The 56,566-nt window shown below is 60.8% G+C and carries 53 protein-coding genes (2 of these 53 cut by a window edge); 34 read left to right on the forward strand and 19 right to left on the reverse strand.

Features of this window, described 5'->3' with window-relative positions:
* From CRO18_RS10825 to CRO18_RS10835, 3 genes are all read left to right on the forward strand, one after another.
* Positions 1–63 carry the final stretch of a hypothetical protein gene (locus tag CRO18_RS10825; RefSeq protein ID WP_139327853.1) on the forward strand. It extends 420 nt beyond the left edge of the window, so 63 of the gene's 483 nt are visible here — the last part of the coding sequence; its start codon lies off the left edge, out of view; it ends in the stop codon at positions 61–63.
* A 109-nt stretch (positions 64–172) separates the two neighbouring features.
* Positions 173–808, forward strand: coding sequence for a ribonuclease HII (locus CRO18_RS10830; protein ID WP_076486229.1), 636 nt, complete (start codon positions 173–175; stop codon positions 806–808).
* Between the two features lie 110 nt (positions 809–918).
* Positions 919–2,022: a site-specific DNA-methyltransferase gene (locus CRO18_RS10835; RefSeq protein WP_097082113.1), complete on the forward strand. Its 1,104-nt coding sequence runs from the start codon at positions 919–921 to the stop codon at positions 2,020–2,022.
* Between the two features lie 91 nt (positions 2,023–2,113).
* Here CRO18_RS10835 and CRO18_RS10840 read toward each other — a convergent pair whose 3' ends face one another.
* From CRO18_RS10840 to CRO18_RS10855, 4 genes are read right to left on the reverse strand one after another with little or no spacing between them, the layout of a single operon-like run.
* On the reverse strand, positions 2,114–2,545 hold the full coding sequence (locus tag CRO18_RS10840) for a MarR family winged helix-turn-helix transcriptional regulator (RefSeq protein WP_076486231.1): 432 nt from the start codon (positions 2,543–2,545) through the stop codon (positions 2,114–2,116).
* Positions 2,538–3,377, reverse strand: a complete 840-nt coding sequence (locus tag CRO18_RS10845; RefSeq protein WP_097082114.1) for a carbon-nitrogen hydrolase family protein — start codon at positions 3,375–3,377, stop codon at positions 2,538–2,540. The genes CRO18_RS10840 and CRO18_RS10845 overlap by 8 nt, the downstream gene beginning before the upstream one ends.
* Complete coding sequence (gene grxC / locus CRO18_RS10850; RefSeq protein WP_097082115.1) at positions 3,377–3,634, reverse strand: glutaredoxin 3; 258 nt, start codon at positions 3,632–3,634, stop codon at positions 3,377–3,379. The genes CRO18_RS10845 and grxC overlap by 1 nt, the downstream gene beginning before the upstream one ends.
* A gap of 32 nt (positions 3,635–3,666) precedes the next feature.
* Positions 3,667–4,440 carry a ComF family protein gene (locus CRO18_RS10855; protein WP_249276044.1) on the reverse strand — a complete coding sequence of 258 codons (774 nt, stop codon included), beginning with the start codon at positions 4,438–4,440 and terminating at the stop codon, positions 3,667–3,669.
* On the opposite strand from CRO18_RS10855, the gene CRO18_RS10860 reads away from it, so the two are divergent.
* Complete coding sequence (locus CRO18_RS10860) at positions 4,439–5,269, forward strand: methyltransferase domain-containing protein (protein ID WP_097082116.1); 831 nt, start codon at positions 4,439–4,441, stop codon at positions 5,267–5,269. The two genes, CRO18_RS10855 and CRO18_RS10860, sit on opposite strands and share 2 nt — an antisense overlap.
* Here the strand turns inward: CRO18_RS10860 and CRO18_RS10865 are convergent, their stop codons facing one another.
* Both CRO18_RS10865 and otsB read right to left on the reverse strand, forming a co-directional pair.
* Positions 5,270–6,616 carry a trehalose-6-phosphate synthase gene (locus tag CRO18_RS10865; RefSeq protein ID WP_097082117.1) on the reverse strand — a complete coding sequence of 449 codons (1,347 nt, stop codon included), beginning with the start codon at positions 6,614–6,616 and terminating at the stop codon, positions 5,270–5,272.
* The gene (gene otsB / locus CRO18_RS10870; RefSeq protein ID WP_170952637.1) at positions 6,616–7,356 is read right to left on the reverse strand and encodes a trehalose-phosphatase; all 741 of its coding nucleotides are present in this window, start codon (positions 7,354–7,356) and stop codon (positions 6,616–6,618) included. Before otsB ends, CRO18_RS10865 begins: the two co-directional genes overlap by 1 nt.
* A gap of 113 nt (positions 7,357–7,469) precedes the next feature.
* Here otsB and hemH point away from each other — a divergent pair, with 113 nt between their 5' ends.
* The 3 genes from hemH to CRO18_RS10885 all read left to right on the forward strand — a co-directional run bounded on the left by hemH (position 7,470) and on the right by CRO18_RS10885 (position 10,228).
* The gene (gene hemH / locus CRO18_RS10875) at positions 7,470–8,528 is read left to right on the forward strand and encodes a ferrochelatase (RefSeq protein WP_097082119.1); all 1,059 of its coding nucleotides are present in this window, start codon (positions 7,470–7,472) and stop codon (positions 8,526–8,528) included.
* Positions 8,529–8,597: 69 nt separating this feature from the next.
* Positions 8,598–9,278, forward strand: a complete 681-nt coding sequence (locus CRO18_RS10880) for a lysophospholipid acyltransferase family protein (RefSeq protein WP_249276045.1) — start codon at positions 8,598–8,600, stop codon at positions 9,276–9,278.
* Complete coding sequence (locus tag CRO18_RS10885; RefSeq protein ID WP_097082120.1) at positions 9,275–10,228, forward strand: phosphatidate cytidylyltransferase; 954 nt, start codon at positions 9,275–9,277, stop codon at positions 10,226–10,228. The genes CRO18_RS10880 and CRO18_RS10885 overlap by 4 nt, the downstream gene beginning before the upstream one ends.
* Positions 10,229–10,237: 9 nt before the next feature.
* On the opposite strand, the gene CRO18_RS10890 is transcribed toward CRO18_RS10885, so the two are convergent.
* The gene (locus CRO18_RS10890; RefSeq protein ID WP_076486239.1) at positions 10,238–10,846 is read right to left on the reverse strand and encodes a L,D-transpeptidase; all 609 of its coding nucleotides are present in this window, start codon (positions 10,844–10,846) and stop codon (positions 10,238–10,240) included.
* Positions 10,847–11,012: 166 nt separating this feature from the next.
* On the opposite strand from CRO18_RS10890, the gene CRO18_RS10895 reads away from it, so the two are divergent.
* Positions 11,013–11,522: a CAP domain-containing protein gene (locus CRO18_RS10895; RefSeq protein ID WP_076486240.1), complete on the forward strand. Its 510-nt coding sequence runs from the start codon at positions 11,013–11,015 to the stop codon at positions 11,520–11,522.
* 53 nt (positions 11,523–11,575) lie between these two features.
* Here CRO18_RS10895 and CRO18_RS10900 read toward each other — a convergent pair whose 3' ends face one another.
* The 6 genes from CRO18_RS10900 to CRO18_RS10925 are packed head-to-tail and all read right to left on the reverse strand — an operon-like array spanning position 11,576 to position 18,085.
* Entirely contained in the window at positions 11,576–12,091 is a 516-nt protein-coding gene (locus CRO18_RS10900; RefSeq protein WP_076486241.1) for a murein L,D-transpeptidase family protein, read from the reverse strand.
* Positions 12,092–12,151: 60 nt separating this feature from the next.
* Complete coding sequence (locus CRO18_RS10905) at positions 12,152–13,375, reverse strand: class I SAM-dependent RNA methyltransferase (protein ID WP_097082121.1); 1,224 nt, start codon at positions 13,373–13,375, stop codon at positions 12,152–12,154.
* 51 nt (positions 13,376–13,426) lie between these two features.
* The gene (locus CRO18_RS10910) at positions 13,427–15,280 is read right to left on the reverse strand and encodes an ABC transporter ATP-binding protein (protein WP_097082122.1); all 1,854 of its coding nucleotides are present in this window, start codon (positions 15,278–15,280) and stop codon (positions 13,427–13,429) included.
* A 51-nt stretch (positions 15,281–15,331) separates the two neighbouring features.
* Positions 15,332–16,486, reverse strand: a complete 1,155-nt coding sequence (locus CRO18_RS10915) for a CCA tRNA nucleotidyltransferase (RefSeq protein ID WP_097082123.1) — start codon at positions 16,484–16,486, stop codon at positions 15,332–15,334.
* Positions 16,483–17,076, reverse strand: coding sequence for a CoA pyrophosphatase (locus tag CRO18_RS10920; protein ID WP_097082173.1), 594 nt, complete (start codon positions 17,074–17,076; stop codon positions 16,483–16,485). The genes CRO18_RS10915 and CRO18_RS10920 overlap by 4 nt, the downstream gene beginning before the upstream one ends.
* Positions 17,069–18,085 (reverse strand): Hsp33 family molecular chaperone HslO, encoded by a 1,017-nt coding sequence (locus CRO18_RS10925; protein ID WP_097082124.1) that lies wholly within the window; start codon positions 18,083–18,085, stop codon positions 17,069–17,071. The genes CRO18_RS10920 and CRO18_RS10925 overlap by 8 nt, the downstream gene beginning before the upstream one ends.
* A gap of 93 nt (positions 18,086–18,178) precedes the next feature.
* On the opposite strand from CRO18_RS10925, the gene CRO18_RS10930 reads away from it, so the two are divergent.
* The 5 genes from CRO18_RS10930 (at position 18,179) to CRO18_RS10950 (ending at position 27,632) form a co-directional block, all read left to right on the forward strand.
* A complete protein-coding gene (locus tag CRO18_RS10930) occupies positions 18,179–18,616 on the forward strand; it encodes an NUDIX hydrolase (RefSeq protein WP_076486246.1) in 438 nt (145 codons plus the stop codon).
* A gap of 168 nt (positions 18,617–18,784) precedes the next feature.
* On the forward strand, positions 18,785–22,849 hold the full coding sequence (locus CRO18_RS10935; protein ID WP_097082125.1) for an Ig-like domain-containing protein: 4,065 nt from the start codon (positions 18,785–18,787) through the stop codon (positions 22,847–22,849).
* A gap of 10 nt (positions 22,850–22,859) precedes the next feature.
* Positions 22,860–24,197, forward strand: a complete 1,338-nt coding sequence (locus CRO18_RS10940; protein ID WP_097082126.1) for a TolC family protein — start codon at positions 22,860–22,862, stop codon at positions 24,195–24,197.
* A gap of 16 nt (positions 24,198–24,213) precedes the next feature.
* Positions 24,214–26,463, forward strand: a complete 2,250-nt coding sequence (locus tag CRO18_RS10945; RefSeq protein ID WP_097082127.1) for an ATP-binding cassette domain-containing protein — start codon at positions 24,214–24,216, stop codon at positions 26,461–26,463.
* A complete protein-coding gene (locus CRO18_RS10950) occupies positions 26,460–27,632 on the forward strand; it encodes an HlyD family type I secretion periplasmic adaptor subunit (protein WP_097082128.1) in 1,173 nt (390 codons plus the stop codon). The genes CRO18_RS10945 and CRO18_RS10950 overlap by 4 nt, the downstream gene beginning before the upstream one ends.
* Here CRO18_RS10950 and CRO18_RS10955 read toward each other — a convergent pair.
* Positions 27,629–28,921: a PP2C family protein-serine/threonine phosphatase gene (locus CRO18_RS10955; protein WP_373455195.1), complete on the reverse strand. Its 1,293-nt coding sequence runs from the start codon at positions 28,919–28,921 to the stop codon at positions 27,629–27,631. The two genes, CRO18_RS10950 and CRO18_RS10955, sit on opposite strands and share 4 nt — an antisense overlap.
* 350 nt (positions 28,922–29,271) lie before the next feature.
* Here CRO18_RS10955 and nhaD point away from each other — a divergent pair, with 350 nt between their 5' ends.
* Together nhaD and CRO18_RS10965 are read left to right on the forward strand one after the other, a co-directional pair.
* Positions 29,272–30,570 carry a sodium:proton antiporter NhaD gene (gene nhaD, locus CRO18_RS10960; RefSeq protein ID WP_249276047.1) on the forward strand — a complete coding sequence of 433 codons (1,299 nt, stop codon included), beginning with the start codon at positions 29,272–29,274 and terminating at the stop codon, positions 30,568–30,570.
* Between the two features lie 191 nt (positions 30,571–30,761).
* Positions 30,762–31,349, forward strand: a complete 588-nt coding sequence (locus CRO18_RS10965) for a CHAP domain-containing protein (RefSeq protein ID WP_249276048.1) — start codon at positions 30,762–30,764, stop codon at positions 31,347–31,349.
* A gap of 15 nt (positions 31,350–31,364) precedes the next feature.
* On the opposite strand, the gene CRO18_RS10970 is transcribed toward CRO18_RS10965, so the two are convergent.
* Positions 31,365–35,084: a PAS domain-containing protein gene (locus CRO18_RS10970; protein ID WP_097082130.1), complete on the reverse strand. Its 3,720-nt coding sequence runs from the start codon at positions 35,082–35,084 to the stop codon at positions 31,365–31,367.
* Between the two features lie 370 nt (positions 35,085–35,454).
* On the opposite strand from CRO18_RS10970, the gene CRO18_RS10975 reads away from it, so the two are divergent.
* Positions 35,455–36,264, forward strand: a complete 810-nt coding sequence (locus CRO18_RS10975; protein ID WP_076486254.1) for a division plane positioning ATPase MipZ — start codon at positions 35,455–35,457, stop codon at positions 36,262–36,264.
* Between the two features lie 3 nt (positions 36,265–36,267).
* Here CRO18_RS10975 and CRO18_RS18825 read toward each other — a convergent pair whose 3' ends face one another.
* Both CRO18_RS18825 and CRO18_RS10980 read right to left on the reverse strand, forming a co-directional pair.
* A complete protein-coding gene (locus CRO18_RS18825; RefSeq protein ID WP_170952638.1) occupies positions 36,268–36,420 on the reverse strand; it encodes a hypothetical protein in 153 nt (50 codons plus the stop codon).
* A 107-nt stretch (positions 36,421–36,527) separates the two neighbouring features.
* Positions 36,528–38,837, reverse strand: coding sequence for a Tex family protein (locus CRO18_RS10980; protein WP_097082131.1), 2,310 nt, complete (start codon positions 38,835–38,837; stop codon positions 36,528–36,530).
* A gap of 105 nt (positions 38,838–38,942) precedes the next feature.
* On the opposite strand from CRO18_RS10980, the gene pepT reads away from it, so the two are divergent.
* Both pepT and CRO18_RS10990 read left to right on the forward strand, forming a co-directional pair.
* The gene (pepT, locus tag CRO18_RS10985) at positions 38,943–40,178 is read left to right on the forward strand and encodes a peptidase T (protein WP_076486256.1); all 1,236 of its coding nucleotides are present in this window, start codon (positions 38,943–38,945) and stop codon (positions 40,176–40,178) included.
* Positions 40,179–40,333: 155 nt separating this feature from the next.
* The gene (locus CRO18_RS10990) at positions 40,334–40,831 is read left to right on the forward strand and encodes a DUF4405 domain-containing protein (RefSeq protein WP_097082132.1); all 498 of its coding nucleotides are present in this window, start codon (positions 40,334–40,336) and stop codon (positions 40,829–40,831) included.
* A gap of 10 nt (positions 40,832–40,841) precedes the next feature.
* Here CRO18_RS10990 and CRO18_RS10995 read toward each other — a convergent pair whose 3' ends face one another.
* Positions 40,842–41,690 carry an asparaginase domain-containing protein gene (locus CRO18_RS10995; protein WP_097082133.1) on the reverse strand — a complete coding sequence of 283 codons (849 nt, stop codon included), beginning with the start codon at positions 41,688–41,690 and terminating at the stop codon, positions 40,842–40,844.
* Between the two features lie 390 nt (positions 41,691–42,080).
* Here CRO18_RS10995 and CRO18_RS11000 point away from each other — a divergent pair, with 390 nt between their 5' ends.
* Genes CRO18_RS11000 through CRO18_RS11015 form a run of 4 tightly spaced genes read left to right on the forward strand, consistent with a single transcriptional unit; the run spans position 42,081 to position 46,935 of the window.
* Positions 42,081–43,724: a glucan biosynthesis protein gene (locus CRO18_RS11000; RefSeq protein ID WP_097082134.1), complete on the forward strand. Its 1,644-nt coding sequence runs from the start codon at positions 42,081–42,083 to the stop codon at positions 43,722–43,724.
* The gene (locus CRO18_RS11005) at positions 43,721–43,936 is read left to right on the forward strand and encodes a hypothetical protein (RefSeq protein WP_076486260.1); all 216 of its coding nucleotides are present in this window, start codon (positions 43,721–43,723) and stop codon (positions 43,934–43,936) included. Before CRO18_RS11000 ends, CRO18_RS11005 begins: the two co-directional genes overlap by 4 nt.
* A 4-nt stretch (positions 43,937–43,940) precedes the next feature.
* Positions 43,941–45,746, forward strand: a complete 1,806-nt coding sequence (mdoH, locus tag CRO18_RS11010; RefSeq protein WP_097082135.1) for a glucans biosynthesis glucosyltransferase MdoH — start codon at positions 43,941–43,943, stop codon at positions 45,744–45,746.
* Positions 45,739–46,935, forward strand: a complete 1,197-nt coding sequence (locus tag CRO18_RS11015; protein ID WP_170952639.1) for an OpgC family protein — start codon at positions 45,739–45,741, stop codon at positions 46,933–46,935. The genes mdoH and CRO18_RS11015 overlap by 8 nt, the downstream gene beginning before the upstream one ends.
* On the opposite strand, the gene CRO18_RS11020 is transcribed toward CRO18_RS11015, so the two are convergent.
* A complete protein-coding gene (locus CRO18_RS11020; RefSeq protein WP_097082136.1) occupies positions 46,932–47,816 on the reverse strand; it encodes a LysR family transcriptional regulator in 885 nt (294 codons plus the stop codon). The two genes, CRO18_RS11015 and CRO18_RS11020, sit on opposite strands and share 4 nt — an antisense overlap.
* 273 nt (positions 47,817–48,089) lie before the next feature.
* Here CRO18_RS11020 and ffh point away from each other — a divergent pair, with 273 nt between their 5' ends.
* The 12 genes from ffh to CRO18_RS11080 form a co-directional block, all read left to right on the forward strand.
* Positions 48,090–49,607, forward strand: coding sequence for a signal recognition particle protein (ffh, locus tag CRO18_RS11025; protein ID WP_097082137.1), 1,518 nt, complete (start codon positions 48,090–48,092; stop codon positions 49,605–49,607).
* Position 49,608: 1 nt separating this feature from the next.
* The gene (locus tag CRO18_RS11030; protein ID WP_076486265.1) at positions 49,609–50,148 is read left to right on the forward strand and encodes a GNAT family N-acetyltransferase; all 540 of its coding nucleotides are present in this window, start codon (positions 49,609–49,611) and stop codon (positions 50,146–50,148) included.
* Positions 50,145–50,441, forward strand: coding sequence for a chorismate mutase (locus tag CRO18_RS11035; protein WP_076486266.1), 297 nt, complete (start codon positions 50,145–50,147; stop codon positions 50,439–50,441). Before CRO18_RS11030 ends, CRO18_RS11035 begins: the two co-directional genes overlap by 4 nt.
* Positions 50,442–50,485: 44 nt before the next feature.
* Positions 50,486–50,839, forward strand: a complete 354-nt coding sequence (gene rpsP / locus CRO18_RS11040; protein WP_076486267.1) for a 30S ribosomal protein S16 — start codon at positions 50,486–50,488, stop codon at positions 50,837–50,839.
* A 75-nt stretch (positions 50,840–50,914) separates the two neighbouring features.
* Complete coding sequence (rimM, locus tag CRO18_RS11045; protein ID WP_076486268.1) at positions 50,915–51,424, forward strand: ribosome maturation factor RimM; 510 nt, start codon at positions 50,915–50,917, stop codon at positions 51,422–51,424.
* Entirely contained in the window at positions 51,424–52,242 is an 819-nt protein-coding gene (locus CRO18_RS11050) for a hypothetical protein (protein WP_097082138.1), read from the forward strand. The genes rimM and CRO18_RS11050 overlap by 1 nt, the downstream gene beginning before the upstream one ends.
* A gap of 188 nt (positions 52,243–52,430) precedes the next feature.
* The gene (trmD, locus tag CRO18_RS11055) at positions 52,431–53,171 is read left to right on the forward strand and encodes a tRNA (guanosine(37)-N1)-methyltransferase TrmD (RefSeq protein ID WP_097082175.1); all 741 of its coding nucleotides are present in this window, start codon (positions 52,431–52,433) and stop codon (positions 53,169–53,171) included.
* An 876-nt stretch (positions 53,172–54,047) separates the two neighbouring features.
* A complete protein-coding gene (gene rplS / locus CRO18_RS11060; protein ID WP_076486270.1) occupies positions 54,048–54,422 on the forward strand; it encodes a 50S ribosomal protein L19 in 375 nt (124 codons plus the stop codon).
* 11 nt (positions 54,423–54,433) lie between these two features.
* Positions 54,434–54,655, forward strand: a complete 222-nt coding sequence (gene rpmE / locus CRO18_RS11065) for a 50S ribosomal protein L31 (RefSeq protein WP_097082139.1) — start codon at positions 54,434–54,436, stop codon at positions 54,653–54,655.
* A 179-nt stretch (positions 54,656–54,834) separates the two neighbouring features.
* Complete coding sequence (locus CRO18_RS11070) at positions 54,835–55,545, forward strand: cytidylyltransferase domain-containing protein (protein ID WP_097082140.1); 711 nt, start codon at positions 54,835–54,837, stop codon at positions 55,543–55,545.
* Positions 55,542–56,327 (forward strand): SDR family NAD(P)-dependent oxidoreductase, encoded by a 786-nt coding sequence (locus tag CRO18_RS11075; protein WP_076486273.1) that lies wholly within the window; start codon positions 55,542–55,544, stop codon positions 56,325–56,327. The genes CRO18_RS11070 and CRO18_RS11075 overlap by 4 nt, the downstream gene beginning before the upstream one ends.
* A protein-coding gene (locus CRO18_RS11080; RefSeq protein WP_097082141.1) for a Gfo/Idh/MocA family oxidoreductase crosses the window boundary here: on the forward strand, positions 56,321–56,566 show its start. It continues 702 nt past the right edge of the window; only the first 246 of its 948 coding nucleotides appear in the window; its start codon is at positions 56,321–56,323; its stop codon lies off the right edge, out of view. Before CRO18_RS11075 ends, CRO18_RS11080 begins: the two co-directional genes overlap by 7 nt.

Raw genomic sequence — 56,566 nt, forward strand, 5'->3', positions numbered from 1 at the left:
GGCGCGACCTTCTATCAGCGTCGCTGCCTTGAGGATCACGGGTTCCGCATCGACCGCCGCTGAGCCAGTTGCCCGGGCACAATCAGAGCGACAGAATGCGTCGTAGAGAGCGAGGGGGTGACCCCTCGCTTTTCTATTGCGCCATCATTCGTGAGGCGGCACAGGGGGTCCTATGGCAAACCAACCCGATGACAGTTTTGAAATCGCCGCCCGCGCCCGCGGGCTTTTGCATGTGGCGGGCGTGGATGAGGTGGGGCGTGGCCCCCTGTGCGGTCCGGTCACCGCGGCAGCGGTGATTTTGGACCCTGCGCATATTCCGGCGGGGCTGAATGATTCGAAGAAGCTGTCCGCCAAGCGTCGTGCCGAATTGGTGGCGCAAATCACCGCGACCGCAGATTGGTGTGTGGCGCATGCGAGCGTGGAAGAGATTGATGCGCTCAATATTTTGCAAGCCAGCCACCTTGCGATGTGCCGCGCGATTGAGGGGCTGAAAACGACGCCCGATCATGTGTTGGTGGATGGCAACCGCTTGCCCAAGGCGCTGACGATCTCGGCCGAGACTTTGGTGAAGGGGGATGGCCGTTCGGTCTCTATCGCGGCGGCGTCGATTTTGGCGAAAGAAGCCCGCGATGCACTGATGGTGGATTTGGCGCAACAATACCCGGGTTATGGCTGGGAAAGAAACGCCGGTTACCCGACCAAAGATCACCTGCAAGCGCTCCTAGATTTGGGGGTTACGCCCGTTCATAGACGTTCGTTTAAGCCCGTCCACAATATCTTGTGCCAAGCGAAAACTGTAACCCCCTGATTCAAAAAAGAAATTGACGGCGATTCGGCTTTGACTCATCTTTAGGCCCATAGACCGGCACAAGCTGGCGACCCACCGGGCATGACCCAGACGGGCAGAATGAGGCAGAAATGACCAAATCCCAAACGCGGAAGCCGCAACCGGCTCTTCCGCTCAATCAGATCATTGCGGGTGACTGCATCGAAGAAATGAACCGCTTGCCCGAGGCAAGTGTCGATCTGATCTTCGCCGACCCGCCCTATAACCTGCAACTGCGTGGCGACCTGCATCGACCGGATAATTCCAAGGTTGATGCGGTGGATGATGCTTGGGACCAGTTTGGCTCCTTTGGCCATTACGACCATTTCACCCGCGACTGGCTGGCCGCCGCCAAGCGCATTTTGAAGCCCAATGGGGCGATCTGGGTGATTGGCTCTTACCACAATGTGTTCCGCCTAGGGGCGGAGCTGCAAAACCAGGGTTTCTGGATTTTGAATGACGTGGTTTGGCGCAAGTCGAACCCGATGCCGAACTTCCGTGGCAAACGTCTGACCAATGCGCATGAAACGCTGATCTGGGCGAGCAAGTCTGAAGGCGCAAAATACACCTTCAATTACGAGGCGCTCAAAGCGCTGAATGAAGGGATTCAGATGCGCTCGGATTGGGTGCTGCCGATCTGCACCGGCGGTGAGCGGCTCAAAGACGAGGCGGGCGACAAAGCGCACCCGACGCAAAAGCCCGAAGCGCTGCTGCACCGGATCATCTTGGGCACCACGAACCCCGGTGATGTGGTTCTCGACCCGTTCTTTGGCACCGGCACCACGGGCGCTGTGGCGAAGATGCTGGGGCGCGACTACATCGGCATCGAGCGCGAAGAAGCTTATCGCACGGCCGCCGAAAAGCGGCTGGCCAAAGTGCGCAAGTTTGACCGTGAGGCGCTGGAAACCACCACCTCGAAACGTGCCGAACCGCGCGTGCCCTTTGGCCAACTGGTCGAGCGTGGCATGCTGCGTCCGGGCGAAGAGCTTTACTCCATCGGCAATCGCTACAAAGCGAAGGTGCGCGCCGATGGCACGCTGATCGGCAATGATGTGAAGGGCTCGATCCACCAAGTTGGTGCGCATCTGGAAGGTGCGCCCAGCTGCAACGGTTGGACCTATTGGCACTTCAAGCGCGACGGCAAATTGGTGCCGATTGATCTGCTGCGTCAGCAGATCCGCGCCGAGATGAACTAAGAGATACGCGGTTACCGCCAGTGTCTTGGCATGACCCAAGGCACGACCTTGCCCCGCCGTTCACTCGGCGGGGTCTTTTTGCATCTGGGGGTTAGCTTTCTTCCAGCCGCGCGCGCAATTCGCGCAAGACGGGCAGCACCGCGCGGACCTTATCGGCCCCGATGTCGCGCACAATATCGCCCATCAGCGGCATCAAAGTGGCCAGCGCCGCATCGCGCGCCTGTCGCCCGGCGGGCGAGATCGCCACGAATTTGCGCCGCGCATCATCCCAATCGGGGCGAATATGCACATGCCCCGCCCAGACGAGCTTAGACAGCGTGTTGGTCATTGCCCCGCGCGTCACATGGAAAGTGGCGGCCAATTGCGCGGGGGTGCGTTCCTCGTTCAGATGCGCAAGGTGATTGAGCACCGAGAAGTGCGAGATTTCCATGCCCTTGGGCAAGGCGCGGCTGACAACGTTGCGCGCCAGCTGATCGGCCATGAAGACCTCAGAAAAGAGCGTTGCGGCCAGCGGGTCAGCCATCTTCGGGCCCCTCAAATACGCGGTCATGGGTGATCGAGGGTACGCGGGCGCGCGCCTCGGCCACAAGCGCGAGATCAAGGTCGACGAGCGTGACGCCCGGCTCTGTGCCGCCATCGGCCAGAACTTCGCCCCAAGGGGCCACAGCCAAACTATGGCCATGGGTGCGGCGCGGTTTGCCGCCATGCGCGGCATGGGTGCCGCATTGCGCAGGCGCGAGCACGAAACAGGTGTTCTCAATCGCGCGCGCGCGGATCAGGCTTTCCCAATGCGCGGCGCCTGTTGTGTCATTAAACGCGGCGGGCAGGGTCAGGATCTCTGCCCCCGCATGGGCCAAGCGGCGGAACAGATGCGGGAAGCGCAGATCATAGCAAATCGCCATGCCAATCTTGGCGAAATCTGCCAGTGCCAGCACCGCGCGCCCCCCGGGGCGATAGGCATCCGATTCGCGATAACGTTCCGTGGGCGAAACATCGACATCGAACATATGGATCTTGTCGTAGCGCGCCGCGATCTGCCCTTGCGGGCCGATCAGGAACGAGCGGTTGGCAAAGCGGCCATCACCCTCATGCGTTTTCAGCCCCAAAGAGCCGATCAGCAGCCAAATGCCCAAGCTCTCCGCCTCTGCCCGCAGTGCGGCAAGGGTCGGGTCATCTTCCTCATGGCAAAGAACGGCGTTTCGCAGCGCGCGGCCAGAAGACAAAAGATTGGTGCATTCGGGGGTGAGCACAAAGCCCGCCCCCTGCGATGCCGCTTGCCGGATAAACCCAACCGTCACCGGCAGGTTTTCTGCCGGATCATCGCTGACGGAAAGCTGAACCAGCCCGGTGCGCATCACTCGGCCAGCATCGGGTCAAGCTGCCCGCGTGCCTCCAGCGCATGCAGATCATCGCAACCGCCCACATGTGTGCCACCAATGAAAATTTGCGGCACGGTGTAGCCGCCATTGGCGCGCTGGGTCATTTTTTGCCGCGCCATCGGATCGGCGCTGACATCGGTTTCTTCAAAGGCAACGCCCTTTCGGGTCAACAGCTCTTTGGCGGCGATGCAATAGGGGCAGGTGGGGGTGGTGTAGATTTCGACGCGTTTCATGACGGCTCCTTGTTGCCCCCAACGTAAGGGCTTCAGGCGTCCTTCGCAACGCGGGCCAGCGCAGCCACCGAAACCTGTCGTGCACCCGCCGCCCGTGCCGCCTCTGCGCAAGCGGCCATGGTCGCGCCAGAGGTCAGCACGTCATCCACCACCAGCACATGCCGCCCCTTGATTTTGGCGGCGTATTTGGGCCGCAGCCGGATCGCATCTTGCACATTTTGGTGCCGTTCGGCGCGGCTCAACCCCTCTTGGCTGGGCGTTGCGCGGCGTCGGTCAAACAAATCCACCACGCAGGGCAGCCTTGTATGCTTGGACATGGTCTGTGCCAAAAGCGCCGATTGGTTGAACATGCGCCGCACCATGCGCATCCGATGCAGCGGCACCGGGGCGATCACCATGCCCGGTTCAATCAGTGGCCGCGCGGCGCGGGCGAGCATTTCGCCCAAAGGCGGCACAAGGTCGAGCCGGTCGGCGTGTTTGAAAGCCAAAACAAGTTTGCGCCCGGTGCCCGCATACAAAAATGCGGCCCGGCCTCGGTCCCATGGACGCGGCTCAGATAGGCATTCATCGCAAAGCTCGATCGTGGCGCTTTCGCCCGGCAGGGGCACGCCGCAGCAATCGCAGACCGTGCCGGTGATAAAGTTCGCCTCTTGCCAGCAGGGGCTACACATCCCGTGATCGGAGCCCACCGCATCGCCGCAACAGATGCAGCGCGGCGGAAACACCGTATGCAAAGCGGCGGCAAGGGCGCGGCGCATGCCATCTGGCATCCGCTTTCGATGCGCTTTATCTTCTATTTCCACCATGAGCACCTCTTACACACTAACAGACCGCCCCGCCTTGATCCGCAACCGGGCCCGCGCCGAACGGCAGGGACTTGCATTGTTCCTCCATGAGGACGCGGCGGAGGAACTCCATGAGAGGCTAAACGAGGTTAACAAAACGTTTACGAGGCCCGCTTTGATCACGCCTTTTGCCGGGCCGTGGCAGGCGGTTTTGCCCACGGCGAAGGTGGTGCAAGACAGCGAGGTCTTGGCGCTTGACGAAGGCGCGCATGATCTGGTGGTTCATGCGATGTGTTTGCATTGGGCGGAAGACCCGGTGGGCCAGATCGTGCAAGCCGCCCGCGCGCTGGAACCCGATGGGCTGTTCATAGCGGTGATGTTTGGTGGCCAGACCTTGGCCGAACTGCGTGCCGCGCTGGCCGAGGCCGAAGTGTCGGTGACGGGCGGTTTGTCGCCGCGGGTTTTGCCGATGGGTGAAATTCGCGATCTTGGCGGACTGTTGCAACGCGCGGGGTTGGCTTTGCCGGTGGCGGATTCGGTGCTGCGCAAAGTGACCTATGAAAACCCGCTACGGCTTTTGGCCGATCTACGCGCGATGGGGGAAGCCAATGCGCTCGCGGGCCGGGTGCGCCATTTCACCCGCCGTGCGGTGCTGGCGCAGGCGATGATGCATTACGCCGAGCATTTTGCCGAGGCCGATGGCCGGGTCCGCGCGAGCTTTGACATGGTTTGGCTCACCGGCTGGAAGCCGCATGAAAGCCAGCAAAAACCGCTGCGCCCCGGTGCTGCTTCTGCACGGCTGGCCGAGGCGCTGGGCACTTGTGAACTCCCAACCAGCGAAAAGCCCTAACTAGCCAAGGGCGTCGAGGAAGTTCTTCGACCACCAATGCACATCTTGGGTCAGCAACACCTCAAGCAGCGCCTCATAGCGTTCGCGCCGCTCTGAATGGGACATCGCCAGCGCGGTTAGGATCGTGCTGGCCATCTGTTCGGTGTCGTGTGGGTTCACAATCAGCGCGGCCGTCATCTGCTCCGCCGCGCCCGCAAATTGCGACAGGATCAAAACCCCCGGATCTTCTGGGTTTTGCGCGGCGATGAACTCTTTCGCGACAAGGTTCATCCCGTCCATCAACGGCGTCACCAGCCCCACATGCGCCGCGCGGTAAAGCCCGGCCAGCACCTCGCGCGGGACAGCGCGGTTGATGAAGCGGATCGGCGCCCATTGAATGTCGGCGAAAGTGCCGTTGATCCGGCCCGACAAATGCTCGGTCTCTTCGCGGATCGCGTCATAGGCCTGCACGCCCTCACGGGTCGGTGGCGAGATTTGCAAGAGCGACACATGCCGATGCCATTCCTCGTGCCGCGACAGAAACTCCCCAAAAGCGCGGAAGCGTTGCGGTACACCTTTGGAATAATCCAACCGGTCCACGCCGATCATCAACCGCCGTCGATCCTTCACGATCCCCGCGGGCAGCGCCTGAAACTGTTCTTCGGCCAAATCCATGAATTCGCGCGCATCAATCGCGATCGGGAAGGCGGCGACCCGGCATTGGCGTTGGCCCAAATGCAAATAGCCCGAGCCCAAATCAATCGCTTCGCCAATTTCGACCATCGAGGCGAGGCAGGCGCGCACGTCGCGTTCGGCTTGCAGCCCGATCAGGTCAAAGCCCGACAGCCATTGGCAGACCTCGCGCCCATTGGGCAGCACATGCATGGAGAGCGGCTCGGGGAAGGGGGTATGCAAAAAGAACCCGATCCGATTGCCCACGCCCAGCACACGCAACTCATGCGCCAGTGCCAGCAGGTGGAAATCATGCACCCAGATCCTGTCATCAGGCTCCAGATGGGGTGCCAGCATCCGCGCCAGCCGTCGGTTCACCTTTTTATAGGTCGCGAGATATTCCTGATGGATGTCCACCAGATCGGTGCGGCCATGCAACAGCGGCCAAAGCACCGAATTGGCATAGCCCGCGTAATAGTTTTGCTGCTCTTCCTCGGTCAGATCGAAGCACAGCCGCCGAAACGGCCCGCCCTCAATCTCGCGCAATTCATCCGACGGCGTGTCGCACACCTCGCCCGAGGTGCCGATCCAGATGCCACCCGCTTGCTCAAGCGCATCGCCCACGGCCACCACCAGCCCGCCCGAAGGGTTTGCCCCGGTGGGAATACGGTTTGAAAGACAGATCAAGCGTCCCATCAACAGTCCTCCAAAGCGGCGGCAAGCCAAGCGCGCACCTGCGCGGGCGCGGCAAGGCGGTGGCTCGCGGCCGTGGCACCATCGCCCACCTTCACGCCAAAACCGCCATGCGCCTCCGCCCAAGCCAGCGCAGGTTCATCGGTCACATCATCGCCCGCATAGACCGGGCGCCGCCCAGTAAAAGGGGCGATTTGCGACAGCATTTCAAGCGCGCGATCCTTGGACACACCACCGGGGCGCAGCTCGACCGCCATTTTCGCCAATTGCACTTCAAAGCCGGGGAAGCGCTCTGTGAGTTCAGCGGCGAAGCGCTCGGTCAAAAGCTGTAACTCGGGCTTGGCGCGGTAATGCAGCCCACCACCGAGCGACTTTGGCTCATAAAGAAGCCCGTTTTCGGCGCAAAAGTCTTCCATCGCCTGTTGCAAATCGGCCAGCCCTTCGGGGCGCACAGCCTCTTGGCCAAGACCACGGGATTCCGCGCCATGGCTGCCCACCATCGGGCCATCAAAGCCCGCAAGATAGGTTTCCAACTCTGGCAGGGAACGCCCAGAGACAATGGCCAGCGCGCCGCCGAGACATTCGGATAAGCGCGTTAGCGTTTTTCCAAGCTCTTTGGGGATAATAATCGCGTCAGGACGGGGTGCGATCTCGACAAGGCACCCGTCGAAATCTAGAAATAGCGCATCCTGCGCGGCGTTGAGGGCGGGCGGAGCATCTTCAGCTCCGGTTGGTTCACTCATCGGCATACTCCCAACTTAGGTGAGGCGCGGCACATTGCAAAGGCGGCATTGACCTGAGCCGTAAACCCATTAAGTCCGGGGCAGGTTTCATCGGAGTGACGACAGGAAAAGACATGACCGAAGAACGGCCAGCACGCCTTGCCCATGCCCCTGCCGACCATCCGATGGTTCCGCCGGCCAAAATTGGCGTGCTGTTTGCAAACCTCGGCACGCCCGATGCGACCGATTATTGGTCGATGCGGCGCTATTTGAACGAGTTCCTGTCGGATCAGCGGGTGATCGATATTCCGTCGTGGAAGTGGCAGCCGCTGCTGCAATTGATCATCTTGTCCAAGCGTCCCTTCACCTCAGGCGAGAACTATCGCTCGATCTGGAACGAAGAACTGGACGAAAGCCCACTGATGACGATCACCCGCCAGCAGGTGACGAAGCTGCGCAAGGCGGTGGATGCGCGCTACGGCAAAGACAATGTCGTGGTCGATTTCTGCATGCGTTATGGCAACCCTTCGACCCATGATGTGATCGAAGAAATGGTTGCCAAAGGCTGCGAGCGGATCTTGTTCTTCCCGCTTTATCCGCAATATGCGGGCGCCACCTCGGCCACGGCGAATGACCAATTCTTCCGCGCGCTGATGGCGCAAAAGCGCCAGCCCGCCGCGCGCACCGCGCCCGAATATTTCGCAAGGCCTTCATATATCGAGGCTTTGGCGCAATCTGTTGAACGCGCCTATGCGGATCTTGAACGCCGTCCCGATGTGTTGGTGGCCTCCTATCATGGGATGCCAAGCCGCTATCACCGCGAAGGTGACCCCTACCATTGCCAATGCCAAAAAACCTCGCGGCTTCTGCGCGAGCGGCTCGGTTGGGATAAAGATGGGATCGACACCACCTTCCAATCCGTCTTCGGGCGCGAGGAATGGTTGCGGCCTTACACGGTCGAGCATGTGGTGAAGCTGGCGCAGGCTGGCAAAAAGAACATCGCCGTTATTTCGCCCGCCTTCTCGGCCGATTGCATCGAGACTCTCGAAGAGATCAATGGCGAGATCCGTGAAGCCTTTGAGGAAGCGGGGGGCGAGTTCTTCACCTATGTGCCCTGCCTCAACGATGACGATGCCCATATCGCCGCGCTGATGGAAGTGGTCGAAGAAAACCTTTGCGGTTGGATCTGCTAAGCCGCGCGACCTCTTAGCCCTTGCTATGCCCGCCCCCGGCGTTAGGCTCACCCTACGTCATGCGGCTCTTTGGGCCGGGAGGGGGCGAAACTGCGTGAGGCACTCAAAACCGGGCTGCGGCACGTCGCCGCACGTATCACTGCTGGGGGGATATCGGTCCTGATCCGGTTCCTGACCGCGCCACAGGCGCTTTATGCGGTGGCGCTACCGCAAGGCGTGCAGCGGGTCTATTTCGCCAATCACTGCTCCAATGCCGATGCGGTGCTGATCTGGGCGGTTTTACCGCCCGAGGTCCGCACCCGCACCCGGCCCGTGGCGGCAGCGGATTATTGGCTGAAAAACCGCATTCGCGAATTTATGGGCCGCGATGTCTTTAAGGTGTTGCTGATCGAGCGGCTGCGCGAAAACCGGACCGAAAACCCGGTGGAGCGGATGATGGGCGCGGTAGACGAGGGGTCTTCGCTGATCATCTTCCCCGAAGGGCGGCGCAATGAAAGCGATGAACTGTTGCTCGAAATGCGCCCCGGTATTTATCACCTTGGCCAAGCGCGCCCGAAGGTGGAATTGGTTCCGGTCTGGATTCACAATCTCAATGCGGTGCTGCCGCGCGGATCGCTCATTCCGGTGCCGCTTTTGTGCACGGTCAGCTTTGGGGAGCCGATGCGCCCGGGTGCTGACGAGACGAAAGAAGACTTCATGGCCCGCGCCCGCGCCGCGCTTTTGGCGCTTGCACCGAAGGAGGCCGCATGACTGCCGAAACCTCGGTCAACCTGATTGCGATCTTTGCGGCGGTCTTTGCCGTGTTGGGCCTTGCCTCTGCCGTGGGGCAAGTGCTGCGCTGGCGCTTCGACCCCGAGGGGATCAGCCCGGTCATCGCCACGCTGAACGCCCGGATTGATGGCTGGTGGCTGATGATCATCGTGCTGTGCTTGGCCTTCTTGATGGGGCAAGGCGCGGTGCTGCTCCTTTTCGCCTTTGCCTCTTTCAGTGCTTTGCGCGAATTTCTCACGCTGACCCACCGCCAGCGGGCCGATCATGCGGCGCTGGTGGCCTCGTTCTTTTTTGTTTTGCCGGTGCAATATGTCTCTGTCTGGCAAGATTGGTATGGGTTCACCGCGATCTTCATTCCGGTCTATGCCTTCCTTGGCTTGCCGATTTTGACGGTGTTGCGCGCCGATACGGCCCAATTTCTCACCCGCGTGTCAGAGACCCAATGGGCGCTGATGATCGCGATTTATTGCGTCAGCCATGTGCCTGCCTTCCTCACCCTGAAAATTGAAGGCTTTGAAGGTGATAGCATCCTTCTGATCGTGTTTTTGCTGTTTGTGGTGCAATCGGGCGATGTGCTGCGCTACCTCGCCGATAAGGCGATCGGGCGGCATAAAATCGCGCCGCAAGTCTCGCAAACCAAAACATGGGAAGGGTTCGCCGTTGGGGTGCTGGCGGCTTCCGTCATTGGCGCGGCGCTGTGGTGGATTACGCCCTTCACGCCCCTTCAGGCCTTTGCCATGTCACTCGTCTTGGCGAGCCTTGGCTTTTTTGGTGGGCTGGTGATGGGGGCGATCAAGCGCGACCGCGGCGTGCGGGAATGGGGCCATATGATCGAGGGGCACGGCGGCTTCCTCGACCGGCTCGATTCCGTGGTGTTTGCCGCGCCGGTGTTTTTCCACCTGACGCGGTTTTTCTGGCAAGGCGCGTAGAAAGGCGGCTTAGATCAGCACAACCTGCGTGCCGACACGGGCCAGTTCAAACAGCTCTTCGATATGCTGGTTGAAAAGCCCAATGCAGCCGTTCGACGATTTCCGCCCGATCTTGCGTGTGTCATGGGTGCCGTGGATGCGGTAATATTTCCAACCCAAGTAAAGCGCGCGGGTGCCGAGCGGGTTATCCGGTCCGGCGGGCACGAAATCGGGCCAATCGGGGTTGCGCTGTTTCATCGACGGCGTGGGCGACCAAGTCGGGTTTTTCACCTTGCGGATCACCTCGGTGCGGCCGCGCCGGGTGAGTTCTTCCGACACCGGGACCGAGGTCGGGAACAGCCGATAGATCGATTGATCCTCTGACCAGTAGTGCAGCGCGCGGGAGATCGTATCGACCAAGATCGCGCCGTTCTTCGTGTTCGAGAAATAGGGCTGCCAATCCAATTCGCGGAAGCTGGAGATGTTGCGCCGCATATTGGTGTTGGCGCTTTCTTCATGGGCTTCGAGCCCTGCATCCGGGGTCTGCGCAAAGACGGCCGGTGCAGCGAGCGACATACCGGCAAAAGCGGCAGAGCCGAGGAAAGAGCGGCGGTCGAGCATCTTGCGCGCATCCGTCATGGAAAGTCTCCGTTCGGGCCGGGTTTTAGGTCAATCAAGCTGTCTCCTTATTGCGCCTTGGCCTCAGGTGCAAATCAAACCAACGTCAAGAAGCGGTTTCACGCAACTGTGGGTTTGCGTGGCTTCACGCGGCGGTGTAAGGGTCCGCGAACTTCGGGGGAATGATATGATCCGTGCAACCGCCCTTTTGATGGCCGCCAGCCTCGCCTTGACCGCCTGCACTGGCACCGGTGAACAGCTTGGCCCCGACGGCAAACCGCTGCCGAAACTCTACCGTATTTCGGCAAGCGACAGCGGCAAGATCGAGCAGCGCGTGGTTGAGGCGGTGAACAGCCTGCGCGCGGTGCGGGGCACGGCGCCGGTGGTGCTGAGCCCGGAACTGAACCAAGCGGCACTGATCCATTCGCGCGATATGGCGTTGCAAAACCGCCCGTGGCACTGGGGCTCGGATGGGTCATCGCCGCTTGATCGCGCGAAACGTGCGGGCTTTGCGGGCGCGTTCTTGGGTGAGAATATCTCGGAAACCTATGAAACCGAGACCGAGACGCTTTCCGCTTGGATGAACCTTGCCGATACCCGCGACGTGATCTTGAACCCCGAGGCCCGCTACATGGGCTTTGCGTGGTTCCAAGAATCCTCGGGCAAGATTTGGTGGACGATGGTCACCGGCAAATAAGTCCGGTTTCCCGATACCCAAACTAAAGGCCCCTTGCGGGGCCTTTTTCGTTCTTAGGGGAAGATGAAGATTGGCGTGCCGAGCCGGATCATCGAATAGATCTCTTCGATCTCGTCATCCTTCACCGCGATGCAGCCTGCGGTCCAATCACGCCCGCGGCCTTTGTTTTTGCCCGCGCGCCCGTGGATCATAATATCGCCGCCGGGTTTGCGGCCCTGCGCCTCGGCAAAGGCGCGGTCTTCGGCATTCGGGTAAGACACCTCAAGCGACAGGTGATAGGCCGAATTCGGGTTTTGACGGCTGATGTAGTAAAGCCCCTCGGGCGTTTTGCCATCGCCCTCGAATTGCTTTTTGCCCACCGGGTTGCCTCCAAGACCGATCTTGTAGGTCTTCAGCACCTTGTCGCCGGAAAACAGCATCATCCGCCGCTTGCCTTTGAAGACCTGAATTTGCGTGACCGGCGGCCCGCTATAACGCCGGAATTTGGATGAGAATTTGGCGGAATCGCCGCCACAGGCGGCCAAAAGGGTGAGGCTCGAAAGCCCCAAAAAGACTGCGCGACGCTGCATGATCTGCCTGTAGTTTATGTTTTGCCCAAGCCTATCAGATTTGGCCCGGGCCGCGAAGCCTTATGCGCGGGTAAACCGTGCCGCAAGCTCGATATGTGCCGACCAGCGGAACTGATCGACCACGATCACGTCATCCAGCGCAAAGCCCACCTGCAAAAGCCGCTCGGCATCGCGCGCAAAGGTTACGGGGTTGCACGAGACATAAACCAGATTGGCTAGGTTTGAGGTGGCAATCTCGCCCACCTGCGCCTCGGCCCCCGCGCGGGGCGGGTCCAGCACAACGGCGTCATAGCGGTTGATCTCATCGGGCAGGAGCGGGCGGCGGAACAGATCGCGGGCCTCGTGGCTGACCTTTTTCAGCCCTTGGGCGACGCGCCAACCCTTATCCATCGCGGCGAGCATATCGGCCTCGCCCTCCACCGCATGCACCTCTGCCCCTAGCGCCAAAGGCAAGGTGAAGGTCCCACAGCCCGCGAACAGATCGGCGATCTTATTCGCGCCAGCAGTCGCCTTACGGACAAAAGCCACTAAGGCGGCTTCACCCTCTGCCGTGGCTTGCAAAAATGCGCCGGGCGGCGGCGTGATGCGGGCGGGGCCAAAGCTTTGCAGCGCGGGGCGGCGCGCGGCGATGGTTTCCCCATTCCAGCTCAGCCGCGCCAAATCGTGTTCCTCAGCCAGCCGGGCAAGGTCTTGGAAAAGCGCTGGCTCCATGTCTTTGCCGCCCGTGGCAGCGACCTCAACGCCTGCTTCCGACAGCGTCAGCGCAAAAGACACCTCCCCCTTGCGGGAGGCCCCCAGCACCGTCGCGGCATTCAGCGCAGGCAGGGTAGCAAGCAGTTCGGGTCGCAAAATCTGGCAGTTCGGGACCTCCACCACCGTGTCAGAGGCGCGGGCATGAAAGCCGACTAGGCTGCCCTTCTTCGTGCGCCTTCCTGAAAAGCTGGCACGGCGGCGCGAAAGGGGGGGAGAGGTTTCGATCGCGCGCACCTGCGCCGCGATCCCACGGGCGGCGAGTGCGTTTTCCACCACCTCTGCCTTCCAGCGTTCGACAAAGCTGTTTGAGGCATGTTGCAACACGCAGCCGCCGCAGGCGCGGTAATGCGGGCAGGGGGCTTTTACCCGCTCTGGCGAGGCGGTGACAATGCTCGGGGCCGCGATCCGGCCCGCCTCGACGGTGCCGTCCACCACTTCACCAGGCAGGGCCATCGCCACATACACGCGCCCTTCGGCACCTTGCGCGATACCATCGGCATGCACGGACAAACGCTCGATCTCATAGGGCATGGGCGGGCCTCCTTGCGGGGCAGATAGCGCAAGCCCCGCCGCAGGCCAAGCCTATTGCGCGGCCTCGATGCTTTCCACCTCTTCGCCGCCGCCTTCATCTTCGTCGGTGCCAATGAAGCCGCCCGATTGGCGGTTCCAGTAGCGCGCATAAAGACCCTGTTCCGCCAGAAGTTCGCTATGCGAGCCCTGTTCGACGATCTGCCCAGCATCAAGCACCACGATCCGGTCCATTTCCGCAATGGTCGAAAGCCGGTGTGCGATGGCCAGCACCGTTTTGCCCTCCATCACCCGATGCAGCGCTTGCTGGATTTGCGCCTCCACCTCGCTATCAAGGGCCGAGGTCGCCTCATCCAGCACCAAGATCGGCGCGTTTTTCAAAAACGCCCGGGCAAGCGCAATCCGCTGCCGCTGCCCGCCCGAGAGCTTCACGCCGCGCTCGCCGAGCGCCGCATCATAGCCTTTCTTGCCGGTGTGATCGACCAGCCCCAGAATGAACTCATGCGCCTCGGCGGCTTTAGCGGCGGCAATCATTTCCTCTTCCGTCGCATCGGGGCGGCCATAAAGGATGTTCTCGCGCGCGGAGCGGTTAAACATAGCGGTTTCTTGCGTGACCATGCCAATCTGGCGGCGCAGGCTTTCTTGTGTGACGCTGCGCAGGTCATGGCCATCAATCAAAACAGCGCCTTTTTCAGTGTCATAGAGCCTTAAAAGCAGCGACACGAGGGTCGATTTCCCGGCACCAGAGGCCCCCACAATACCGATCCGCTCGCCCGGCGTAATGGTGAGGTGCAGGTCTTCCACCCCACCCGTTTTGCGCCCATAAGCAAAGCTCACATGATCAAAGCGGATCTCGCCCTTGACCCGTTCAAGGCTCTGCGCGCCCGGCGCATCGGTGATGTCATGCGCGGGGGTAAGGGTGCGCATCCCGTCTTCGACCTCGCCCACATTGGACCAAAGCGACATCAAAGATTGCGAGACCCAGCCCGACATTTGCGTGATCCGCATCGCGACCGCGCCCGCGGCGGCAATATCGCCCGCCGTGGCCTCGCCGCGCCGCCACATCAAAAGCGCGCCGCCCACCAGCAAAATCGGCAACAGGCCCGAGAAGGTGATCTGGCTTAGCCGATACCAGGTTGAGGTGATGCCAAACCGTTCTGCCGCCGCGCGAAAGCCCTGCATCGCGCCCAAGGCGGCTTGGTCTTCATGGCTGGCATGGGCAAAAAGCTTCACCGTTTTGATATTGGTGATCGTGTCAACAACTTGGCCCGTGACCATCGCGCGGGCCGAGGCGCGGGCTTTCGATCGCCCCCGCACATGCGGCAGGAAAGCCCGGATCAAGAGCAAGTAAAACACCAGCCAAACGCCCAGTGCGAGCGCGCCAATCGTGTCTATTCCAGCCAAAAGGAAGACCGAGCCGATGATGGAGGCGAGCGCAAAGAACACCGTTCCGATGATTTCGGTCACCACATCGGTGACGGCGCGGGCGGTCTGCATTTGCTTTTGCGCGATGCGGCCCGCGAAGTCGTTGTCAAAGAAAGTGACGGCATGGCCCATCGTCCAGCGGTGCAGGCGCGAAAGCACCTGCGGCATCAGATTGGGCGCGACCAGCATGTTTGACGACCACGTGGAAAAGCCAAAGGAGGCCGGGCGGATCACGAGGTAAAACACCACGAAGGCCACCAGAAGCCACAGATGTTGGCTGCCATATGTGGCCGGGTCTGCCTCCACGATGGAATCGATCACCAACCCCAAAAGCCAAGCCGCGCCCACCTCCATCGTGCCCGCAAGGGCCGAGGCGACGGCGGCCACCGCCACCACGGGCCAAGCACCGCGCAGGCACCAACGCAGGAAAGACAGCAGGCGCTGCGGGGGAGGCCCCTCGGCGGGGGTGAAGGCGTTGATCATGGGAATTCCTTTCGGCGTCACCATATAGCGGGCGGTGCCGGAAGGGAAAGGTCAGCCAAGGTCGCGCAAAAGCGCTTCGCGCGTTAGCGTAAAGCCCGAGGCAATCCAGCGGGTTTCAAGGTCGCGCAGCTGCGCCCCCAAGGCGGGGCCGGTGAACGCGGGCATCAGGTCTTTGGCGGTGATGGGGAAGCGCTGGGCGGCTCCAAATTCGACCCTATTCCAGCTGGATTCGGCTATTTCTTGTCCCATCAGCGCGGCGCGAATGAGGAGCGCATCGCGAGCATCTGCCTGCCCATAGCGGTAGCCAAGCGCCGCGTCTGAGCCGAGATCCCCCAGCGCCGCACGCAGTTTCTCAAGCCGCTTGGCCTCCGCTTTGGAAAGCCGCAAGCGTTCGGCCGCGTCCGTTCCGCCCAAACAGGCCAGTCGGCGCAGTGGGTCGGGCGCAAGGCCCGCCTCCAGATGCACCAAGGGGGCAAGGGTTTTGGCATCCGCACCCGGCAGAACCTGCGCCAAAACCCCGCAAGCGGCCATCGCCGCTACGGCGGGAGCCGGGTCTGGCGCGGCCAGCAATTTGCGCATTTCATGGCCGATACGTTCGCGCGAAAGCGTCTCTATTCCAGCGGAATGTTGCGCACAGGCGGCCAAACCTTCGGCATCCATGCCAAGCGCGGGGTCGCCATACCAAGCGGTGAAACGGAAGAAGCGCAGGATGCGCAGGTAGTCTTCTTCGATCCGTGCGGCGGGGTCGCCCACAAAACGCAGGTGGCGGGCTTGCAGATCGGCCAAACCCTCGCCCAACGGGTCGAGCACGGTGCCATCGGCGCGGGCGTACAGCGCGTTCATGGTGAAATCGCGCCGCGCGGCATCTTCGGCCACATCGGTGGAAAAGGCCACCGTCGCATGGCGGCCAAAAGTCTCTATATCACGGCGAAAGGTGGTGACCTCGTGCGGCTGGTGATCGACCACCAAGGTCACGGTGCCATGCTCGATGCCGGTGGGCACGGCTTTGATGCCGGCACCTTTGGCCAGTTCCAAAACCCGGTCCGGTGTCGCATCGGTGGCAATGTCGATATCGGAAACAGGCTCGAATAGAGCCGCATCGCGCACACAGCCGCCCACCAAGAGTGCCTGATGCCCACCCGCCTCAAGCACGCCCAGCACACGCTGGACATGAGGTTGAAACAGCCAGTCTGCTTGCAGTTTCATGGGGTGAGCCGCTCGGTCAGCCCGCGCAAGATCCGCGCAGTTGCGCCCCAGATGTAATAAGGGCCAAGCGGGGCGACGTAATAGGCGCGCATTTTCCCGCGCCAGCGGCGTTGTTCGACGCGGAAGCTTTGCCGCGTCAGATGCGCAAACGGCACGGTGAAAATCTCGTCCACTTCACCGGCCTCTGGGCGCGGGGTGAAGGGGGCGGTGATGCGCGCAATCACCGGAGTGACAAGGAAGCCCGTCACCGTCTCATGCGGCTCTAATGTGCCCAAAACCTGCACATGGCCGCGCGGCAGGGCGATCTCTTCCTCGGCCTCGCGTAGGGCTGCGGCCAGGGGGCCGCTGTCGTCTGGATCGACCTTGCCACCCGGAAAAGCGATCTGCCCCGGATGGTGGCGCAGATGCGAAGCGCGTTTGGTGAGGTAAAACCTTAGCCCTTGGGGCGTTTCCGCAAACGCCACCAAAACCCCCGCAGGTCGCAGCACCCGATTTTCGGGCAAGACCATCTCGGGGTTCAGGTCATGATCTGACGAGGCCCGCCCCGGCCTTGCCAAGGCGGCAAGGAGCGGGGCGAACGGATCAGGCATCATCTGCCTCTTTCGGCGAGCCATCGGGGTTTTTCACCGCTTCAAAGCCAAGCGAGAGCGGATCAAACACGTAATGCGCGCCGCAGAACTGGCAATCGGCGGTCACTGTGCCCTCTGCCGTGGTCATGTGGCGGATGTCTTTAGCCGAATAGATCGACAAGCTTGTGCGCACGCGATCCTCAGAACAGGTGCAGCCAAACTCGACCTTTTGCGCATCAAAGATGCGGGGCTCTTCTTCATTGAAGAGCCGCACCAAAAGATTGGTCAGCCCGACCGAGGGGCCGGTGAGTTCCATTTCCTCGACCGTATCAAGCAGCACATTCGCCCGCGTCCAATCTTCATCGGCCGCGCCCGACAAAATATCGGAGTGGCGCAGCAGGCCGCCCTCGCCCGAGCCTTCTCGCGCGGCAACGGGACTTGCGGGCATCATTTGCAGCATCACGCCACCGGCACGCCAATGCTCGCCCTGCCCCGGCTCGGTCGAACGGCCAAAGGCCAATTGGAACCGGGTCGGCAGTTGCTCGGATTGCGCAAAATAGGTTTCGGCGCAGTGGGCAAGCGAACCGCCATCAAGCGGCGTCATGCCTTGATAGGGAAGGGTGCCCTCGCCTTGGTCGATCAGCACGGCCAGATACCCTTCACCAATTTCGGCAAAGGGATCGGCGGCGTTTTCATTGAGCCGCTCGGCATCATAGCTCGCCCAAGCCCGCATGCGGGCGGGCGCGCCTTCTTCGGCGGGGGCATAGTAATCGGTGGCCAAAATCCGCACCGGGCCTTTGCCGCGCACTTGAAGCGACAGCTTCCAGCGCAGTTTCATCGTTTGCCCGATGAGCGCGGTCAAAAGCGCCACCTCGGCCACCAGCCCTTCGACAAGGGCGGGGTAGTCGTGCTGGCGCAGCACGTCTTCCAGCACGCCATCAAGTCGCGCGATACGGCCACGCACATCGGCGCGGTCAAGCTGGAACGGCAGGACGGTGTCGTCCCAAACGATATCAGTAAACGAGGTCATAACATTCCCGGGGGTTTTCGTTCAGCCCTTGGGCTGGCATATCGTGCCTATATGGTGGGGGCAACCGCTCGGCCAAGGGGTGAGGGGGCGAAAATGCGTCGTTTCGGAGAAAGTCTGGTCCGCGGGCAGCACTACAAGGCGCGTCCGGGGGCCTATGCGGTGCTGATGCGGGGGGATCGGTTCTTGGTTACGCATCAAGAAGAGCCTGTACCGGAGTATCAATTGCCGGGCGGTGGCATTGATCCGGGCGAGGGGCCGCTCGCCGCGCTGACCCGCGAAGTTTACGAGGAAACCGGATGGGGCATCACCGGCGCGCGGCGTTTGGGGGCCTATCGGCGCTTCACCTACATGCCTGAATACAATCTATGGGCGGAAAAAATCTGCCACATCTATCTTGCGCGGCCCACACTTCAGCGCAGCGCCCCTACCGAAAAGGGTCATACAGCCGTTTGGTTGGATGGAGAAACCGCGCTCCAATGTCTCGCAAATGAAGGCGATCGGTACTTTATGGCCCAAATCTGGCGAAAATAGGGCCAAAATGCGGTGCAAATAGTCCACACTTGTGCCGACATGGGTCTGAATTACGACATATGGGCAAGTTCACGCTAGCCTTAAGAGCCAATTTCAGCTAATGGTTTAAAAGAGCAGCAGCAGAATATCCGGCCAAAAGAGCCGGAACTATCGAGGCGGAGCAGTACAATGGTAAAGTCGGTGAACTTTGCCGTCCGTAATTCTATGGGCGGTGTAACGCGTGGTGTCGTGGCGGGCGACGGCGCAAGCGACTTCATTCAGGTTGGCAGCGGCGATGAAATCTCGCTCAACCTGCGCAAAACCAACATTCTTAAATACACGCGCGACGGCGATGATTTGCAAATCACGCTTGTTGATGGGCGCACCATTACGCTGTCGGGCTTCTTTGATGCCAATGCACAGCTTTATGTCTCTGCCGATGGTGAATTGACCGCTGTGACGCTCGATGATGGCGGCGATGGCGTGATTTACGCGGGCTATGGCCGGGTCGAAGTGATCGGCAAATGGAGCCCGAACGACCAATTGGCCTTCCTTGATGGTGATGACATCATCGGTCCGGCCGTTGACGACGATACCACCGGCATGGCGATGTTTGCGCCTTTGGCGGGTCTTGGCGCTGCGGGCGCTGCTGGGGCGGGCCTTCTTGGTCTTGGCCTTATTAATGGCGGTGGCGGCGGTGGCGGCGGTGGCAGCCAAACGATCATTCCAACCGTGGATGACCCCGATGCGGAAACCACGCTGACCACGAATACTGTTGACCCCTCGGCCACTGTGTCGGGCACGGGGGAAGAAGGGTCCACGGTTGAGGTGGTTTTGGGCGACCAAACGCAGACCACGACGATTGGCCCTGACGGGACTTGGTCGGTGACCTTTGAAGACACCACCTTCCCCTCGGATGGTGATCTTGAGGCGGTGGTCTATGTGACCGCGCCGGATGGCACCCCCTATGAGCTGGATGGTCCGGGCTTCCTGATCGATATGACGCCGCCTGATGTGGCGATCACCGAAGGGGCGGTTTCCACGGGCGATGTGGAAAACTTTGCCGAATACCAAGACGGGGTCACTATTCGCGGCACCGGCGAGATTGGTGCGACGATCTCTGTCACGATTGACAGCTACGAACACACCACGACGGTCGATGGAAATGGCGAATGGGAAGTTACTTTCCTGACCTCGGAATTGCCGGATGGGGAATATACCAAGAATATGGTCGTCACGGCGACCGATCCGCTTGGTAACGTCACCACGCTCAATGACGCGGTGCAAGTGGACACCGAGGCCTCTGTTGCCTTCTCCGGCGCATCTGTCACTGCCGATGATGTGGTGAACGCGGCCGAAGCAACGAATGGTTTCACGCTTACGGGTACGTCTGAGGCCGGGACCAAATCGGTGACGGTGACGCTTGATGGCAATAGCTATGCTGCGACCGTCGATGCAAATGGTGACTGGACGGTGACGCTGAGCAATGTCGCGCTCGGCACGGGGGACCGGACTGCGACTGTCACCGCAGTTGACGCTTATGACAACGTCAGCACGACGGTGTCGAAAGTGATCACCTTCGACACCGAGGCCTCTGTTGCCTTCTCCAGCGCGTCTGTCACCGCCGATGATGTGGTGAATGCGAGCGAGGCGACGAATGGTTTCACGCTTACGGGCACGTCTGACGCCGGAACCAAATCGGTGACGGTGACGCTTGATGGCAATAGCTATGCCGCGACCGTCGATGCGAATGGGGACTGGACGATCACGCTGAGCAATGTCGCGCTCGGCACGGGTGATCGGACTGTGACCGTGAGCGCGATTGACGCTTATGACAACGTCAGCGCGACTGTCTCGAAGGTGATCAGCTTCGATACCGAGGCATCCGTGGCTTTCTCCAGCGACTTGGTCACTGCCGATGATGTGGTGAACGCAACCGAAGCCGCGAATGGCTTTTTGCTTTCGGGCACCGCAGAGGCTGGTTCAACCTCGGTCGTCGTGACGTTGAATGGGGTCGACTATCCGGCGACTGTCAATAGCGCCACCGGCGATTGGACTGTCACGGTCTCTGGCGCGGGGCTTGGCACCGGCACGCATACGGCCACCGTTGTAGCAACCGATGCTTATGGCAACACCAGCCCGATCGCGTCGAAAGATATCGAATTCGACGTCGAAGCCTCTTTGGCTTTTGATGCCACGCAATCGGGTAGCGATAACCTGATCAGCGGGGCAGAGCGGACTGCCTCGGGTGGCGTGCAGTTGACCGGTACCGCCGATAAAGGTGCAACCGTCACGGTGTCTTTTGCCAATGGCACGCATACGGTCACCGCTGATGCCCAAACAGGGGCATGGGTGGCAACCTTCTCTTCGACCGAGATCCCGGCGGGCACCTACACGGCGACCGCGACAGCGACCACGAATGACGGGGCGGGCAATACCGCGACCGCGAGCCATGCGATTTCGGTCGATACCGAGGCTTCGGTGGCGTTTTCGGGCTTGCCTGTCGCCATTGATGACATTGTCAACGGGGCGGAAGCCGCCGCGGGCTTTACGCTTTCCGGCACGGCCGATCCGGGCTCGACCTCTGTGGTGGTGACGCTGAACGGGCAGACTTACAATGCGGTGGTGCAGCCCAATGGGAGCTGGACAGCGACGCTGAACGGTGTTGCCCTTTCGAAAGGCACCTATACCGCAACGGCGGTGGCAACCGATGAATATGGCAACGTTAGCCAGCCCGCGTCGCGCAGTGTCGAATTTGACCCGTCGACTTGGGCGCGTATCGACGCGAGCCAGTCGGGCAGCGATAACCTGATCAGCGGTGCCGAGCGGCTTTCGGGGGGTGGCGTCCAACTCACGGGGACCGCAGAGGCGGGCGACAGTGTCGAGGTCAGCTTTGGCACTGGTAAGCATGTGGTGACGGCTGGGGCAAACGGGGTTTGGGTTGCCTTCTTCAGCACGAGCGAAATTCCCACTGGCACCGGCACCTACATGGCAACGGCTGTTGCGACCGATGCGGCGGGTAATACCGCGACCGCGAGCCATTCGATCAGCGTGGATACGGAAGTCGTTAATCTGACCCACACCACGACGACAGCGGGTGTTGATGGCGTCGTAAACTATGTCGAAGGGCTGAATGGTCTTGCTGTCAGCGGCACGGTTGAGGCCGGGTCGCAGGTTTGGGTGCGGTTGGGATCGGGTGCAGAATATCAGGCCACGGTGACCGGCACGACCTGGACGGCAAATATTCCCTTCAGCGAATTGCCCACGGTTGAAACCTCTGGGACGCTGAGCGTGCGGGCCGTTGATTACTATGGCAACACCGCCTCGCAATCGAGCACGGTCGACTTTGACCCGCTGGTACGCAACTTTACGGTGTCGCCCTTGGTGACGAGCGACAATATCGTCAACGCGCAAGAAGCCGAAGACGGGTTCCAGATCACGGGTACCGTTGAGGCGGGCTCGAGAGTGATTGTTTCGCTGATCGACCCCGTTACGAAAGGGGTGATCGCAACGGAGGAAGCCACGTTTAGCAGCAGCGAAAACTGGGCTGCCACTTTTGATACCGCCGCTCTGACTGGCACCAGCGGCACGGTCAATTACTCCGTGACGGCCTATGACGCGGCGGGCAACATGACGCAAACGTCGGGGACGGATAGCTTCAGCTATGACCTGACCCCGCCGGACAGCCCGAATGTGGAAGCCGTCACCTACCGAACCTCGGATAACGCGGTGGTCGGAATTGGGCTCGATGACACGGCCGAAACCACTTACCAGCTTTCGGCGGTGGCCGAAGATGGAACGGTGAGTGCGCTTGCCGCGAGCTCAAGCGATGGCTACGCCTATGCGTTCCGCTCGACACCTGTGCCGGATGGGTCCTACCTTGTGGTGACCGATCACGACACGGCGGGCAACACCACCTCAACCCTGCTGTTGGCCACCAACGATGCGAGCAACACGACCACGGTCACCTTGGATCTGAGCCGCGATGGCTTGAGTGATTTTGACTTCGGCACAATTGACCTGACCGCGGCCAAAACCGACCTCACCATCACCGATACCCAGATCGAGGCGATCACCGGGGCGGGCAATGATCTCTATGTCAAAGGCGACAGCGGGGATCATGTCACGCTCCAAGACGCCACGGATACGCATCAAAACACCGTGGTCGATGGGCATACCTACAGCCTCTACACGCTTGGCGCAGATGGCGAGCGCCTTTGGGTCGATGACGCGATCACCAATTTGACGATTTAAGGGGATCGTGATGACCCGGACAGGCGCAGCGCCGCGGCTCCGGGCTAGGACACTGGCCCGGATCACTGTGGCAACACTGGTTGCAGCGGGTTTGAGCGGCTGCATGGAGGGAACGCCGTTTCCCACCGGTCGCTCGGCCTTCAGCCCCTCCAGCATGGGGCTGATGCCGGGCCAACCCGGCACGACCAAACAAACCTCGGCGATTATTGCCGATCTGGCGGGGCGCGACTCTGCCTTGGCGAGCGCTGGGCCTTATGCGCAAATCTCGCAAGCGGTGCTGACCGATGCCAAAGGCACGGCCAAAGCCGAATTGCGGGTGGCACGGCTGACGGCGCAGGCGAAATCGAGGAACTGGCTGCCGCAGGTGGGGCCGAGCCTGAGCCTCAACTCGCTGGGCGATCTTGCCGCGCGGATTTTGGTGGAGCAGGTGCTGTGGGATAATGGCGCCAAGCGGGCCGAGCGCGACTATGCCGCCGCCGATGTGGAGGTGGCCGCAGTCAGCCTGTCGACGGAAATGAACGACACCGTCGCGACCGGGTTGAAAGCCTATATCACCGCTTTGAAGGCGCGCGAACAAGCGGCGGTCGCGGAACGCTCTGCGGCCAAGCTTGGCGATTACAACCACATCATGCGTCAGCGTGTTGAAGGTGGCTTGTCAGACGGTTCGCAAGCGCGGGTGTTGCGTCAAAAGCTGATCGAAATGCAGGCCACGGCGCAGGCGGATCGGGACAGCGCGCAGGCGGCAATGGCGCAGTTGCAATCCATGACGGGGCAACCGCTTGAGGGGCTCACCGGGCTGAGCGATATTGATCTGCCCGAAATCCTTCCTGATGCGCTCGCCGTCACTAAGGCGCAGGCCGAGGCCGGGCGCACCGAGGCGGAAGCGAAAATGGCCCGCGCTGGGCATCTGCCGGATGTCTCCGCGCAGGCTTCGGTTGGGCAAGGAAAGCCTTCGGTTGGCTTGGCGGTTGGGGTCGAGCAGATGCTGGGCTTTGGAACGCTTGATACGCTGGCCGCCGTCGATGCCTCGAAAGAGGCGGCTTTCGCCCGCATCGCTAAGGCGAAACAGGATGATGTGCAGCAGGTGGCCACGTTACGCGCACGAATGAACGCCCTTCAGGCCAAGGCGGCACGCGACGCGCAAGTGGTTGAACAAACCGAGGCTGGTCTCGAAATGTTCACCGAGCAATATCGCATGGGGCGCAGAACATTAATGGAACTTGTGTCCATGTATGAGACCTATGCGCAAATGGCGCATGCCCAAGCCGGACTAAAATACGACATAGCGTTAATAAAGCTGGAAATCGCTCGCCAACACGGGATATTGATAGACGGGAGTAGTATCTGACAAGGTGTAGGGGTTATTGGCTGATCGCGTTATAGCGTTTGACATTAACGCGGCTCGCGTCAGCGGGGCCGCTGAAGGGGTGCGCCCAAAGCCTGCCCTCGCCCCCACGGCAGAGTCAAAAACACCTCGGCGCGCGAAGGCACGGTCTGAACTGGCGGCAGCCTATGCCGGGCTTTTGGGCGCGCAAGTGCCCGCGGCAGATATCCTTGAACAGATGCTTTTGGCGGTGGGAGAAGCCAGCGCCGCTGTGACTGGGGCCTCGAATGACGAGGTGCAGCCCGAACATATTGCCGCTGTGCTCCGCGTTGCGGGGATGACTGCGGCGGTCGAGCAGATCGACCGGCTTTCGCCCGGGCAATGGCCAGCGCTTGCGCAGATGACCTCGGGCCAATTGGTCTTGGTGATCGGGCAAGAGCACGACACGCTTTTTGTCTATGACAAGACCTGCCCCGATCAGCGCGCAGAAGTGCCGCTTGAGGATTTCGCCCCCTTCTTCTCGGGCAAGATCATCCGTGCGCGGACCTCGCTCAAGCAGCTTGAACAGCGCCACGCGCCTGCGACCAGCACAGAGCATTGGTTTTGGGGCGCGTTCAAGGCGCAGCGCCGCGCCTTTGCGGAGGTGGCGGTTGGCTCGTTCTTTGCCAATATCTTGGCCGTCTCCGTCGCGATGTTCTCGATGCAGGTTTACGACCGCGTCATCCCGCATAAATCGGAATCCACGCTTTGGGTGTTAGCGCTCGGTGCCATGCTGGCGCTGGTGCTGGAAATGGCGCTGAAATTGGCGCGGTCTGGGTTGATGGATCTGTCTGGCCGTAAGATTGAGCTCACCGTGCAAAGCCTGCTGATGGATCGTCTTTTGGGGATGAAGGCGGCTCCGGGGCGGCGCTCGCCCAGCCAGCTGTTTTCAGCGATGCGCGAATTTTCTTCGGTGCGGGAGTTCTTTACCGCCTCCACGATCGGCACCTTGGCCGATATTCCCTTCATTTTCATCTTCTTGCTTTTGGTGGCCAGCATCGGTGGCAACCTTGTTTGGGTGCTGGCCTTGGGTGCGGTGCTGATGGTGTTGCCCGGCTTCTTCATGCAAAAGAAGATGATCGAGATCACCAAATCCACCCAAGGGGCCTCTATGCGGGCGGCCAAGCTGCTGCACGAGGCGATTTATGAGCATGAAACGGTTTCGACCCAGCGCGGCAATGATCGGTTCAAGCGGATCTGGGAAGAGCTTTCCACCCTTTCGGCGGTAAAATCCTCTGAAAGCCGCAAGCTCGCCTCGGCGCTCACCTATTGGGCGCAGATGGTGCAACAGGGCACCTATTTGGCCGCCGTGGTCTTTGGCACTTATATGGTCTTCGCGGGTGAGTTCACCGTGGGGGCGATCATCGCCATCGGGATTTTGACCTCGCGCACGCTGGCGCCGCTTACGCAATTGGCGGGCACTTTGGCGCGTTGGGCCAATGTGAAAGCCGCGCTTGATGGGCTGGATGCCATTGTCTGTGCCGATCAGGTGCAGGCCGAAAGCCGCAGCTATTTGCGGGCCGAGGCGATTGAGGGCGAGTTTGAACTGCGCGGGCTTGAGTTCAAATATGATGCCGACGGCGCAACCAATATCGACATTGCCAGCCTGCGCGTTCCCGCCGGGCAGCGTGTGGCGATTTTGGGCGCGAATGGTTCGGGTAAATCGACCCTATTGCGGCTTTTGGCCGGGGTTTACGAACCCAGTTCCGGGCGGATTTTGCTTGATGGGGTGGATCTGGGGCAATTGCACCCGCGCGATCTGCGCCGCTCGGTGGGCTATTTGAGCCAAGATGTGCGGCTGTTTTCCGGCACGTTGCGCGACAACCTGAACCTGACGCAGCTCGAACGCGATGAAGAGCGGCTTTATCAGGCGCTCGACTTTGCGGGTCTTGGCCCGTTCCTGCGCGCCCATCCGCGTGGGCTCGACCTTGAAATCCGCGATGGCGGCGAGGGGCTTTCGGTTGGGCAGCGTCAGTCGATTGGTTGGGCGCGGTTGTGGTTGCAAGACCCCTCTGTCGTTTTGCTCGATGAACCGACGGCCTCGTTGGATACCACGCTGGAAACCACGCTTGTGAGCCGCCTTGATACTTGGCTCACAGGGCGCACGGCGATTATTGCCACGCATCGGGTGCCGATCTTGTCGCTGACCACGCGCACGCTGATCTTGCAAAATGGCCGGATGGCCGTGGATGGCCCGCGTGATGCGGTGCTCGCGCATCTGACCAAGGCGAAGGCCGGGGCAGGGCAATGACCACGGTGGACCCCAGCGCGGTTTTGACCGCCGCGCGGAAGATGAGCCTGACAATCTGGATTGTGGTGGCGACGGTGGTTTTGTTCCTCGGCTGGTCGGCGATTGCCTCGGTCGATCAGATCGTGCGCGGCCCGGGCGAGATTGTCTCTTCATCGAAGCCGCAGATCATCCAAAACCTTGAAGGCGGCATTTTGGCGGAGCTCAACGTCTCGGAAGGCGAAGAGGTGGAGCCGGGGCAACTGCTTGGGCGGTTGCACGACACGTCTTACAAGGCGCAGGTGGATGATTTGCGCGCGCAGATCGCGGCGCTCGAAATCCGCCAGTTGCGCCTTGAGGCGGAGATGAATGGCTTTGATGCTTTTGAAGCCAGCATCGAACAAGAAGAGCTTGTGCCCGAGATCGTGAAATCGGAAAGCGCGCTTTTGACGGCGCGGTTGAGCGATTTCCAATCCCGCAAAGCGGGGGCTGCGGCGGTGCTGGAACAAGCCCGCGCCGAGCGGGATCTTATGGAGCGGATGTATGAAAAGGACATTGCCCCGCTGATTGATGTGACGAAGGCGCGCAAAGGCTTTTCGGATGCCGAGGCGCAACTCAATGACATCATCACCAAGGTGGAGTTGGAGCGCGCGGCGGAATATTCCGATACGCTCGACAAGCTTGGCACGTTGCGCCAACAGCTGAAACTCTCGCAAGATCAGTTGGAACGCACCCTTCTGACCTCGCCGATGCGGGGCGTGGTCAACAAGCTTTCGGTCACCACCATCGGTGGCGTTGTGCGCCCGGGCGAAGAGATCATGCAGATCATCCCGCTCGATGAAGAACTGTTCATTGATGCGCAAATCGCGCCCAAGGACATCGCCTTTGTGAAGGTTGGCCAAGACGCGACGATCAAGCTTTCCGCCTATGATTACACGATCTATGGCAGCCTTGAGGGAAAGGTGCATTTCGTTTCGGCGGACACGTTCAAAGACGAACGCAAGCCCGATGCGCAGCCCTATTACAAGGTCACTTTGCGGGTGGATTTGGGGCATCTAACGGATCGCCAGCGCAGCTTTGACGTGCGCCCCGGCATGCAGGCCTCGGTCGAGTTGCACACGGGCGAGAAGACGATTTTGAATTACCTGCTCAAGCCGCTTTACAAATCGCGCGAGGCGCTGCGGGAGCCTTAATCAAGGTTTTCTTTGGCACCGTCGAATTCAAAGAGCACGGCCGAGACATCATCGCTAAGCGCGTCGGACGAAAGCCGCTGCAATTCCCAATACATCGCATCCAGCAGGGCCTGTCCCCGCATGTCGCGGAAGTCATGCAGCAATTGCGAAAGCCCCTCTTCGGCGAGTTGTTCGCCGTTCGAAAGCTGGATTTCGGTGATCCCGTCAGAGCCGAGAAACAGCCGATCTCCCGGGTTCAGTTGCGTAGTGATGGTTTCGTAACTCGCCCCATCAATCAGGCCGACGGGCATGCCGCCATTGCCCAAGAACTCGACCGTGCCATTGGCGCGGAGCACCGCCGGGTGCGGATGGCCCGCCTGCACCAGCGAGGCTTGGCCGGAGATAAGGTCCACATCGGCATAGATCAGCGTGAAGTAGCTATCGGTCTGCATTTCCTCAAGCACCAGCGCATTGAGGTAGCCCGCCAATTCCGCAGGATCACGCGCATCGTAGATGCCGTATTCCGTTTGAATAAGCGCGATGTTTTGTTCCGGCGAGGAGCCAGACAGATAGCCCGCAAGCCGCGCCGTCATCATGGCGGAGGTGATGCCGTGGCCCGACACGTCGATCCCGTAAAGCGCGACGCGCCGCGCATTGATCGGGAAAAATCCAACAAGATCACCGCCGACATGGCCCGAGGGGCGCAGCGTCAGCGATACCTGTGCATTGCCGAAGCAGCGGAATCGTTCCTGCACAAGGCTTTGCTGTAGTTTGCGCGCCTCGACCAGATCACGGTCGATTGAGTCGTAAACTGTGCGCAACTCTTCCAGTGCGGATGACAGGAGCCGGTTCTTCTCCTTCATCTCTTGTTCCATGGTCAGGATGCGCTCGCCCGCAGTGAGTCTGGCCCGCAACTCGTCGCCATTGACCGGCTTGGCCAGAAAATCATCGGCCCCGCTTTGCAGCCCTTCTGCGACGTCATTTTTGTCTGATTTGGAGGTCAGCAAGATGAAATAGCCGTAGCCTTTACGGTCCATCTCACGGAATTTCTTGCAAAATTCGATCCCGGTCATGCCATCCATGACCCAGTCCGACAATACGAAATCCGGCTCTGTTTCTGCGCAGATCTCAAGCGCCTCTTCGCCGCTTTCGGCCTCAAGCACCGTGTAGCCCGCGCGGGTTAGTTGGGCGGAAAGAATGCGTCGACTCATCCGACTGTCGTCCACCACAAGCACACAGCGCGGGCGCCCAAGATCGGCGCCGCGGGAAGCAGGCTGGAGATGGTGCAGGCGTTCAGACACGAAATTCACCAATAGCAAAGTGACTGGAGAGTGGGGGAAGGAGTTTAAGAAGCGGTAAACGCCGTTTGTCTTGTTTTGCGTAACTTGCGGTGCGCACAACCTATCGGGGTACGGTCAATCCTCTGCAGAATCTCGGCACGCTGTTTGGCCCTAATTGCGGGCAAACATTGGATATGGGGCGCAGATTCCGGGCCAAAAAGCCGATTCCTGTTGCCCGACGCGGGCCCAGTCCTTTAAAGGTTCGGCGTTCGGTCGGACACGTTTTCGGCCAAAACGCATGCGCCGCGGGTGTCGGAACCCGGCTAAGGCAGAGCAGCTGGGAGAGCGAACCTATGCATGAACTCAATCTGACAGGAAGTATGTTCGGGCTCCTGTCGGTCGTCATCTTTATAGGCGCCTATGTGCTTGTGGTGTTTGAAGAAGCCACGCATATGCGCAAATCGAAACCGGTGATGCTGGCCGCTGGCTTGATCTGGACTTTGATCGGGATCGCCTATGCGATGCACGGCATGTCGGATGAGGCGCATGAACATGCCACCCATATCGTTGAGGAATATGGCGAACTGTTCTTGTTCCTGCTGGTGGCGATTACCTATGTGAACACAATGGAAGAGCGCCGCGTTTTTGATGCGTTGCGCGCCAAGCTGATTGGCATGGGGCTGAGCTATCGCAAGCTGTTTTGGCTCACGGGCGTGCTCGCCTTCTTCCTTTCGGGCATCTTCGACAACCTGACCACCGCATTGGTGATGGGCGCTGTTGTGGTGGCCGTGGGCCGCTCCTCGGCGAAATTTGTCACGGTCGGCTGCGTGAACATCGTCGTGGCCGCCAATGCTGGCGGCGCTTTCACCCCGTTTGGTGACATCACCACGCTGATGGTTTGGCAAAAGGGCGTGATCGATTTCTTTGAGTTCTTCGTGATCTTCATCCCGTCGATGGTGAACTGGTTCGTGCCGGCTTTGATCATGTCGTTTGCGGTGCCTGCCGAATTGCCGCCGCCCGCGACCGATAACGCGCGCATGAAACCGGGTGGGCGCGTCGTGCTGATCTTGTTCTTGCTCACCATCGTTACGGCGATCAGCTTCAAGAACTTCCTGCATCTGCCGCCTGCGATGGGGATGATGATGGGTCTGGGCTATATGCAGATCTATTCCTACTTCCTCACCCGCAAGGGCAAGCGTTTGAAAGATTCGGAGCTGGTTCTGGATGCGTTCAAACTGTTTGAACGGGTCGAATGGGATACGTTGCTGTTTTTCTTCGGCATCATCTTTGCCGTGGGCGGGCTTGGCGTGTTGGGCTACCTCGACCTGCTCTCGACCGCGCTTTACGATGGTCTTGGGGCCACGGCTGCCAACATGATCCTTGGCGCGATGTCTGCCGTGGTCGACAACATCCCGCTGATGTTTGCCGTGCTGACCATGGAGCCTGAAATGAGCCATGGCCAATGGCTGCTGATCACGCTGACTTGCGGTGTGGGCGGTTCGCTTTTGTCGATTGGTTCGGCGGCGGGCGTGGCGCTGATGGGGCAGGCACGGGGCCATTACACGTTCTCGGGGCACCTGAAATGGAGTTGGGCGATTGCGCTTGGCTATTTCGCCTCGATCGGGGTGCACCTTGTGCTGAACGCGCATCACTTTGAGGTTGCTGCGAACGCGTTCTAAACGGCTCCGCAAGCGGATCATTTGGCCCGGGCTGACATGTGTTCAGCCCGGGCTTTTCTTTGTGCTGCGGTTTGGGCAGGAATCCGCGCAGTGGCCGGAGGCCGCGCCTTTGGGGGCTTTTCGAGCGGTGGGGCCTGCCTGTATGTCTTTGCCCGACAAGAAATCGGTAACCAAAACGCGATCAGGACATGATGACCAAAAGCCTTCTTTCCATGAACTGGGCGTTGAAACTTCCTCTGGTTCTTGGACTTGCGCTTGGCCTTTCGGCTTGTGGTGAAGCACCGACCCAATCGAGCAAATCCTTCTTGAACTTCGCTTCGGCCCGGCCTGAACCGGAAGGGATCGACCCGGAGCGGAAGGCTTTCGCTATTGCCATGGCGAAAGAGTTGCGCGCGCGCGGTCAGCGCGTTTGGTGCGTGCCCTTTGCCCGCAATGCCTCCGGGATCGAGATTCGTGGCAATGCCCGGACCTGGTGGTCGCAGGCGGAGGGCGTTTATGGCCGTGGCCATACCCCCAAACCCGGTGCGGTGATGGCGTTCACCGGCACGCGGAAACTGCCCTTGGGCCATGTTGCCGTGGTGTCCGAGGTCGTGTCGGAGCGCGAGATTCGCATCGACCACGCGAACTGGAAGCGCAATCAGCTTTCCTTCGGGATGACCGTGGTGGATGTGTCGCCGAAAAACGACTGGAGCGCAGTGCGTGTGATGAGCACGCCGGGCCAGTTGGGCCGCGTTTATCCGGTTTCTGGTTTTATCTACGAGCCCGAAACGCGCAGCTAACGTGGCTGCCCGCGCCTAGACCGGGAGCGGAACCTCGCTGTTGCGCTTCATGAAGCGTGCCATCTCTTCCGCTTCAAGTGGCGCAGACAGCAGATAGCCTTGCAAAACATCGCAACCCATGGCGCGCAGGTGGTTCGCTTGTTTTTGGGTCTCCACCCCTTCGGCGATTGTGTCGATCCCGAGCGCGCCTGCCATTTTGACGATGCCCCGCACCAGTTCCACCGCACGTTCGCTGTCCCGCATTGGGCCGATGATCCGCCGGTCCAGTTTAAGCGCGCCGGGGCGCAGCGCCATCAGGCACAAAAGCGAGGCGCGACCGGAGCCGAAGTCGTCAATCTCGAGCGAGACGCCCGCCGTCTGCAGCGCGGCCAGATTATCCCGCAAAGACTCGGAATCGGCATCAATGCAGAGCGATTCTCGCAATTCCAGCGCAACCTTTGTCGGGCCAAAATCCAACCCGGCCAGTTGCGCAGCAAACTCGGGTTCTTGCAGATCATCGGCCCCGATGTTGAAGGCGATCTTCGGCACGATCACCCCATCGGCGTGCCATTTCGCCAATATTGCATGGCTTTTGGCCATCATCATCGCATCAATGTCCGGCACGATTTGCATGTGTTCTGCAAGCGGCATGAAGGCCTCGGCACTGAGCAATCCGCGATGCGGATGCCGCCAGCGCACCAGCACCTCAACCCCCGTCAAGCGACCGGAGCGGGCGCAAAGCTGCGGTTGGAACCAAGGCTCCAATTCGCGGCGTTCCAAGGCGCGGTGCAGGTCCATGACCATTGTGCGATTGTCGTGGATACGCTTGGTCAGATTGCCTGAGAACACCTCCACCCGGTCCCGCCCAGCGGCCTTGGCGCGGTAAAGCGCAGCATCGGCGTAAAGCTGAAGCTCCTCGGTCAGGCCGGTGACATCGGGGGTGCGGACAATCCCGAAAGACGCAGTAATCCGGATCATCGTACCGCGATATTGGAAGGGCTCGCGCAGCGCACCGCGCAATTGCGCCACCACAGCCTCAGACCGCGCCACCGTGCTGCCCGGCGCCAGCAGCACCGAGAATTCATCGCCCCCCAAGCGCGCGGCGAAATCGCCGGTTTGCAAGGTGGCGCGCAGCACATCGGCCAAGCGGCGCAGTGCTTGGTCGCCCGCTTCATGGCCCAGCGTGTCATTGACATATTTGAAGTGATCCACGTCGATTTGGATCAGGGTGCAATCGCTCGGACCGTCTTCGCTGCGCGCGGCTTGCAGCCGTTCTTCCAGATGGCGGTCGAAATAGCGCCGGTTGGCAAGCCCCGTCAGCCCGTCATGCAGTGCCAGATGTTCGTTGCTTGCCCGCATCCGCTCGGCCAGCGCATAGGCTTTTTCCAGTTCGGTTTCCCGAGCGACGTCGCTTGTCACATCGTAAAGCCCGCCCGTCCAGATGGTTGAGCCATCGGCGCAGCGTTGCGGTGTGGAGGAGGCATTGAGCCAGATCAGTCCGCGTTTGGGGTGCAGATAGCGGAACCGCATCCGCCAAGGGGTCAGCGCAGAGGCGCTTTGCGCCGTGAGCTCATTCATCTTGGCGCGGTCTTCGGGCACGACGCGATCCAAAAGCGCGCCGCCAAGCGCCTCGATCTCAGGGCGTTCAAACCCGACTAAGTCGCTGAAACGCGCGCTGGAATAGGAAAACTCGGTCTCGCCATCCAACAAGAGGTGGTATTCAAACAATCCCACCGGCGCGATTTCGGTGATCGCATTCAACCTTGCGTGGGCTTGTTTGACCTCGGCTGCCGCGGCGATGGCCTGTGCTTCGACTTCAAGCCGGTCGGTGATGTCAACGGCCTTGCCAAACCATGTCATCGTTCCGTCAGGATGCGCGAAGGGGGACGCCCAAAGATGCACCCAGCGCACCGGCTGATCCTCGCGCACGACCCGAAACCGCAATTCCACGAGCGACAGCGTTTCGTGTGAAGCGGAGAAGCGCTCAACAAGTTTGGCGCAATCTTCCGGCGGCAGGAACATCCGGGCCGATTTGCCATCGGCCTTGAGTTGCTCTGCCGAGACCCCCAAAAGCTCCGGCAGCTTTTGCGTGAAGTAAGGAAACCACTGCCGATTGTTGGGTTCGCGGCGGTATTCAAACAGCGCGCCGGGCACGTTTTCGGCAATGGTATTGAGCCGTTCATGCGCCAATTGCAGCGCCGCGACCATTTCGCCTTTCTCGGTCACATCCGACACGATCCCATGCCAGACCACCGCGCCATCGGGTTGTGCATAAGGGATAGAAGACAGCTGCATCCAGCGCAGCCCGCGTTCGGGATGGTTGAGCCGATAACGCACGTCGAGCGGTGAAAGCTTTTCGCGCGATTGGGCGATTTCTGCGCCCAACATCTCGATATCGTCGGGGTGCACATTCCGCGCGGCAGCGCCGCCATCGGCTTCAATCTCCTCGCGCGAAACCCCCAATAGGTCAGGTAGACGGGCACTGAAATAGGGCAGATCCACCGTGCCAGACGGGTCTGCACGGTGCTCAAACAAGGCGCCGGGGGCATTGTCGGCAAGCGTGTTAAGCCGGTCGCGCGCGCGCCGCGCCGAGGCCGCGGTTTCGGCCAGTTGCGCCTCAATCTCTTTGCGCCGGGTGATGTCTTGGATCGCGCCGCTAAGCCGAATGGGCGCACCGTCTTCAAACGCGACCTCGCCCACGGAACGCACCCAAATCCTTTGGCCATCGGCACGGTTGAGCGGCAGTTCCAGATCCCAAGGCGTGCCGTCCTTTATGCCGGCCTCCACGGCGGCACGGATCGCCGGTTGCGCCTCGGGGGCGTAATAGGTGATGGCTTCTTCCAACCCGGGCGCATGGCCGAGGGGCACGCCATGAAGACGACAGGTTTCATCGGACCAAGAAACCTCGTTCGTCCGCAGATCAAGTTCCCAACTGCCCAGGCCTGCCAACATACCCGCGCGTTCCAGCAGGTCTTGCGCGCGACGCAGGCGAGACTCGCGCCGTTTCCATGCGTCAATCTCGCGATGCACGCCGCTCATCCATTCGGGCTTCCCATCCGGGGTCCAGCTGCGGACCCGGCCCAGATCGCGGATCCAGACCCACCGGCCCGATTTATGGCGAATGCGCGCCTCGATTTCATACCAACTGGTTTCGCCATCAAAATGGCGTTTCAACTCGGCTTCCGAGCGCGCCAAATCCTCAGGGTGGCACAGTTGCGCCCATGTCTTGATGCTGATCGGGTACAGTTCATGGAGCGTATAGCCCGCGATTTCGGCCCAGCGTTCGTCAAAGATCGTCTCGCCGGTTTGCACGTTCCAATGCCATTGCCCCAAATTGGCTGCGCTGACGATGGCGGCAAGTTGCGCTTTTTCGGCCCGCAAACGGGTGACTTCTTCAAGGGGCAGGGCTTGCTCGGTGAGCGTGGCGCGCCCCGGCAGGCCAGGGCCGAGGCGGATCAGTGTCACCAAAAAATAGCTCGGGCTGTCTTCGGGGCCTTCAAGCGTCAAGGTCGCATCGGTGGCGGTTGAGGCGAACCATTCCAAGACCTGCGCGCGTTCCGAGGGGGCAAACAGATCGGCAAGGGGGCGAAGCAAAAGCTCTGCCTGATCGTGGCCAAGCCGCGCACAAAGCATTTCATTCACCTCGGTCAGGCGGCCTTCACCGTCAAACGCCAATGCGATTGCAGGGCGTGGCGCGGCCAAAGCGGCCAGCGGGGCCGCAAGGGGGGGGGGCACAGGAACCAGTTCAATTGTCATTCACACCTCCGAAGCCGTCGGCGTTTGTGAGGCCGAGGGCGTTCAGTTCACGAGGTAAAGAAACCATTTCAGGGTTAATGGGTGCTTAAGACTTGGCGAGAAATTCAACAAAACAAGGGTTTTGCGCTGACCTGACAAAAGCAGTGCGCTTAATTTCGGGCAATTTCAGCAGCTTCGCTGACCTGACGTAAATTTAGGCGCAGATAAGAATTTTTGCCGCCTCATTTGCACAAAGGTTCGTGCGCTGAGTCGCTTTTGTGCGAGGCAAGATCGCGCACCATCCCCCTTGCGCCAGAGCACTTCCTTCGGTAGCCGGGGCGTCCTATAAACGAGCAGGCTCCGCAGAGGGCCGGAAAATGGGGTTGAACACGTGGCGCATATCATCGTTGTCGGCAATGAGAAGGGCGGTTCGGGAAAATCGACCACCAGTATGCATGTGGCCACCGCATTGGCGCGGATGGGCCATAAGGTCGGCGGGCTGGACCTTGACCTTCGGCAGCGCAGCTTTGGCCGTTATGTGGAAAACCGGCTGGCCTATATGGCGCGCGAAGGGCTGGACCTGCCGACGCCCGATTACCGCACCTTGCCCGAGGTGGATGCGGCAAGCCTTGCGCCGGGGGAAAACCCTTACGACCATCGGCTGTCGACCGCTGTGGCAGAGCTCGACCCGATTTGTGATTTCGTGATCATCGATTGCCCCGGCTCGCATACGCGGCTGAGCCAAGTGGCGCATTCGCTGGCCGATACGCTGATCACCCCGCTCAATGACAGTTTCATCGACTTTGACCTGCTGGCCCGGATCGACCCGGAAACATCGAAGGTCACGGGCCCCTCGATTTACTCGGAAATGGTCTGGTCGGCGCGGCAGTTGCGCGCGCGGGCCGGGCTGAAGCCGATTGACTGGATCGTGCTGCGCAACCGGATGGGCGCGCAACAGGCCCATAACAAGCGCAAGGTGGGCGAGGCGCTGGATCAGCTTTCCAAGCGGATCGGTTTCCGGGTGGCGCCGGGCTTCTCGGAACGGGTGATTTTCCGCGAACTGTTCCCGCGCGGCATGACGCTTTTGGATCTCCGCGATCTTGGGGTGGAAAACCTCAATATCTCCAACGTCGCCGCGCGGCAGGAATTGCGTGATCTGGTGAAAACGCTCGATCTGCCGGGCGTGACGGTAGATTTCTAAGGCTTAAAGGCTGCGCGCAGCCGCCCGAAACGGGGAGATTGGCGCGTGCAGGCAGCGGGCCTGTTTCGCATCGCCAAGCGCAGTCAGCCTTGCGGCGAAAACATCGTTTTCGGTGTGACGCAACCGCGCCCAAAGGGTGATCAGTCTCTGCGCCATCTTATCCTCCGTTCGTGGCCGCAAACCGTCTTGAGATCATCTTCCAAGGGATTTGCGGCCAAAACGGGGCCCTGTCAGGGTAAACGCGGGGCGTCTGTGTCGCTGGATTAGCGCTTCTTCATTGCATCGAGCAGCGCGGCGCCAAAAGCGCCGGTGCTATTGCCCCCTTTGGGTCCGGCCTGCATCGGGCCCTTGCCTTTGGGGCCTTTGGGCTTGTCCGGCCCGCGCGCGGCACGCTCTTCACGCGCAGAAGTGCCACCGTCTTTGCGCATCGTCAGCCCAATGCGTTTGCGCGGCACATCCACTTCGGTCACGCGAACCTTCACTACATCGCCCGCTTTCACCACCTCATGCGGGTCTTTGACGAACCGATCCGCCAGTTGGGAGATATGGACGAGCCCATCTTGGTGCACGCCAATGTCGACAAAGGCGCCAAAGGCGGCGACGTTGGTGACCGTGCCTTCCAACTGCATGCCGGGTTTGAGGTCTTTGATATCTTCCACGCCATCGGCAAAGGCAGCGGTCACAAAGCTCGGGCGCGGGTCACGGCCCGGTTTTTCAAGCTCTGCCAGAATATCGCGCACCGTGGGCAAGCCGAAAGTCTCGGTGACAAAATCCTGCGCGCGCAGCCGGGTGAGCGTGGCGCTATCCCCCATCAGGCTGCGGATATCACGCCCGCAGGCTTTCACGATGGCGCGGGCCACATCATAGGCCTCGGGGTGAACAGAAGAGGCATCCAGCGGTTCAACGCCGTCGGTGATCCGCAAGAACCCGGCGCATTGCTCAAAGGCGCGCGGCCCAAGGCGGGCCACTTTCAGCAGTTCTTTGCGGGCCTTGAAGGCGCCGTTGCTATCACGATGCGCGACAATCGCCTCGGCCAGCCCGGGCCCGAGGCCCGAAACATGGGCGAGCAAAGGCGCTGAGGCGGTGTTGAGGTCCACCCCCACGGCGTTCACCGCATCTTCCACCACGCCCTCCAGCGCGCGGCCCAGTTTCGATTGATCCACATCGTGTTGGTATTGGCCCACGCCGATGGACTTCGGTTCAATCTTCACCAGTTCGGCGAGCGGGTCTTGCAGCCGCCGCGCAATCGACACCGCGCCGCGCAGGCTTACGTCAAGCTCGGGGAATTCGCGCGCGGCGAGCTCGGAGGCCGAATAGACCGAGGCCCCTGCCTCCGACACCACCACTTTGGTGGGGGCTTTTGCTTGGCTCGGCAAAAGCTTCAACGTTTCGGCCACCATGCGTTCCGTTTCACGGCTTGCCGTGCCGTTGCCGATGGCGATCAGTTCCACCCCATGCGCCGTGATGAGACGCATAAGTGCAGCTTGCGCGCCGCGCATATCGCTTTTGGGCGGGAAGGGGTAAAGCGTGTCGGTGGCCAACAGCTTGCCCGTGGCATCGACCACGGCGGCTTTTACCCCCGTGCGAATGCCGGGGTCGAGGCCGAGCGTCGCCTTGGCCCCCGCCGGAGCAGCGAGCAACAGATCTTTGAGGTTGCGCGAGAAAACGCGGATCGCCTCTTCCTGCGCACGGCCACGCATATCGGACAAAAGATCCAGCATCATCGACAGGCTGAGTTTCACCCGCCACGTCCAGCCCGCCGCTTTGCGCAGCCACTCATCGCCGGGGGTTTTGCCGCGTGCATCAAGCACAGCGGCCACCATCGCCTCGGCGCGGGCAACGCCGTCTTCATCGGGGCTGATGTCGAGCGTCAGCACTCCTTCATTGGAGCCGCGCAGCATGGCCAAGGCGCGGTGGCTGGGCACATCGGCCCAACGCTCGCGATGGTCGAAATAGTCGGAAAACTTCGCGCCCTTTTCCTGCTGACCGTCGACGACCTTCGCCGTCAGATAGGCTTCGCGGGTGAGGTAATCGCGCAAAGACCCAAGCAGTTGCGCGTTTTCGACCAGACTTTCCGCTACAATCTCGCGCGCGCCATTGAGCGCATCTTTCACCGTGGGCACGGCTTCGGAAATGTATCCATCCGCCAAAGCTTCGGGTGTGGCGCTGCGATCCGCCAAGATTGCATCGACCAGCGCAGCGAGCCCATTTTCGCGCGCCATCATAGCTTTGGTGCGGCGCTTGGGCTTATAGGGCAGGTAAAGGTCTTCCAGTTCCGCCTTGGTCTCGGCCTGTGCGAGCGCCTTGGCAAGATCATCGGTCATTTTGCCTTGATCGGTGATCGAGGAAATGATCGCCGCGCGCCGGGCCTCGCGTTCGCGCAGATAATCCAGCCGCTCGGCCAGTTTGCGCAATTGCGTGTCATCCAGCCCCCCAGTCACCTCTTTACGATAGCGCGCGACAAAGGGCACCGTCGCGCCGCCATCCAACAGTTCAACCGCCGCGCCCACTTGGGCGGGGGTGGCATCAATATCTGTGGCAATAGTGCGGGCGATGCGGGTGGCGGTATCCATGCGTTCCTCCGATGCTGGAGGGGTGATGTAGCCCCCCCGCCCGCGCGGAGCAAGGCTTGACACTCCCGGCTGAGCGGCGCCCATTGCACGCATAAGGAGCCCCTCATGCAAGACTATCATTCTAAACTGGAAACCCGCCTGATCCGCTATTGCGAGGTCGATACGCAAAGCGATGAGGAAAGCCCGACTTCGCCCAGCACAGCGATTCAGCTCAACCTTGCCAAGATTTTGGCGCAGGAATTGGAGGCGATTGGCGCGCAAGAGGTGCATATCACCGATTACGGCGTGGTTTTGGCGACCGTTCCCGCCACCGCCGAAGGCCCGGTGATTGGGATGCTGGCGCATATGGACACCGCACCGGCCTATAATGCGGTGGGGGTGAAGCCGCGCGTCATTCGTGGCTATAACGGCGGTGAGATCACTTACCCAGATGCGCCGGGTCTGGTGAACTCCCCCGCGCGCAACCCTTATTTGGGCGAGAAGGTCGGCCATGATCTGATCACCGCTTCTGGTGCCACGCTTTTGGGGGCGGATGACAAAGCGGGCGTGGCCATTTTGATGACGCTTGCCGAGCATTTGATTGCCAACCCCGATGTGCCGCATGGTAAGGTCCGGTTGGCCTTCACGCCGGATGAAGAAATTGGTCGCGGTGTCGATGCCCGTCTGCCCGCCGATCTGGGCGCGGATTTCGCCTATACGCTCGATGGCGGCGCGGTGGGCGAGATCGAATATGAAAGCTTCTCGGCCGATGGGGCGAAGGTGAAGGTGGTGGGCGTTTCCACCCACCCCGGCACGGCCACCGGCAAAATGGTCAATGCGCTGCATCTGGCCGCCAAAATCATCGACATGCTGCCGCAAGCCACGCAAACCCCCGAAGTCGTCGAGGGGCGCGAGGGTTTTTGGCACATCACCAATATTGCGGGCACAGCGGCGGAGGTCGAATTCTCGATCATCCTGCGCGACTTTGAACTGGATGGCCTCGCTGCGCGGGGAGAGATGTTGCAGCAGGTTTGCGCGGCTGTAGCGGCCACCGAACCGCGCGCCACGATCACCTGCACGATCAAACCGCAATATCGCAACATGCGCTATTGGCTTGAAAAGGATATGACGCCTGTCGATCTGGCGCGCGACGCTTGCCGTGATGCCGGGATCGAGCCTTTGTCGGTGCCGATCCGTGGTGGCACCGATGGGTCGCGGCTGACCGAAATGGGTGTGCCTTGCCCGAATATCTTCACTGGCATGCAAGACATTCACGGCCCGCTCGAATGGGTGTCTGTGCAAGATATGGCGGTGGCGACCGATGTTTGCCTGCGGCTGCTCACCCGTGCTGCCAAGGCATGATCGGCGCGCTCGTTAAAGCTGAGTCTGAGCTATAACTATCAGACCATTAAAGAAATTCTGATAGGGGCGCGACGGAAACGTCGCGCTCCAACGTTTGGTTTGCGAAATCTCCCCAAGAGGGCAGCAAGCCCTCATCCATCAGAAAGACAGTGAAAATGAATTCCGCTCTTAGCCGTTATGCCACCCCGTTCATCACCGGGTTGTTCCTTGTCTCGCTTGTCTCTGGCGTGGCGCTTTTCTTCCATGTGGGCATGGGCACCTTCCATGAAATGCACGAGATTTTGTCGATGGTGCTGATCGTGCCGTTTGTGCTGCATGTGTGGAAGAACTGGCGCTCGGTGGTGAATTACCTCAAACGCGCGCCGATGTGGATTGGCTTGGCCGTGTCGCTGTTGGTGGCGGTGCCCTTTGCGCTGCCGAGTTCGGGTTCCGAAGGCCGCTCGGGCCCGCCGCAATTCGCCATCGCGATGACGGTGCTGCAAAGCTCGGTTCAAGATGTTGCGCCGATTTTTGGCACCGATGGGGCAGGCCTTACTGCCAAGCTGACTGCGGCAGGCTTCACCGTGACGGACCCGAGCGAGAGCCTGATGGCAGTGGCCGAGGGCTCTGGCCAATCGGTTGAGGCGGTGGCGGCGGCGCTGGTCGCGCGCTAATTATTGCGCCTTACGAAAGCCAAAGCCGCGCCAGCGCGGCTTCTGGTGTTTCGCGGCCGCCGTTTTCAACGCCCGCCTCCCAAAGCGCGGCCCCGGCGGCATAGGCCCCTGGGCTGAGCCCGCCCGCCTCGCATTGGCTGACCGCGCGTAGCCGTTTGCCTTGGGCAATCGCGCTGCGCAACACCGCCAAGATGGCCGGGTTATTCATCACCGTGCCTGCGCCAAAAACACGTAAAACCGCCCCGTCGAGCGCGTCGAGCATGGCGCCAAGTGCGCTCGCTGGCAGGCCGGGGGAAAGGCTTAGAACCGCGAATTTTCGGTCTAGCTCAAAACGCTTCCGGGCGGGGGGTGTGCCGGGGTCTTGCGGTTGGCTGCGAAAGGCATTGGCGGCGTGGCTATCATGTTTCACCAGCCCTGCCGCGGGCAAAAGCCGCCCGTCAAAGGCCAAATCTACGCCGACGCCGGGGGCTTGGGCCGCCGCAAGCGCCAGATCAAGGTTGCGCTCTGCATCGCCACCTTGGCCCAAGGGCTGCATCGACCCGCACATCACCACACGCCGTCCGGCCCCCGCCAAAGCTTGCGAAAGCGCCGCGCCGGTAAACGCCATTGTATCGGTGCCATGGGTCACAAGCGCGGGCAGGCCCGGATGCGCATCGAGCGCATCCAAAATCGCATTCCAATCGGCGGGGCCAATATCGGCGCTGTCGCGCAAAGGCGCAAAGACATGCGCTTTGAGCGCCACCCCTTCGGGTAGTCGCGCGGCAATGGCGGCCTCGACCAGCCCCGGTTCGGGGCGTAGCCCATGCGGCCCCGGCGCCATGCCGATGGTGCCGCCAGTATGGATCAGCAAGAGTGTCATAGGGATGCATTGCCGCAGGCTTTGCGCTAACGCAAGCGGGACAAAAGGTCAGCAGCCTGCGAGAATCGGCCTGCTTTGGCGGGCATTACGGGCGACTCATCCGCCCACACTTTCCGCCGCGTCAGGGCTTGCGCGGAAATCCGCTTGCCGCAGCGCTTGAAAACGGTTGATTATTGGGCGAAACCGGCCTTTGCAGGTGCAGAACGCGCAACTTCGTGCCTGTTACATGCCAAGATGCGCAACTTTGCGCCGAAACTTGCAAAGCTCCCTTTGTTTGACGGGAGTGTGACGCAATCTCTCTTGCCAGTTTTTAAGCGCTATGACTATAGAAACAGCAATTAGGCCGCGTTTTTGCGGACTTTAGAACTATATGAGTTTGAACGAAAACACATGCCTTCCGACCATGCCAATCCCCCTCTCTGCTTGACCCGTCGCCACTTGCTGGCGTCGCTGTCTTCGGCTGCGGTTTTGGCCGGGGCTGGGCTTGTTCCGCAGCGGCTGAACGCGCAAGAGACCGCGCTGCCGGAAGTGCCTGCGGAGATCACGCCGCCTGCCGCGGTGCAGCGCCCGTTCAGCTTTGAAATGCTCACCGATGAGATGCGCGCGATGGCCGCTGCGGCCCCTGTGCCGCCCGCGACCTTGCCCGACACGTTCCTGTCGCATCTTACCTATGATCATTACCGTCTGATCCGCTTCGACCCGGAGCGCGCGCGCTTTGCTGATGTCGAAAACAGCCGCTTCTTGCTGCATGCGTTCCATCTGGGCTGGCTCTTCAAAGAGCCCGTGCTGCTTTACGAGGTGAAAGACGGTGAAGCCCAGCCGATGGGCTTTGACACCGACGATTTCATCTATGAGCGCGAAAGCCGCGCGAAAGTGCCCGAACATGAGCCGCTGCCGGGTGTGGCGGGCTTCCGGTTGCACACGCCGCTCAACCGCCCCGATCTTTTTGATGAATTGGTGGCTTTCCAAGGCGCGTCCTACTTCCGCGCTTTGGGGCGCAATTCGGCCTATGGGCTTTCGGCGCGCGGTCTGGCGGTCAATACGGGCCTTTCGGTGGCCGAGGAATTCCCGCGCTTTACCCGGTTCTGGATTCAGCGTCCCGAACCCGGATCGGAAGTGATCACGATCTGGGCGGCGCTTGAAAGCCAATCGCTGACCGGGGCGTATAAATTCACCATCACGCCGGGCTTTGAAACGGTGATGGAGGTGACCGCGCGGCTCTTCTTCCGCGCTGATGTGCAGCAATTGGGCATCGCGCCGCTGACCTCGATGTTCCTTTTTGCGGAACGCAACCGGGCGGATTTTGACGATTTCCGCCCCAATGTGCATGACAGCGATGGGCTGGGGATTGTGCGCGCGGATGGCGATCTGCTGTGGCGTCCGCTCGCGAACCCGCCGCGGCTCGCCTCGTCTTATTTCTCGGAAACGGCGCCGCAGTCCTTTGGGCTTTACCAACGCGACCGTGAGTTCGACCATTACCAAGACGATGCGGCGCATTATGAAAAGCGCCCCTCTTGCGTGGTGGAACCCATCGGCGATTGGGGTAAGGGCGTGATCCGCTTGGTCGAGATCCCCTCCGATCTGGAAGTGAACGACAATATCGTTGCCTTCTGGATCCCCGAAACCGAGGCGAAAGCAGGCGAAAGCCGCGAGTTTTCGTATCGGCTGCGCTGGGGCGATCTTGAATTCGATCCGGCGGATGAACGTGCCCATGTCAAAGAAACCCGCGCGGGCGAAGGCGGGGTTTCGGGCGTGGAGAACACCGACGGCACCCGCAAATTCGTGATAGACTTTGTGGGCGGACTGATGGACGCCCTGCCGCACGATGCCGCCAAGGACCTGACAATCAATGCAAGTGCTTGGAATGGTGAAATTGTTACCAAAGTACTCTCTCGGAATACCACCGATGGCATCTGGCGGCTTGTGCTCGATGTTCGGCCCACGCGGGGCGATACGGTGGAACTGGCTGCCCATATCGCGGGTTATGGTCGCAAGCTGACCGAAACCTGGCTTTATCAATGGATCCACGCATGAGTGCGCATACCCCCCATATCACTGCGCTTGCGTCCGAACACGTCTCGGGCGAAGCCCTGACTGCCGATGCGCTGATCGCCGGGCCTTGTGCCTTGCCCACAGCGCCCCTTGCCATGCCGCCGCAAACAATCGAGCACGAGCTTGGTTTCTTCCGGCGTTTGCTGGCCAGCCTGCATCCGCAAGCCGCGCCCTCTCCGGGCCCCGGTCTGTAACCTGATGGCATCGCGCCTGATATCTCGCGTGGGGCTTTATGCTCTGCGCGCCTTAGCGCTAACCCTGAGCCTTGTGGCCGGGGGCGGCGCTTTTGTGCTGTTTTTGCAGTTTGGCGCAGCCGATGGGATCGATACGCTCGATATTGCACGGGCGCTGTTGATCTTGATCTCGACGCTTTGGTTGGCTTGGGGGGCGGTGCAGGCGCTGATCGGCCTGACCTCTGCTGCCCGGCCGCCCGCCTATGATCCGCATGGCCCCATTCGGGGCCGCACCGTGGTTTTGGTGCCGGTCTACAACGAAGACCCGCTGGTCACCTTTGCGCGGATCGCGGCAATGGATGCCTCTCTTGCTGCCACGGGTGACCCGGCTGAGGTGCATTTTGCCATTTTGTCTGACACCCGCAATGATCTGATCGCCGCGCGCGAAAAGCAGGTTTTCGCGCAATTGGTGGCAGAGCGGAACGGGGTCGGGCGGTTCTTCTATCGTCGCCGAGAACAAAACACGGGCAAAAAAGCGGGCAACATCGAGGATTTCATCACCCGCTCTGGCGCCGCCTATGATTACGCGGTGATCTTGGATGCCGACAGCCTGATGGAAGGCCACACCATCTTGCAGATGATCCGCCGGATTGAGGCGGAGTCGCGCTTGGGGCTGTTGCAAACTCTGCCCAAAGTCATTCGCGCGCGGTCGCGGTTTGGTCGAGCAATGCAGTTCTCGGCCGCCTTCTTTTCGCCGATCTTCGCGCGTGGCCTTGCGATGATGCAGGGCGATACCGGGCCATTTTGGGGCCATAACGCGATTGTCCGTGTGCGCGCCTTTGCCGAAAGCTGCGGCCTGCCCGCGCTGAAGGGCAAGCCGCCCTTTGGTGGCCATGTGCTCAGCCATGATTACGTGGAAGCCGCGCTCTTGGCGCGCGCGGATTGGATCGTCCGGCTCGATGACGATCTGGGGGGCAGCTATGAGGAAGGCCCGGAAAATATCGTCGATCACGCCAAGCGCGACCGGCGTTGGTGCCAAGGCAACTTGCAACATGGTCGGATCATTGGCGCGCCGGGGTTGAAACCTTGGTCGCGTTTTGTCTTTGCCCAAGGGATCATGGCCTATATCGCGCCGCTGTTTTGGCTTGGCTTCATTCTGGCGTCGATCGCGGCCCCGCTTTTGGCGCCGAAGCCTGATTACTTCCCGATTCCCGATTGGCCGATCCCCTATTTTCCGCCCTCGGCCGCCTCTAAGGCGATTGGGCTGGCGATTGGCATTTTCGGGCTGCTGCTTTTGCCGAAGATTTTGATTGCGGCGCGGGCTGCGCTGAGCGGTGAGGCGAGTCGGTTTGGCGGCGCGGCCATTGCCTTTGCCTCCACCTTCGCGGAACTGCTGCTGTCATCGCTTACTGCACCGGTTTTGTTGATGTATTCCACACGTTCGGTGTTGCAGGTGCTGTTGGGGCGGGATGGGGGCTGGCCCACTAACAACCGCGGCGATGGCACGCTGAGCCTAAAAGACAGCTTCGCCGCTTCGCATTGGATTGTGACCATTGGCCTGATTGGGCTGATGGCGACATGGACCTTTGCCCCCGGTCTGTTCTTGTGGCTGCTTCCCGTCGGCGTGCCGATGGTGTTGGCGCCGCTGATCCTTGTCTGGTCGTCGCGGCCTTCGCGGTCGCGGCTGATGGGGGTGCCTGCCGAATATGCCAAGCCCGCCGTTGTGGCGCTGCATGATGCGGTGCTCGATCGTTGGGCGCTTGATGCCGAACGCGCCGAGGCGGATGCCTCCGGCCAGATTTCTCAGGGAAGTGTCGCACAGAATGGCTAACGCCCCCAAGTTTTCGCAGCCTGCCGGTTTGCCGGCAGGGGCTCGTGATCCGCGTCTGGATTTCTTCCGGGGGCTGAGTTTGGTGATGATTTACATCAACCACATCCCGGGAAACTTTTACGAGCATTTCACTTCGCGCAACCTTGGCCCTTCGGATGCGGCAGAGGCGTTTGTCTTTATGTCGGGCTGTGCGGCGGCGCTCGCCTATGGGCCAAAGCTGAAAGACGGGCTCAACTGGCCGGGCATTCGCAAGGTTTGGGGCCGGGCATGGCTGCTCTATATGGTGCATATCCTGACCACGGTCTGGGCGATTGCCATTGCGGCCAGTGCCACGCTCTGGTTCGGCGGCGAGGCGATGTTGGAGCGCAATGCCTTTGGCCCGCTGTTGGAGACGCCGCTTGAGTTTTTGGTGGGTATCGCCACGCTGGGCCACCAACTTGGCTATGTGAATATTTTGCCGATGTATGCGGTGATGCTTTTGGGGGCGCCGTTCCTGATACGGCTTGGACAACGCTCAATGTGGGGGCTTTTCGCCTTTACCGTTGGGTTTTGGGTGCTTACGGGGCTCACCCGGCTCGATCCGCCCAACTTCCCCTATAAGGGCGGGTGGTTCTTCAACCCCTTTGCTTGGCAGCTCTTGTTCAGCCTTGGCATTTTGACCGGGCTTGCCTTGCGCAACGGTAAGCGGCTGGTGCCGGTGACGCATTGGCTGATCTGGCCGGTTTTTGCTTGGCTGATCTTTGCCTTTGCTTGGGTGCATATGGATGTGCTGCTGAAAAACGTTGGCCACGCGATGTGGCAGTTGCGCCAATGGGGGGTGCCGTTTTTCCTTGTGAACTCCGACAAGACCTTTGTCGGCGTGCCCCGCCTGCTGCATTTCTTGGGGCTGGCCTATATTCTGTCGCTGCCTTGGTTGGTGCCGCAGATCGCGGCGTCGCGCTGGACCAAGCCCATTCGCACCCTTGGCAAGCAGGGTTTGCAGGTGTTTGCGCTGGGCACGGTGCTGGCGATCTTTAGCCAAGCGGTGAAGGTCTCAAACGAGGCGGGTGGCTTTGCGCAAGACAGCGCGCTGATCTTTGGCGGGCTTGCCATTCAATGGGCCTTCGCGGCGATACGCGAATATATCAAGCCGCATCCCAACCGCCCGCAGCCCGTGCCGCAGGCGGGGCAGTCACAGGCGCAAAGTTAAATCTCGAGTTTGCCAGCGGCGGCGCGCAAGGCTTTGAGCGCCGCTTGCACTTTGGGGGTGCGGTGCAAGTCCACATGCGTCACCAGCCAAAACGGGCTGTCCCATTCGGGTTGCGGTGGCACCACTTCGACCAAGCGCGGATCGTCTTGTGCTTGCAGCACCGGCAAGAAGCCAAGCCCCAAACCCGCCACCACAGCCGTGAACTGCGAGGCGATCTCGTTCGCCATGAACACCACCGATTCTGTGGGTTGCGTTTGCGCAAGCCAGCGGAAGAAGGGCGCGCGGCTGTCGCGTGTATCGGGGCCAATGAAGCGATGTCCCGAAAGATCATCAAGCCCTTTTGGGCGGCCATAGCGTTCCAGATAGGCGTGCGAGGCATAAAGCGCGGTGCGGTTGATACCCAACTGGCTTACGACGTTATCGGGCTCTGTCGGGCGCGCGCCCGCGCGAATGGCCACATGCGCTTCACCATATTCGAGCCGAAACACCCGTTGGTCGGTGATATAGCGCAGCACCAAGGCCGGGTGTTGGTGCATTAGGTCTGCCATGGCAGGCATCACGAGACCACCCAGCACCGGCAAAGAGGTGATGATCAGCTCACCACGCATTTCCTCGCCCGCGCCAGAGATGCGCGCGGCCAATTGCGAAAACTGATCTTCGGTCGCTTGGCCCACGGCCAAAAGCTGGCTTCCGGCCTCTGTCGGTGTGTAGCCGCGCGGATGGCGTTGGAAGAGTTTGGTGCCCAGACGCCCCTCAAGCGCGTCTACATGGCGGATCACCGTGGCATGGTGCACGCCCAGAACTTCGGCTGCCCCTGAAACGGTTCCCACGCGCGCCACCTGATAAGCAGTGCGGATCTCATCCCAGTTTTCGAAGCGCATTTGTGCACCTATGAACGTATTTGGCCCTACATTTCGCATTTCGTTCCTGAATGCAAGGTGGTGCAGTGCCGCGCCCGGGCAAACCGGTCTGCTTTTGCCACAGCGCAGGGGCTGTGATTGACTCGAACCCACATTTCGCTTAAGCGACACCAGATTCCCCGGAGGACGAAACCTCCGGTCCCCGCATGGGCGGGGATCGCCACCAGTCAGCGCGTTGCGCCCACTGGTGCGTTTGACGTTTTTTAGGCCGCAACTGCGGCGCAGGAGGGCACGATGTTCGAGTCTCTTTCCGATCGCCTTGGTGGGGTGTTCGAGCGGCTGACCAAACAGGGCGCGCTGACGGCTGAAGATGTGAAAGTGGCGATGCGCGAAGTGCGCACCGCTTTGCTTGAGGCCGACGTCTCGCTGCCCGTGGTGCGCGAGTTCGTGAAAAAGGTCGAAGTCAAAGCCACGGGCGCGCAAGTCACGAAATCGATCAGCCCCGGCCAGCAGGTCGTGAAGATTGTGCATGACGAACTGGTCGCCATGCTGGCGGGCGACGATCCGGCCGATGCGCTGAAAATTGATAACCCGCCCGCGCCGATCTTGATGGTCGGTCTGCAAGGCGGCGGTAAAACCACCACCACCGCGAAACTGGCGCGGCGTCTGAAAGAGCGCGAGAAGAAGCGCGTTCTGATGGCCTCGCTCGACATTTATCGCCCGGCGGCGATGGAGCAGTTGGCGATTCTGGGCACCCAGATTGGCGTCGATACGCTGCCGATCGTGGCAGGCGAAAGCGCGGTGCAAATTGCCAAACGGGCGAAGCAACAAGCCTCGCTTGGCGGTTACGATGTTTACCTGCTCGATACCGCGGGCCGTCTGCAAATCGACGATGTGTTGATGGGCGAGGTGCAAGACGTTCGCGATGCGGTGAACCCGCGCGAAACGCTGCTGGTCGTTGATGGCTTGACTGGCCAAGTCGCCGTGGAAGTGGCGCAGGAATTTGACGACAAGATCGGCGTTTCCGGCGTTGTGCTGACCCGGATGGATGGCGATGGCCGTGGCGGTGCGGCGCTGTCGATGCGCGCGACCACCGGCAAGCCGATTCGTTTTGTGGGTCTTGGCGAAAAGATGGATGCGCTTGAGACCTTCGAGGCCGAGCGGATCGCGGGCCGCATCCTTGGCATGGGCGACATCGTCGCGCTGGTCGAGCGGGCACAGGAAGTCTTTGAAAAAGAACAGGCGGAGCGCATGGTCAAGCGCTTCCAAAAGGGCCTGTTCAACATGAACGACATGAAGTCCCAGCTGGAGCAAATGCTCAAGATGGGCGGTATGCAAGGCGTGATGAGCATGATGCCCGGCATGGGCAAAATGGCCAAACAAGCCGAGGATGCGGGCTTTGACGACCGCACCATCCGCCGCCAGATTGCGATGATCAACTCGATGACCAAGCAAGAGCGTGCGCGGCCCGAAATGCTGCAAGCCAGCCGCAAACGCCGGATCGCGGCGGGCTCTGGTTTGGATGTGGCTGACCTGAACAAGCTTTTGAAAATGCATCGGCAAATGGCCGATACAATGAAAAAGCTCGGCAAGATGAAGGGCGGCATGCTGAAACAAGCAATGGCCGCGATGCAGGGCAAATTCGGTGGCCTGCCGGAGCAAGGCGAGCTTGATCCCGCGAAAATGGAAGAAGCCACCAAGGCGATGGGCCAAATGAAGGGCCTGCCCGGCGCGATGCCCGGCATGGGCAATTTGGGCGGTGTGAAGCTGCCGCCGGGTCTCGCCGGTCTGACCATGGGCAAGAAGAAGTAACATGGTTGCGCTGTCGCCCACCCCGGTTTTGGAGACGGAACGTCTCGTATTGCGTGCCCCCGCGGCGCGCGACTTTCCGGCGTGGTGTGACTTCATGCTGTCTGACCGGGGCCGGTTCATCCGCTCCACCGACACTGTGGACGAGGCCATCGCATGGCGGGCTTGGGCGGCGGTGATCGGCCATTGGGTAATGCGCGGCTGGGGCAGCTTTGTCATCACGACGAAAGACAGCGATGCCGCCTTGGGCATGACGGGCCCTTGGGCGCCGATCAACTGGCCCGAATATGAAATTGGCTGGACCTGCTGGAGCGAACGGCACGAGGGGCGGGGCCTGATGGCCGAGGCCGCGCGCGCCGCCATCAACCATGCCTATCGCACCCTCAAATGGAAAACGGCGGTGAGCTATATCGCGCCCGAGAATGCCCGCTCCATCGCTTTGGCGGAACGGCTGGGGGCTGTGTATGACCCGAATGCCAAGCCGTTTCCGGGTGAAAAGGAAGCCCGCGTCTACCGCCATCCGAAACCGGAGGATCTCGCATGAGCGATGATATCACCCGCGCGGCCGCGCTTTTGGCCGAGCATCGCAATTCGATTGACCGGCTCGACGCGATCCTTGTCTACACGCTGGCCGAGCGGTTCAAGCAAACTCAAGCGGTGGGCAAACTGAAAGCCGAACATGCGCTGCCGCCGTCCGACCCGGCGCGCGAATCCAAGCAGATCGAACGTCTGCAACAACTGGCCAAAGACGCGGATCTTGATCCGGCTTTTGCCCGCAAATTCCTCACCTTCGTGATCTCGGAAGTGATCCGGCATCACGAGACATTCCAGAAATGACGGCCACCGCAGGCCCTCACCCAGCCATCTGAAGGAGATACACCATGGCTATGAAAATCCGTCTCGCCCGTGGCGGCTCGAAAAAGCGCCCCCATTACGCGATCGTTGCTTCCGACTCGCGCATGCCGCGTGACGGCCGCTTCATCGAAAAACTGGGCACCTACAACCCGCTGCTGCCGAAAGACAGCGAAGAGCGCGTGAAAATGGACATGGAGCGCGTGCAATACTGGCTCGGCCAAGGCGCGCAACCGACCGACCGCGTTGCCCGTTTCTTGGAAGCCGCTGGCGCGAAAGAAAAAACCGAGCGCAAAAACATGAAAAAAGCCGAGCCGGGCAAAAAAGCGCAACAACGCGCTGAAGAAAAAGCCGCGAAAGCTGCTGCGCCGGCCGAGGAATAAGGTTCGCTTCGAACCTGATTTCGTTATGAACTGGAGGCCGGGCAGCGATGTCCGGCCTATGCTTGCGGAGGGGCTATGTCGAAACCGGATCGTGTCTGCGTGGGCGCTATTGCCGGGGCCTTTGGGGTCCGTGGTGAGGTGCGGCTGAAAAGCTTTTGCACCGAGCCGGAAGATATTGCCGCTTACGGTGCGCTTTACAGCGAGGATGGAGCGCGCAGTTTCACCATCAAGCTGACCCGCCCGGTGACGGGGGGGCTTGGCGCGCGCCTGTCGGGTGTGGCCACGAAGGAAGAGGGCGATGCGCTGAAAGGCGTGACCCTTTGGGCGGACCGGGATCGTCTGCCCTCGCTTCCCGATGATGAATTTTACCACACCGATCTGATCGGCCTGGCGGTCTATGACACCGGCGGGGTGGCGATTGGCAAAGTGCGGGCCGTGCAAAACTTCGGCGCTGGCGATATTTTGGAAATCTATGCGCCCGGGCGCAAAACCACGCTGATGCTGCCGTTCACGCGCGCCGTGGTGCCCACGGTGGATATTGCTGCGGGCAAGATCATTGCCGACCCGCCCGAGGATGTGGAGTGATGCAGGTCTTTCTGCATCCGGGCTTTCACAAGACCGGAACGACCTCTGCGCAGGCCTTTTTGCATGAAAACCGGGAACTGATTTGGCCGCGCGCAGCGCTGGTGCTGCCCAAGCGCATCCGCGACGCGTCGCAAGCCTGTTTTGACTATGCCGAGACGCTGGGCGCCTTTGAGTTGCGTGAGATCACGCGGGCGATGCGGGCGTTTTTGGCGGATATGCCGCTCAATCCCAATCGGCGTATGCTGATCAGCGCGGAAAACCTGCTGGGGCGAATGCCGCTTGGCTTGCGCGATACGGCCTACCCCGGCGCGGTGAACATTCTTTCGGCGTTGATTGATGGCTTTGCCGGGCTTGGTTGGCCGGTGGAGGTGACGCTTTACCTTTCCACCCGCGAACGCGCGGGCTGGGTCGATAGTATTTGGGCGCATCAGGCGCGCAAAACCACCGGCAAACCTTTCACCCGCGATTTGGACGCGTTTCGCGCCGCGATGGCGCCCGTTTCGCTTGAGGCGCAGCTCGCCGAAATTAGCGCGGGCTTGCCCAATGTGGCGCTGGTCACCCATGATGTGGCAAGCTTCGATGCGATGCGCTTTGGTGCGGGCCAGCCGTTTATGGATTTTCTGAATCTACCGAAGCATATTGAAGATCAATTTGTTACGGTTGAACGTAACAACGTCGCCCCACCGCTTGCGGTGAGTGAAAGGTTCATCGCGCTCAACCGGTCCGGCATGGCGCGTGAAGAGCGAACCGCCGCCAAACGCGCGGTGCTGTTTCAAGCCGGGATGCAAGACGCCTATCCCGATGAGGAGGTGCCATGAGCACGCCCGATGATCCGAAAGACACAGATAAAGCGCCCGCTCCGCGCAAAGGGGCGGTGAAGCTTTCGACCTTTGGTTTCCAAGCCGAGGCGGTGCCCGAGCCTCCCCCGGAAGCTGGGCCGCTGCGCTCGCATGGGACGCGCTCGGTCATCACCTCGCTGTCGGGCAAGCTGCGCCCGCGCGATCTGATGGAGGAAACCGCACAGGCCCCCGCCGCGTGGCGCGCCAAAATCGTGACGCTGTTCCCGGAATCTTTCCCCGGTGTCTTGGGGCTGAGCCTGACGGGCAAGGCGCTTGATACGGGTCTTTGGGCGCTTGAAACGATTGATCTGCGCCCCTTTGGCATTGGCAAGCACCGCAATGTCGATGATACGCCCGCCGGGGGCGGTGCGGGCATGGTGCTGCGCGCCGATGTGGTGGCCGCGGCGCTGGACGAGGCCGCGCTTGGTGCGCCCCCAAGCCGTGAAGACTGGCCCGTGGTCTATATGTCGCCGCGCGGCAAACCCTTCACTCAAGCCGATGCGCGCCGCTTTGCCGCCGCGCAGGGCATGACCATTCTATGTGGCCGGTTTGAGGGCGTCGATGAGCGGGTGTTGGAGGCTTATGGCGTCGAAGAAGTCTCGATTGGGGATTTTGTTCTGACGGGCGGCGAGTTGGCCGCGCAGGTGGTGATTGATGCCACGGTGCGGCTGCGCGACGGCGTGCTGGGCAATGCCGAAAGCGCGACCGAGGAAAGCCATTCGAACGGGCTTTTGGAGCACCCGCAATACACCCGCCCGGCGGAGTGGCAGGGCCGCACGATCCCCGAGGTGCTGACCTCGGGCAATCACAAAAAGATTGCCGCGTGGCGGCGGGAAATGAGCGAGGCGCTTACGCGAGAGCGGCGCCCGGATTTGTGGGAGCGCTTTTGCGACGCGCCAAAGGGCTAAGCCGCATTTTCGGCTTTTACGCATTGATCCACAATTTGGCGGCGGTGAAAACTGAGGCGCACTTTCGCCCGTAGCGAGAATGTCTTCGGTAACCGAACGGCGGGGCTGATTTTTTCACCCCGTTCCGCCCTCTAAAGCACCGCGACAAAAAGTGACGCGCGTCACTTTGGAATTGTCACAAGAGGTTCACACTTTTTGTGGGCTGCTGGCGGCCCATCTGAAACGCAGGCGTCCAAAGCCTGCGTATTTGGGGGGAGATTGAAATGCTGAATATCAAAATGCCTCTTGTTGCGTTGACGATTGCTGTTGTTGGAACTGGCGCTTGGGCAGAGGGCACACAGCCTTTGCGTTTGGCGCAGTCAAGTTGCTCGTCGGGCCTAAATTATTGTGCGCCCGGCAGCTATGGTCCCGGGGGGTGTTATCGGTTGGGCTTCGCAACCTGCACCGCTGGGCTCGTCTGCACCGACGGGATGTCTGCTTGCAAACCGTCAAACGGAGGTCCGGCCTATTGCTACCGGGTCGGTTACGGTAACTGCAATTGATGTAAGGACCCGGTCCCGCGCGTGACGTGGGGCCGGGTTTAAGGCGCGGCGCCCCGTTTCTTAGCATTACGCGCAAAGCCCACTTCCCCCTTGATTCACGGCCCGTTCTCGCGTAACTCGCGCGGGTCTGGGCCGGAATCGGTCCCCGGACCCTTTGTCTGTGCCTGTGGCCCCCTGCTTCGGGGGTTGCGTGGGGTGCAAACCAAAGGCTGGCAAAAGACGAACGATCCTCCGGCGGGCGCGCTGCACAGCAGTTGCGGACCCGAGCGAAGACCGGAGCTCTCGGGCGGCGACACCTTTGCGGAACAAACCGCAAGCAACGAAAGGACCTGCGATGAACCTGATCGCGCAACTCGAGGCGGAACAAATCGCCGCCCTCGGCAAAGACATTCCCGATTTCAAAGCTGGCGACACCGTGCGCGTTGGCTACAAAGTGACTGAAGGCACCCGTTCGCGTGTGCAGATGTATGAAGGCGTCTGCATCGCTCGCAAAGGCGGCGCGACCATCGCGGCTTCGTTCACCGTGCGCAAAATCTCGTTCGGCGAAGGCGTGGAACGTGTGTTCCCGCTCTACTCGACCAACATCGACAGCATCACCGTGGTGCGTCGTGGTCGTGTGCGTCGCGCGAAACTTTACTACCTGCGCTCGCGTCGCGGCAAATCGGCCCGTATCGCCGAAGTCACCAACTACAAACCCAAAGCCGAGTAAGGAGTGGATCGATGAAAGCCGATACCCATCCCGATTACCACTTCATCACCGTCAAAATGACCGACGGCACCGAATACCAGACCAAGTCGACCTGGGGCAAAGAAGGCGACGTGATGGCGCTGGATATCGACCCGCTGGCGCACCCGGCCTGGACCGGTGGCTCGGCCAAACTGATGGACACCGGTGGCCGCGTGTCGAAGTTCAAAAACAAATACGCCGGTCTGGGCTTCTAAGCCTGTTGACCCAGCGTGGTTTTGGAAAGGGCGCCTTTGGGCGCCCTTTTTCGTATTAGCTTGGTGTTCCGCAGCGTTTTTGGGGCGTTGTTGGCCCCTTCCGTCCCATTGTCCGCGCGCCTATAACAGGGCGAGCGCTGGGGCTTGCGGGCCTTGGCCAGAGCAGAGGAGATGCCAAGATGATCCTTGGCCATATCGGGGCGCGCAAAGGCTCCAAAGGTGTGCCCGGCAAAAACTTCCGCATGATCGCAGGCAAGCCCTTGATCGACTGGTCTTTGGATTTGTTGTTTGAAAGCGATCAGATTGGCGCGGTTGTGGTTTCGACCGATGATGAGCGGATTTATGACCATGCGGTGGCCAAGGGCGCGCTGGATATCGGCTTGCGGCCTGCGCATCTGGCGACCGATACCGCGCCCAAATGGGGCGTGTGGCAGCATGCGCTGGATGCGGCGCAAGAAAAGCTCGGTCAGCCCGTGACCGCTTTTGTCGACCTTGATTGCACCGCGCCCCTGCGGCTGGCAGAGGATCTCACCAATGCCATCGCGCTTTTTCAGTCGCAAAAGCCCGACATGGTGATGAGCGTCTGCGAGGCGCGCAAGAACCCCTATTTCAACCTTGTTGAGGCCGATGAAACCGGGGCGCTGCATGTCTCGAAGCCACTGCCCGGGGGGGTTTGGTCGCGCCAAACTGCGCCGAAGGTTTGGGAGCATGCGGCTTCGACCTATGTGCTTGATCCCGACTATCTGCGCCGCGCGAAAACGATCTATGAGGGCCGGGTGATCCCCTTTGAGATGCCCGCCGAGCGTTGCTTGGATATTGATAGCCCGCTTGATTTCAAACTTGTCGAGATGCTCATGGCGGAGCGTCATAGCCCGGAGGCCACGCAATGACCCTGCAAGACCGCACCATCTTTATCACTGGCTCGGGCGGGGTTCTGGGCTCCACCTATGTGCGCCGAATGCTGGCCGAGGGCGCGCGCGTTGTGGCAACCGACCTGCCGGGCCACCGGGCCGAGGCTTTGCAAGCCGCGCATGAAGGCAATGAGAACTTCCGCTTTTATGAGCTGGATGTGGGCGAGGAAGATCAGGTCACCGAGATTTTTCAGCGCGTGATGAAAGACGGTTGGGAGCCGAATGTCGTGCTCAACAATGCTGCGATCACCGGCGAGATGCTGATGGGCGCAGGCAAAAGCTTCCCCGACTTTGCCGATACCACCGTGGCCGATTTTGAGCGGACGTTGCACACCAACCTGACCGGGGCTTTCATGGTCGCGCGGCAGATGGACCGCGATATTGTAGGCCGCTACCCGGCGACGCTGATCAACGTGGCCTCGATGTATGCGCTCAACGGCGCGCATCACCCGATTTATGACGGCATGCCGTTCAAGAATTTCTCGGCCTATGGCATCACCAAGGCGGGCATTCACGGGCTGACGGTGTGGCTCGCGGGCTATTGGGCGCCGCGCAAAGCCACCGTCAACACCATCGCGCCGGGCGCGGTCTTCAATGGCCATTCCGAAGAATTCCAGCGCCGCGTGGGCGAGCTGATTATGGCAGGCCGGATGGCCCAGCCTGATGAAATCGCCGATGCGATGTTGTTCCTGTGCTCGGCCCAATCGGGCTATGTCACGGGGCAATTGCTCAATGTCGATGGCGGGTTTTCTGCATGGTAAGCCCGCATGTGGCGGTGATTGGCGCGGGCTCGATTGGGCGGCGCCATGCGGGGAATTTGGACGCGCTTGGGGCCAAGGTTTCGCATATCGGTTGGCGGGAGTTTGACGCCACCGCCTTTGCCGCGCGCACAGATTTGGATGCGGTGGTGATTGCCACCGCCACACAAATCCGTCTGCCGCTGATTGCACTTTGCGCGCAGATGGGGCTGCCTTTCTACGTAGAAAAGCCGCTGACCTGG

This window comes from Rhodobacter sp. JA431 (assembly GCF_900217725.1).
Taxonomy (GTDB): domain Bacteria; phylum Pseudomonadota; class Alphaproteobacteria; order Rhodobacterales; family Rhodobacteraceae; genus Rhodobacter; species Rhodobacter aestuarii.

Bases quoted from the DNA above. Each gene is read 5' to 3' on its own strand.
- CRO18_RS10830 (WP_076486229.1), top strand. From the start codon at position 173: ATGGCAAACCAACCCGATGACAGTTTTGAAATCGCCGCCCGCGCCCGC.
- CRO18_RS10835 (WP_097082113.1), top strand. From the start codon at position 919: ATGACCAAATCCCAAACGCGGAAGCCGCAACCGGCTCTTCCGCTCAAT.
- CRO18_RS10840 (WP_076486231.1), bottom strand. From the start codon at position 2,545: ATGGCTGACCCGCTGGCCGCAACGCTCTTTTCTGAGGTCTTCATGGCC.
- CRO18_RS10845 (WP_097082114.1), bottom strand. From the start codon at position 3,377: ATGCGCACCGGGCTGGTTCAGCTTTCCGTCAGCGATGATCCGGCAGAA.
- grxC (WP_097082115.1), bottom strand. From the start codon at position 3,634: ATGAAACGCGTCGAAATCTACACCACCCCCACCTGCCCCTATTGCATC.
- CRO18_RS10860 (WP_097082116.1), top strand. From the start codon at position 4,439: ATGAGCACCTCTTACACACTAACAGACCGCCCCGCCTTGATCCGCAAC.
- CRO18_RS10855 (WP_249276044.1), bottom strand. From the start codon at position 4,440: ATGGTGGAAATAGAAGATAAAGCGCATCGAAAGCGGATGCCAGATGGC.
- CRO18_RS10865 (WP_097082117.1), bottom strand. From the start codon at position 6,616: ATGGGACGCTTGATCTGTCTTTCAAACCGTATTCCCACCGGGGCAAAC.
- otsB (WP_170952637.1), bottom strand. From the start codon at position 7,356: ATGAGTGAACCAACCGGAGCTGAAGATGCTCCGCCCGCCCTCAACGCC.
- hemH (WP_097082119.1), top strand. From the start codon at position 7,470: ATGACCGAAGAACGGCCAGCACGCCTTGCCCATGCCCCTGCCGACCAT.
- CRO18_RS10885 (WP_097082120.1), top strand. From the start codon at position 9,275: ATGACTGCCGAAACCTCGGTCAACCTGATTGCGATCTTTGCGGCGGTC.
- CRO18_RS10890 (WP_076486239.1), bottom strand. From the start codon at position 10,846: ATGACGGATGCGCGCAAGATGCTCGACCGCCGCTCTTTCCTCGGCTCT.
- CRO18_RS10895 (WP_076486240.1), top strand. From the start codon at position 11,013: ATGATCCGTGCAACCGCCCTTTTGATGGCCGCCAGCCTCGCCTTGACC.
- CRO18_RS10900 (WP_076486241.1), bottom strand. From the start codon at position 12,091: ATGCAGCGTCGCGCAGTCTTTTTGGGGCTTTCGAGCCTCACCCTTTTG.
- CRO18_RS10905 (WP_097082121.1), bottom strand. From the start codon at position 13,375: ATGCCCTATGAGATCGAGCGTTTGTCCGTGCATGCCGATGGTATCGCG.
- CRO18_RS10910 (WP_097082122.1), bottom strand. From the start codon at position 15,280: ATGATCAACGCCTTCACCCCCGCCGAGGGGCCTCCCCCGCAGCGCCTG.
- CRO18_RS10915 (WP_097082123.1), bottom strand. From the start codon at position 16,486: ATGAAACTGCAAGCAGACTGGCTGTTTCAACCTCATGTCCAGCGTGTG.
- CRO18_RS10920 (WP_097082173.1), bottom strand. From the start codon at position 17,076: ATGCCTGATCCGTTCGCCCCGCTCCTTGCCGCCTTGGCAAGGCCGGGG.
- CRO18_RS10925 (WP_097082124.1), bottom strand. From the start codon at position 18,085: ATGACCTCGTTTACTGATATCGTTTGGGACGACACCGTCCTGCCGTTC.
- CRO18_RS10930 (WP_076486246.1), top strand. From the start codon at position 18,179: ATGCGTCGTTTCGGAGAAAGTCTGGTCCGCGGGCAGCACTACAAGGCG.
- CRO18_RS10935 (WP_097082125.1), top strand. From the start codon at position 18,785: ATGGTAAAGTCGGTGAACTTTGCCGTCCGTAATTCTATGGGCGGTGTA.
- CRO18_RS10940 (WP_097082126.1), top strand. From the start codon at position 22,860: ATGACCCGGACAGGCGCAGCGCCGCGGCTCCGGGCTAGGACACTGGCC.
- CRO18_RS10950 (WP_097082128.1), top strand. From the start codon at position 26,460: ATGACCACGGTGGACCCCAGCGCGGTTTTGACCGCCGCGCGGAAGATG.
- nhaD (WP_249276047.1), top strand. From the start codon at position 29,272: ATGTTCGGGCTCCTGTCGGTCGTCATCTTTATAGGCGCCTATGTGCTT.
- CRO18_RS10965 (WP_249276048.1), top strand. From the start codon at position 30,762: ATGACCAAAAGCCTTCTTTCCATGAACTGGGCGTTGAAACTTCCTCTG.
- CRO18_RS10970 (WP_097082130.1), bottom strand. From the start codon at position 35,084: ATGACAATTGAACTGGTTCCTGTGCCCCCCCCCCTTGCGGCCCCGCTG.
- CRO18_RS18825 (WP_170952638.1), bottom strand. From the start codon at position 36,420: ATGGCGCAGAGACTGATCACCCTTTGGGCGCGGTTGCGTCACACCGAA.
- CRO18_RS10980 (WP_097082131.1), bottom strand. From the start codon at position 38,837: ATGGATACCGCCACCCGCATCGCCCGCACTATTGCCACAGATATTGAT.
- pepT (WP_076486256.1), top strand. From the start codon at position 38,943: ATGCAAGACTATCATTCTAAACTGGAAACCCGCCTGATCCGCTATTGC.
- CRO18_RS10990 (WP_097082132.1), top strand. From the start codon at position 40,334: ATGAATTCCGCTCTTAGCCGTTATGCCACCCCGTTCATCACCGGGTTG.
- CRO18_RS10995 (WP_097082133.1), bottom strand. From the start codon at position 41,690: ATGACACTCTTGCTGATCCATACTGGCGGCACCATCGGCATGGCGCCG.
- CRO18_RS11000 (WP_097082134.1), top strand. From the start codon at position 42,081: ATGCCTTCCGACCATGCCAATCCCCCTCTCTGCTTGACCCGTCGCCAC.
- CRO18_RS11005 (WP_076486260.1), top strand. From the start codon at position 43,721: ATGAGTGCGCATACCCCCCATATCACTGCGCTTGCGTCCGAACACGTC.
- mdoH (WP_097082135.1), top strand. From the start codon at position 43,941: ATGGCATCGCGCCTGATATCTCGCGTGGGGCTTTATGCTCTGCGCGCC.
- CRO18_RS11015 (WP_170952639.1), top strand. From the start codon at position 45,739: ATGGCTAACGCCCCCAAGTTTTCGCAGCCTGCCGGTTTGCCGGCAGGG.
- CRO18_RS11020 (WP_097082136.1), bottom strand. From the start codon at position 47,816: ATGCGCTTCGAAAACTGGGATGAGATCCGCACTGCTTATCAGGTGGCG.
- ffh (WP_097082137.1), top strand. From the start codon at position 48,090: ATGTTCGAGTCTCTTTCCGATCGCCTTGGTGGGGTGTTCGAGCGGCTG.
- CRO18_RS11030 (WP_076486265.1), top strand. From the start codon at position 49,609: ATGGTTGCGCTGTCGCCCACCCCGGTTTTGGAGACGGAACGTCTCGTA.
- CRO18_RS11035 (WP_076486266.1), top strand. From the start codon at position 50,145: ATGAGCGATGATATCACCCGCGCGGCCGCGCTTTTGGCCGAGCATCGC.
- rpsP (WP_076486267.1), top strand. From the start codon at position 50,486: ATGGCTATGAAAATCCGTCTCGCCCGTGGCGGCTCGAAAAAGCGCCCC.
- rimM (WP_076486268.1), top strand. From the start codon at position 50,915: ATGTCGAAACCGGATCGTGTCTGCGTGGGCGCTATTGCCGGGGCCTTT.
- CRO18_RS11050 (WP_097082138.1), top strand. From the start codon at position 51,424: ATGCAGGTCTTTCTGCATCCGGGCTTTCACAAGACCGGAACGACCTCT.
- trmD (WP_097082175.1), top strand. From the start codon at position 52,431: ATGGAGGAAACCGCACAGGCCCCCGCCGCGTGGCGCGCCAAAATCGTG.
- rplS (WP_076486270.1), top strand. From the start codon at position 54,048: ATGAACCTGATCGCGCAACTCGAGGCGGAACAAATCGCCGCCCTCGGC.
- rpmE (WP_097082139.1), top strand. From the start codon at position 54,434: ATGAAAGCCGATACCCATCCCGATTACCACTTCATCACCGTCAAAATG.
- CRO18_RS11070 (WP_097082140.1), top strand. From the start codon at position 54,835: ATGATCCTTGGCCATATCGGGGCGCGCAAAGGCTCCAAAGGTGTGCCC.
- CRO18_RS11075 (WP_076486273.1), top strand. From the start codon at position 55,542: ATGACCCTGCAAGACCGCACCATCTTTATCACTGGCTCGGGCGGGGTT.